The organism is Paraburkholderia phosphatilytica, assembly GCF_003443895.1.
Taxonomy (GTDB): Bacteria; Pseudomonadota; Gammaproteobacteria; order Burkholderiales; family Burkholderiaceae; genus Paraburkholderia; species Paraburkholderia phosphatilytica.
In genome coordinates this window covers 115,343-172,264 of record NZ_QQOA01000001.1, presented here as the reverse complement: position 1 = coordinate 172,264, position 56,922 = coordinate 115,343, and the positions used below count along the sequence as shown (strand labels likewise).

51 protein-coding genes (1 of these 51 running past the window's edge) are annotated in these 56,922 nt (G+C 65.4%); 26 read left to right on the top strand and 25 right to left on the bottom strand.

Going from position 1 to position 56,922, the window contains the following annotated elements; translation table 11 throughout:
• The 3 genes from DVS29_RS00710 to DVS29_RS00700 form a co-directional block, all read right to left on the bottom strand.
• Nucleotides 1-2,028: the 5' end (the start) of a hemagglutinin repeat-containing protein gene (locus tag DVS29_RS00710; RefSeq protein WP_118178503.1), read on the bottom strand. Its footprint begins 5,376 nt before the window's first position; only the first 2,028 of its 7,404 coding nucleotides appear in the window; it begins with the start codon at nt 2,026-2,028; the stop codon falls past the left edge of the window.
• Between the two features lie 131 nt (nt 2,029-2,159).
• Complete coding sequence (locus DVS29_RS00705) at nt 2,160-3,977, bottom strand: redoxin family protein (protein WP_118178502.1); 1,818 nt, start codon at nt 3,975-3,977, stop codon at nt 2,160-2,162.
• A gap of 263 nt (nt 3,978-4,240) precedes the next feature.
• Complete coding sequence (locus DVS29_RS00700; protein ID WP_118178501.1) at nt 4,241-4,552, bottom strand: hypothetical protein; 312 nt, start codon at nt 4,550-4,552, stop codon at nt 4,241-4,243.
• 167 nt (nt 4,553-4,719) lie between these two features.
• Here DVS29_RS00700 and DVS29_RS00695 point away from each other — a divergent pair, with 167 nt between their 5' ends.
• The 6 genes from DVS29_RS00695 (at nt 4,720) to DVS29_RS00670 (ending at nt 10,769) form a co-directional block, all read left to right on the top strand.
• Nucleotides 4,720-5,244 carry a GAF domain-containing protein gene (locus DVS29_RS00695; protein ID WP_118178500.1) on the top strand — a complete coding sequence of 175 codons (525 nt, stop codon included), beginning with the start codon at nt 4,720-4,722 and terminating at the stop codon, nt 5,242-5,244.
• 131 nt (nt 5,245-5,375) lie between these two features.
• Nucleotides 5,376-6,512, top strand: a complete 1,137-nt coding sequence (locus DVS29_RS00690; RefSeq protein WP_240655408.1) for an alpha/beta hydrolase family protein — start codon at nt 5,376-5,378, stop codon at nt 6,510-6,512.
• A 98-nt stretch (nt 6,513-6,610) separates the two neighbouring features.
• On the top strand, nt 6,611-7,810 hold the full coding sequence (locus tag DVS29_RS00685) for an AAA family ATPase (protein WP_118178498.1): 1,200 nt from the start codon (nt 6,611-6,613) through the stop codon (nt 7,808-7,810).
• A 5-nt stretch (nt 7,811-7,815) separates the two neighbouring features.
• A complete protein-coding gene (locus DVS29_RS00680; protein WP_118178497.1) occupies nt 7,816-9,600 on the top strand; it encodes a cobaltochelatase CobT-related protein in 1,785 nt (594 codons plus the stop codon).
• Between the two features lie 184 nt (nt 9,601-9,784).
• Nucleotides 9,785-10,153 carry a response regulator gene (locus tag DVS29_RS00675; RefSeq protein WP_118178496.1) on the top strand — a complete coding sequence of 123 codons (369 nt, stop codon included), beginning with the start codon at nt 9,785-9,787 and terminating at the stop codon, nt 10,151-10,153.
• The gene (locus DVS29_RS00670; RefSeq protein ID WP_118178495.1) at nt 10,146-10,769 is read left to right on the top strand and encodes a chemotaxis protein CheC; all 624 of its coding nucleotides are present in this window, start codon (nt 10,146-10,148) and stop codon (nt 10,767-10,769) included. Before DVS29_RS00675 ends, DVS29_RS00670 begins: the two co-directional genes overlap by 8 nt.
• A 15-nt stretch (nt 10,770-10,784) precedes the next feature.
• Here DVS29_RS00670 and DVS29_RS00665 read toward each other — a convergent pair whose 3' ends face one another.
• Entirely contained in the window at nt 10,785-11,921 is a 1,137-nt protein-coding gene (locus tag DVS29_RS00665) for a GAF domain-containing protein (protein WP_118178494.1), read from the bottom strand.
• Between the two features lie 411 nt (nt 11,922-12,332).
• On the opposite strand from DVS29_RS00665, the gene DVS29_RS00660 reads away from it, so the two are divergent.
• A complete protein-coding gene (locus DVS29_RS00660) occupies nt 12,333-12,824 on the top strand; it encodes a helix-turn-helix transcriptional regulator (protein ID WP_118178493.1) in 492 nt (163 codons plus the stop codon).
• A gap of 12 nt (nt 12,825-12,836) precedes the next feature.
• Here DVS29_RS00660 and dinB read toward each other — a convergent pair whose 3' ends face one another.
• Complete coding sequence (gene dinB, locus DVS29_RS00655) at nt 12,837-14,021, bottom strand: DNA polymerase IV (protein ID WP_118178492.1); 1,185 nt, start codon at nt 14,019-14,021, stop codon at nt 12,837-12,839.
• A gap of 369 nt (nt 14,022-14,390) precedes the next feature.
• Between dinB and DVS29_RS00650 the strand changes: the two genes are divergently transcribed.
• The 6 genes from DVS29_RS00650 (at nt 14,391) to DVS29_RS00625 (ending at nt 21,372) form a co-directional block, all read left to right on the top strand.
• Entirely contained in the window at nt 14,391-16,631 is a 2,241-nt protein-coding gene (locus DVS29_RS00650) for a histidine kinase dimerization/phospho-acceptor domain-containing protein (protein ID WP_164707811.1), read from the top strand.
• Between the two features lie 201 nt (nt 16,632-16,832).
• On the top strand, nt 16,833-17,231 hold the full coding sequence (locus DVS29_RS00645; RefSeq protein WP_118178722.1) for a response regulator: 399 nt from the start codon (nt 16,833-16,835) through the stop codon (nt 17,229-17,231).
• Nucleotides 17,232-17,537: 306 nt separating this feature from the next.
• Nucleotides 17,538-18,656, top strand: coding sequence for a class C beta-lactamase (gene ampC, locus DVS29_RS00640; RefSeq protein ID WP_420816059.1), 1,119 nt, complete (start codon nt 17,538-17,540; stop codon nt 18,654-18,656).
• Nucleotides 18,653-19,087, top strand: coding sequence for a cupin domain-containing protein (locus tag DVS29_RS00635; RefSeq protein WP_240655406.1), 435 nt, complete (start codon nt 18,653-18,655; stop codon nt 19,085-19,087). Before ampC ends, DVS29_RS00635 begins: the two co-directional genes overlap by 4 nt.
• Nucleotides 19,088-19,157: 70 nt before the next feature.
• Nucleotides 19,158-20,201, top strand: coding sequence for a histone deacetylase family protein (locus tag DVS29_RS00630; RefSeq protein WP_118178489.1), 1,044 nt, complete (start codon nt 19,158-19,160; stop codon nt 20,199-20,201).
• A gap of 115 nt (nt 20,202-20,316) precedes the next feature.
• The gene (locus tag DVS29_RS00625) at nt 20,317-21,372 is read left to right on the top strand and encodes a TraB/GumN family protein (RefSeq protein WP_164707810.1); all 1,056 of its coding nucleotides are present in this window, start codon (nt 20,317-20,319) and stop codon (nt 21,370-21,372) included.
• 22 nt (nt 21,373-21,394) lie between these two features.
• Here the strand turns inward: DVS29_RS00625 and DVS29_RS00620 are convergent, their stop codons facing one another.
• Nucleotides 21,395-22,081, bottom strand: coding sequence for a nitroreductase (locus tag DVS29_RS00620; protein WP_118178720.1), 687 nt, complete (start codon nt 22,079-22,081; stop codon nt 21,395-21,397).
• A gap of 172 nt (nt 22,082-22,253) precedes the next feature.
• On the opposite strand from DVS29_RS00620, the gene DVS29_RS00615 reads away from it, so the two are divergent.
• The gene (locus tag DVS29_RS00615; RefSeq protein ID WP_118178487.1) at nt 22,254-23,009 is read left to right on the top strand and encodes an IclR family transcriptional regulator; all 756 of its coding nucleotides are present in this window, start codon (nt 22,254-22,256) and stop codon (nt 23,007-23,009) included.
• A 47-nt stretch (nt 23,010-23,056) separates the two neighbouring features.
• Here the strand turns inward: DVS29_RS00615 and DVS29_RS00610 are convergent, their stop codons facing one another.
• Together DVS29_RS00610 and DVS29_RS00605 are read right to left on the bottom strand one after the other, a co-directional pair.
• A complete protein-coding gene (locus tag DVS29_RS00610) occupies nt 23,057-24,043 on the bottom strand; it encodes a MerR family transcriptional regulator (protein WP_164707809.1) in 987 nt (328 codons plus the stop codon).
• A 290-nt stretch (nt 24,044-24,333) separates the two neighbouring features.
• On the bottom strand, nt 24,334-24,726 hold the full coding sequence (locus DVS29_RS00605) for a hypothetical protein (RefSeq protein ID WP_420816053.1): 393 nt from the start codon (nt 24,724-24,726) through the stop codon (nt 24,334-24,336).
• A 212-nt stretch (nt 24,727-24,938) separates the two neighbouring features.
• Here DVS29_RS00605 and DVS29_RS00600 point away from each other — a divergent pair, with 212 nt between their 5' ends.
• Entirely contained in the window at nt 24,939-26,111 is a 1,173-nt protein-coding gene (locus DVS29_RS00600) for a 4-hydroxybenzoate 3-monooxygenase (RefSeq protein WP_118178484.1), read from the top strand.
• Nucleotides 26,112-26,136: 25 nt separating this feature from the next.
• Here DVS29_RS00600 and DVS29_RS00595 read toward each other — a convergent pair whose 3' ends face one another.
• Nucleotides 26,137-26,604, bottom strand: a complete 468-nt coding sequence (locus DVS29_RS00595) for a hypothetical protein (RefSeq protein WP_118178483.1) — start codon at nt 26,602-26,604, stop codon at nt 26,137-26,139.
• A gap of 209 nt (nt 26,605-26,813) precedes the next feature.
• Between DVS29_RS00595 and DVS29_RS00590 the strand changes: the two genes are divergently transcribed.
• Together DVS29_RS00590 and DVS29_RS00585 are read left to right on the top strand one after the other, a co-directional pair.
• On the top strand, nt 26,814-27,293 hold the full coding sequence (locus tag DVS29_RS00590) for a MarR family winged helix-turn-helix transcriptional regulator (protein ID WP_118178482.1): 480 nt from the start codon (nt 26,814-26,816) through the stop codon (nt 27,291-27,293).
• 72 nt (nt 27,294-27,365) lie between these two features.
• The gene (locus DVS29_RS00585; protein ID WP_118178481.1) at nt 27,366-28,706 is read left to right on the top strand and encodes an MFS transporter; all 1,341 of its coding nucleotides are present in this window, start codon (nt 27,366-27,368) and stop codon (nt 28,704-28,706) included.
• A gap of 6 nt (nt 28,707-28,712) precedes the next feature.
• Here the strand turns inward: DVS29_RS00585 and DVS29_RS00580 are convergent, their stop codons facing one another.
• Complete coding sequence (locus DVS29_RS00580) at nt 28,713-29,018, bottom strand: HigA family addiction module antitoxin (RefSeq protein ID WP_118178719.1); 306 nt, start codon at nt 29,016-29,018, stop codon at nt 28,713-28,715.
• 326 nt (nt 29,019-29,344) lie between these two features.
• Here DVS29_RS00580 and DVS29_RS00575 point away from each other — a divergent pair, with 326 nt between their 5' ends.
• Both DVS29_RS00575 and DVS29_RS00570 read left to right on the top strand, forming a co-directional pair.
• Nucleotides 29,345-31,099, top strand: coding sequence for an NPCBM/NEW2 domain-containing protein (locus DVS29_RS00575; protein ID WP_164707808.1), 1,755 nt, complete (start codon nt 29,345-29,347; stop codon nt 31,097-31,099).
• A 161-nt stretch (nt 31,100-31,260) separates the two neighbouring features.
• On the top strand, nt 31,261-32,436 hold the full coding sequence (locus DVS29_RS00570) for a GGDEF domain-containing protein (RefSeq protein WP_118178718.1): 1,176 nt from the start codon (nt 31,261-31,263) through the stop codon (nt 32,434-32,436).
• A 20-nt stretch (nt 32,437-32,456) separates the two neighbouring features.
• Here DVS29_RS00570 and DVS29_RS00565 read toward each other — a convergent pair whose 3' ends face one another.
• The 3 genes from DVS29_RS00565 to DVS29_RS00555 all read right to left on the bottom strand — a co-directional run bounded on the left by DVS29_RS00565 (nt 32,457) and on the right by DVS29_RS00555 (nt 35,914).
• Nucleotides 32,457-33,863 (bottom strand): MFS transporter, encoded by a 1,407-nt coding sequence (locus tag DVS29_RS00565; protein ID WP_118178479.1) that lies wholly within the window; start codon nt 33,861-33,863, stop codon nt 32,457-32,459.
• Nucleotides 33,864-33,867: 4 nt separating this feature from the next.
• Entirely contained in the window at nt 33,868-34,620 is a 753-nt protein-coding gene (locus tag DVS29_RS00560) for an alpha/beta hydrolase (protein ID WP_118178717.1), read from the bottom strand.
• A 160-nt stretch (nt 34,621-34,780) separates the two neighbouring features.
• Nucleotides 34,781-35,914 (bottom strand): C45 family autoproteolytic acyltransferase/hydrolase, encoded by a 1,134-nt coding sequence (locus tag DVS29_RS00555; RefSeq protein ID WP_118178478.1) that lies wholly within the window; start codon nt 35,912-35,914, stop codon nt 34,781-34,783.
• A gap of 181 nt (nt 35,915-36,095) precedes the next feature.
• Here DVS29_RS00555 and DVS29_RS00545 point away from each other — a divergent pair, with 181 nt between their 5' ends.
• Complete coding sequence (locus DVS29_RS00545) at nt 36,096-36,974, top strand: LysR family transcriptional regulator (protein WP_240655404.1); 879 nt, start codon at nt 36,096-36,098, stop codon at nt 36,972-36,974.
• 16 nt (nt 36,975-36,990) lie between these two features.
• Here DVS29_RS00545 and DVS29_RS00540 read toward each other — a convergent pair whose 3' ends face one another.
• The gene (locus DVS29_RS00540) at nt 36,991-38,052 is read right to left on the bottom strand and encodes an isocitrate/isopropylmalate dehydrogenase family protein (protein ID WP_118178476.1); all 1,062 of its coding nucleotides are present in this window, start codon (nt 38,050-38,052) and stop codon (nt 36,991-36,993) included.
• A gap of 30 nt (nt 38,053-38,082) precedes the next feature.
• Nucleotides 38,083-39,486, bottom strand: a complete 1,404-nt coding sequence (locus tag DVS29_RS00535) for an MFS transporter (RefSeq protein ID WP_118178475.1) — start codon at nt 39,484-39,486, stop codon at nt 38,083-38,085.
• Between the two features lie 165 nt (nt 39,487-39,651).
• On the opposite strand from DVS29_RS00535, the gene DVS29_RS00530 reads away from it, so the two are divergent.
• The gene (locus tag DVS29_RS00530; RefSeq protein ID WP_164707807.1) at nt 39,652-40,572 is read left to right on the top strand and encodes a LysR family transcriptional regulator; all 921 of its coding nucleotides are present in this window, start codon (nt 39,652-39,654) and stop codon (nt 40,570-40,572) included.
• Here DVS29_RS00530 and DVS29_RS00525 read toward each other — a convergent pair.
• The 7 genes from DVS29_RS00525 to DVS29_RS00495 all read right to left on the bottom strand — a co-directional run bounded on the left by DVS29_RS00525 (nt 40,546) and on the right by DVS29_RS00495 (nt 49,333).
• Nucleotides 40,546-41,859: a hypothetical protein gene (locus DVS29_RS00525; protein WP_118178473.1), complete on the bottom strand. Its 1,314-nt coding sequence runs from the start codon at nt 41,857-41,859 to the stop codon at nt 40,546-40,548. The genes DVS29_RS00530 and DVS29_RS00525 overlap by 27 nt on opposite strands.
• A gap of 129 nt (nt 41,860-41,988) precedes the next feature.
• Complete coding sequence (locus DVS29_RS00520) at nt 41,989-44,307, bottom strand: LPS-assembly protein LptD (protein ID WP_240655403.1); 2,319 nt, start codon at nt 44,305-44,307, stop codon at nt 41,989-41,991.
• Between the two features lie 32 nt (nt 44,308-44,339).
• Entirely contained in the window at nt 44,340-46,589 is a 2,250-nt protein-coding gene (gene bamA / locus DVS29_RS00515) for an outer membrane protein assembly factor BamA (RefSeq protein WP_118178716.1), read from the bottom strand.
• Between the two features lie 71 nt (nt 46,590-46,660).
• A complete protein-coding gene (locus tag DVS29_RS00510; RefSeq protein WP_118178471.1) occupies nt 46,661-46,987 on the bottom strand; it encodes a hypothetical protein in 327 nt (108 codons plus the stop codon).
• Nucleotides 46,988-47,285: 298 nt separating this feature from the next.
• Nucleotides 47,286-47,666: a hypothetical protein gene (locus DVS29_RS00505; RefSeq protein WP_118178470.1), complete on the bottom strand. Its 381-nt coding sequence runs from the start codon at nt 47,664-47,666 to the stop codon at nt 47,286-47,288.
• Nucleotides 47,667-47,880: 214 nt separating this feature from the next.
• Nucleotides 47,881-48,576 (bottom strand): O-methyltransferase, encoded by a 696-nt coding sequence (locus DVS29_RS00500; RefSeq protein ID WP_118178469.1) that lies wholly within the window; start codon nt 48,574-48,576, stop codon nt 47,881-47,883.
• A 79-nt stretch (nt 48,577-48,655) separates the two neighbouring features.
• The gene (locus tag DVS29_RS00495) at nt 48,656-49,333 is read right to left on the bottom strand and encodes a GntR family transcriptional regulator (RefSeq protein ID WP_118178468.1); all 678 of its coding nucleotides are present in this window, start codon (nt 49,331-49,333) and stop codon (nt 48,656-48,658) included.
• Between the two features lie 215 nt (nt 49,334-49,548).
• Here DVS29_RS00495 and DVS29_RS00490 point away from each other — a divergent pair, with 215 nt between their 5' ends.
• The 5 genes from DVS29_RS00490 (at nt 49,549) to DVS29_RS00470 (ending at nt 55,020) form a co-directional block, all read left to right on the top strand.
• Nucleotides 49,549-50,994 carry an MFS transporter gene (locus DVS29_RS00490; protein ID WP_118178467.1) on the top strand — a complete coding sequence of 482 codons (1,446 nt, stop codon included), beginning with the start codon at nt 49,549-49,551 and terminating at the stop codon, nt 50,992-50,994.
• The gene (locus DVS29_RS00485; RefSeq protein WP_118178466.1) at nt 50,991-52,346 is read left to right on the top strand and encodes an MmgE/PrpD family protein; all 1,356 of its coding nucleotides are present in this window, start codon (nt 50,991-50,993) and stop codon (nt 52,344-52,346) included. The genes DVS29_RS00490 and DVS29_RS00485 overlap by 4 nt, the downstream gene beginning before the upstream one ends.
• Entirely contained in the window at nt 52,339-53,079 is a 741-nt protein-coding gene (locus tag DVS29_RS00480) for an MmgE/PrpD family protein (protein WP_118178465.1), read from the top strand. The genes DVS29_RS00485 and DVS29_RS00480 overlap by 8 nt, the downstream gene beginning before the upstream one ends.
• Before the next feature lie 24 nt (nt 53,080-53,103).
• Nucleotides 53,104-54,585, top strand: a complete 1,482-nt coding sequence (locus tag DVS29_RS00475) for an MmgE/PrpD family protein (RefSeq protein WP_205962383.1) — start codon at nt 53,104-53,106, stop codon at nt 54,583-54,585.
• A 153-nt stretch (nt 54,586-54,738) separates the two neighbouring features.
• The gene (locus DVS29_RS00470) at nt 54,739-55,020 is read left to right on the top strand and encodes an antibiotic biosynthesis monooxygenase family protein (RefSeq protein ID WP_118178715.1); all 282 of its coding nucleotides are present in this window, start codon (nt 54,739-54,741) and stop codon (nt 55,018-55,020) included.
• A 28-nt stretch (nt 55,021-55,048) separates the two neighbouring features.
• Here the strand turns inward: DVS29_RS00470 and DVS29_RS00465 are convergent, their stop codons facing one another.
• The 3 genes from DVS29_RS00465 to DVS29_RS00455 all read right to left on the bottom strand — a co-directional run bounded on the left by DVS29_RS00465 (nt 55,049) and on the right by DVS29_RS00455 (nt 56,403).
• Complete coding sequence (locus DVS29_RS00465) at nt 55,049-55,474, bottom strand: lytic transglycosylase domain-containing protein (RefSeq protein ID WP_240655416.1); 426 nt, start codon at nt 55,472-55,474, stop codon at nt 55,049-55,051.
• Nucleotides 55,475-55,632: 158 nt separating this feature from the next.
• A complete protein-coding gene (locus DVS29_RS00460; protein WP_118178462.1) occupies nt 55,633-56,022 on the bottom strand; it encodes a hypothetical protein in 390 nt (129 codons plus the stop codon).
• Nucleotides 56,023-56,034: 12 nt separating this feature from the next.
• Entirely contained in the window at nt 56,035-56,403 is a 369-nt protein-coding gene (locus DVS29_RS00455) for a hypothetical protein (protein ID WP_164707805.1), read from the bottom strand.
• Between the last annotated feature and the right edge of the window lie 519 nt (nt 56,404-56,922).

The following is a 56,922-nucleotide window of genomic DNA, read 5'->3' as shown; positions in this document are numbered from 1 at the left end:
GCCTTCGATGCGGCCCGCGTTCGTGATGGTCTGTGCTGCGTTGACGGTCGTGCTGGACGAGTTGATATCCGCGCCTGCCGCGTTCACGACGTTCATGCCGCTGGCGTTCAGTGCGCCGCTCGCCGCGAGCGTACCCGTGTTCGTCAGCGTGCCTGCGACGTTGAGCGTCATGTCGCCATCGGCGTGCAGGGTATTCGCGGCGCGGTTCGTGTAGTCGCCCGCGAGGTTCAGCGTGAGATTGCGCCCGGCAATCACGTTGCCGTCGCCGGTCAGGAAACCGGCTGCGCTGATGTCACGGTTCGCGCGGATCGAGCCACTGGCATTCGATAGCGAACCCACAAAAAGCGATGCATCGATCCCGCCGAGGATCGAGCCGCCGTCGTTGATCACCGATGCGCTGGCCTGGTTCAGCGTGAAGCCTGTGCCGCCGTACAGCGTGCCACCGGCATTGCTGACGGTCAGTGTGATGTTGAGTGTCGCGAGGCCACCCGCGACAAGACTCGCGCCTGCGTCGTTGGTCAAGGTCTTCGCGCTGACGGTCACGTTGCCATTGCCGCCGAGCGTGCCGCGCGTGTTGTCGATTGACGCTGCACTAACGTTCGCGCTATCGCCGGCCAGTGTGCCGCCCGCATTGTGGACCGCACCCGCCGCATGCGCGTCGAGCGCACCGCCTGCGGTCACCTTTGCAGCCGACGTGTCCAGGTCACCACCGGTTGCATCGAGGGAGACCGAGCCACGCGCTGACGTCGTGCTACCCGCGACGTTGACCGACTGCCCGGCAAGCGTCGCGTTGCCACCGGCCATGTTGTGCCCATTCGCGGACAGCGTGCCACTGGCGGTCACGGACAGGTTGCCCGCAGCGCCAATCGCGCCGTCGCCATCCACACCCGCACCCACCGTCCCGGTCGAAGCAACACTGTCCGCACGTATCGCCGTGTCCTGCCGCGCGGCAAGCGTCCCGCTGTTCGTCAGCGCACCCGACGTACTGAGGCTGAGGTCCTGCTGCGCGTATGTCGTACCACTACTGTCGATGCCATCTCGCGCACTGGCGCTGATATCGCCGCTCGCACTGGTCTGTCCAGCCAGCACCAGCTTGCCCTGCGCGGTCAGCACAAGATCACCGGCCTGCGCCGCCAGCACACCCCTGGTCGAAACTCCAACGCCATACTCATTCGACACCAGGAATATCTTGCCCGCATACATCCCGCCCAGCTGACCGACATCGATCGCCAGAGTAGGCGCCGGTCCGTCCCCCGCGATTGGCGTCGCGTTCAGCGTGTCATGATCGACACTGTTCGCTCCAGCCACCACATTGAGACGATTGGCGTAGATCGCCGCATTGACCTGCACGGCGCGCGCCAGCAGATCGACCTGGTCGACGTTTGCCGCATTGAAGCCCGCGCCCTGAACGGTGATGTTGCCGCCGGTCACATTGAAGCCTGACAGCGAGCCATCGGCGGCAAAGTTCGGCGTCCCGGTGGTGAGAACAGCACGTGACGTGTTGATGAAACCGCCACCATTGACGCTGATACCCGACCCGTTGGCGATCACCACCTCGGCGCGCGGGCCGGCCACCTCGACATAACCGTTGATCTGCGAAGCCGCAGCTGAATGAACCTGATTGACGATCACCCGCGCCGACTGCCCCGCACCGAAGTTCGGGTTCCCGTTGACATACCCGGCCTGCTGCGTCTGCGTCACAACCGGCGAGTTATTGAGGATGGCGCCGCGGTTCGACACATCGAACTGGCCATACGTGTTCATCGACACGCCCGCGCCCGATGGCCGGTTGATATTGACCTGCGGCAGACCATTCGCGGTCTGCGTGACGGAAGGCGCGTACGCGCCACCGGGCACGATCTGCGCGCCGCACCAGGCGGGCGCACTCGTCAGCAGCGCAGCGGACACAACCCGCACGGTGCGCGTCACGTCGCAGTTCGACTTCCCCATCGCAGCGGCGGTCTCTCCGACTGCGACCCACATCTCTCTCAGCCGGCTGTACACGAGCCGGAATGTATTGCGGTTCATCTTTTTACTTCGTTATACCGATCGTCTCTCAAGGACGAAAGGCTAATGCAGGACCACCTCCAGGGTCTTTAGTGATAAACCGATACACACAGAATAAACATCCGAGAAACGGCAGGAAAATTCCGAACCGCTCAACCGAACGTGAACGAATACGCCCTTACACCCGGATCGAGGAAGCGGATCTCGAACGTGTGATCCGTGACCGTGCCGCTCTGGCGGATCAACTGATACAGCCGCTGGTTCGTCACCGTGCCGTTGCCATTGGCATCCGTGTCCATGCCGTGATTGTCCTGCGGCGCCTTGCCGTCGATGGTCACGCGGAAGCGCACCGGCTTGCCGTCGGGTGACGGACCCATCACGAGGTGCAGGTCGCGCGCATGGAAGCGGAACGCGATTGCACCGCCGGCCTGATCGAGATCCGTGTGCTCGCCGCCGAGCGTCCAGCGGCCGTCCAGCGCCCACTGGTTCAGATCGAGCTTCGTCGCCGACGAATACGTGTGCGGCTTGTCGAGCTCCGGCGTGCCCGGCGACGCGAAGTTGTGCGCGCGCTCGTAGCCGACGTAGGTCTCCGGCGACTGAACCTCGTTCATTTCGGGCGCGGCCTCCGCACCCGTGCCCGCCACCTGCACGATGCCGCCCGGCACGTTGGTCTTGCCGGCTTCCTTCAGCAGTTGCTGGATCACGCGTTCCGAGCCGTCGTAATCGCCTTCGCCGAAGTGATGCGCGCGGATGTTGCCGTTCGCGTCGATGAAGTAATGCGCCGGCCAGTACTCGTTGTTGAAGCCGCGCCAGATCGCATAGTTGTTGTCGACCGCGACCGGGTAGTCGACCTTCAGGTCCTTGATCGCGCGCTGCACGTTGCCGAGGTCCTTTTCGAACGCGAACTCCGGCGCGTGCACGCCGATCACCACCAGCCCCGCATCGCGGTACTTGTCCGCCCATGCCTTCACGTAGGGCAGCGTGCGCAGGCAGTTGATGCATGAGTAAGTCCAGAAGTCGACCAGCACGACCTTACCGCGCAGCGCCTGCGCGGTCAGCGGCGGCGAATTGAACCACTGCACCGCGCCATCGAGCGGCGGCAGCTTGCCTTCCACCGGCAGCGCGGCGGGCGCACCGCTCGCGGGCTGCGCGGACATCATCATCGACGGCGAAGCATTGTGCGTGTCGTTCGCCGCCATCGTGCCGCCGGTATTACCCGTCGCGTTGCGCGGATGCAGGCGGTCGAGCAGGCCTTGCTCGAGATGGTTGGTGCCCGCCAGCGATACGCGCGTGAGGAGGCCTGTATCGAGGTGGAACGCGATCGTCGCGACGCCCGCGAGCACCGCCACGCCGAGCGCGCGCTTGACCCATTCGCTGACGCCGAGCGAGCGCTTCATCGTCGCGAAGACCTTGCCGCCCACCAGCAGCGCGAGCGCGAGCGAAGTCGCGGCGCCGAGCGCGTAGGCGAGCAGCAGCAGCGACGTATGCGCGCTCGCGCCCTGCAGCGCGGCGCCGGTCAGGATCAGGCCGAGGATCGGGCCCGCGCACGGCGCCCACAGGAGGCCCGTCGCGACGCCGAGCACCAGCGAGGGCACGACGTTCGAGCCGGGGTTGTCACTGCCGCCATTGCCATTGCCCTGCGCGGTTTCCGAGAGCCGTGCGCCGAGCGCGACGAGCGGCCGCGTCATGCGGTCCGACAGCGCGGGTAGCAGCAGCGTGAGGCCGAAGAGCGCGAGCAGTGTGAGCGCGGCGGCGCGGCCGTACTGGTTCGCGGCAACGGCCCAGCCACCGCCCACCGCGGCCAGTGCGGCCACCGCGGTGAACGACGCGGCCATGCCGCCGAGCAGGGGCAGCGTGCTTTGCACGAACGGACGCCCGGTGCGGGCGAAGACGAAGGGCAGCACCGGCAGGATGCAGGGGCTGACGATCGTCAGCACACCGCCAAGCCAGGCGAGCAGATACAGGATCATGCCGAATACTCCTTGCGGCGCCCGCCGGACAGGCGGGCGGCCGATGGTTCATGCCAACGTGCGCGTCATACGGTAGCGCTTTCGCGCGGTGTCTGCCGCCGTGCACTATCCGGTAGTTCGCTGCGAACAGCCCGCCGGTTACAGCGCGAACCTTCGAAGCGGCGGGTTTGCAACCTCGAGCGACCGCGCGCTACGGTGCAGCGACGACGTCCATGCAGGAGTAAAGGCGTGCGCCCGGCAGTTTATTCCATGCCGTGTTGGGGTCAGGCGACGAAATCGCGATGCGGGTCGCGTCGATGGGCGCGGCGGCGGTGCAGCAGCGCGTCGCGTACCGCGCCCGCGTGGCGGCGTGCGCGGGCTTTTGCCCGTTCGCGACGGGTCCTGACGCGGCCTTCGTAGGCGCTCATGCGCAGCGGCGCGTCGGGGTCTGCTTCATCGGGCGCTTCGCCGAGTTGCGCGAAACGGCCGTGCTCGCGGGCGCGCTCGTGCACATGCGCGGGCAGGCAGACGGCCAGCAGCACCGTGGCCAGCACACCCAGCCCAACCGCGAAAATCGTGACGACTATCAGCTCCATACCTGCCTCATCCACATCATCGGCGCGACAAGCTTGCGGGTCGCGTTATATATTTGCGAATATAACGTATCGTGTCCCTGTGACGCCACCCGCGGGTTGCGTTGCCGGCGGACTTGCAGACGCCGCCTGCACGCGGTAGAAGTTTCATTTTGGTCCGGAAATCGATCATGTTCCAGGTTGTCGCTGCTCCATCCAACCTCTCCGGTAGCGCGAAGCGCGAGCACTACGCGGAACTCGTCGAACAGGCGCGTTCGCTGCTCGCCGACGAACCCGACCGCATCGCCAACGCGGCCAATTTTTCGGCGCTGGTGTTCCATTCACTAAACGATCTCAACTGGTCCGGTTTCTACCTGTTCGACGGCAGCGAGCTCGTGGTCGGTCCGTTCCAGGGCAAGCCTGCCTGCGTGCGGATCGCGCTCGGCAAGGGCGTGTGCGGCACGGCCGCGCAGACGCGCGAGACCCAGGTGGTGCGCGACGTCCACGCGTTTCCCGGCCACATCGCGTGCGACGCGGCTTCGCAGTCGGAAATCGTCGTACCTTTGATCGCGGACGATGGCAGCCTGATCGGCGTGTGGGATGTCGACAGCCCGCTCGTCGCACGCTTCGACGATGACGACGCGAAGGGCATGGAAGCGCTGTGTAGCGTATTCGTGGCCGCGTGGTCGCGCGGCGCGGATGCGGGCGCAGCGTGAACGGTGCGTGTGCAGCGATGTTGCGCGCGCGGCACGCCAGAAGCGCGGTGAAAGGTTGATCGGCGATGATCGATGCTGACCCTTCCGTCGCGTCACACTAACTCATGAGAACCGACGAACGTTCCGTGTTGATGACCCGTCTCGCACGCGGCGCGTGCGCTGTGGCCGCGAGTGCGCTGCTGACGTTCGCCGCGGGCTGCGCGATCACGCATCACAGCCCGGCTCCCGACGACGAGGACATGCAGGAAGCCGCCACCGGTGCAGCGCAGACGTGGCAGCGCGTGCATCTGTCGCATGGCGGCGTTTCATACGACTTTCCGGTGTACGCGAATCGTCCGCTCGATGGCGACCTGAGCAGCATCGAGCAGATCGTGATCGTCCAGCACGGCATCAACCGCGATGGCGACGCGTACTTTGCGGCGAGCGACTCGACGATGCGCGCGGTCCATGCCGATCCGAACAAGGTGCTGCTGGTGGCGCCGGATTTCCCCGCACTGCAGGACAGCGCAAAAGGTTTCGGCGCCGATCTGCCGATGTGGAAGTCGGGCGGCGAAACGAACTGGGCCGAAGGCGCAGCGTCGATCGATCCGACCCACGTCAGCTCGATGCAGGTGTACGACGACCTGCTGCGGCAACTGACCGACCGCACCCGCACGCCCGCGCTGAAACGCTTGATCATCGCGGGGCATTCGGCCGGCGCGCAGCTCGTGCAGCGCTACGCGGCGCTGAACGATCTCGACGAAACGCTGCGCGGCGAAGGCATCGACGTGCATTACGTGGTCGCGAATCCGTCGTCGTATCTGTACTTCACGAACGAGCGCCCGGAAGGTAATACGTTCGCCGTGCCGGCTCATATGCAATGCGTGAGCTACGACGATTATCGCTACGGAATGCAGAATATCGTGCCGTACGGCGCGGGCCACGATGGCGTCGACCTGTTCCGCCGCTACGCTGCGCGCAAGATCACCTATCTGCTCGGCACCGCCGACGACAACCCGCATCACAGCGAACTCGATCGCCACTGCGGCGCGGAAGCCGAAGGACACACACGGCTCGAACGCGGCCGCCTGTATCTGCGCTACGAACGGTATCTCGCGAACCGGCTGGGCGCGAGCGGTGGTGGCGCGCTGGGGCTGAACCACGACGCGTATGAAGTCGTGGAGGTCGGTCATCACGAAAACCTGATGTTCGCATCGCGCTGCGGCTCGCAGGTGCTGTTCGGCGCGACCAACGTGTATGGCGCCGAATGCCGCGCGCCGCAATCGTGATCCTGAACCTGTGCCGCGCTGACGCGGCACTTTGAGTAACATCGTGGCTGTGCGCGGCCGTTGGCGTGCCGCGCGTTCCTGTTTGTGACGACGACCCGATGAACGCAACGCTTCTCTCCCAGCACGACGACGATTACGTCGGCCTCTACACCCGCTCCGTCGGCGCGGGTGCCGAATGGTGGCGCGTGTCGCTGTCGGAGCGGCCGTTCATGTACCGGATCGAGCATGGCCACGTCGACGGTTCGGTCGACATCGACACGGTAGTCGACGAGGAGAACCTCGCGGCGAAGCTTCAGAAGTGGTATCGCGAAGGCTATCTGACGGACGCGCAGCGCGAGGCGGAGCATGCGGACCCGCGCGCTTCGGCGGATTTCGTCGCTGAACTCCGGCGGCTACGCGCGAGCGAACCCGCGCGGCAACTGCATGGCGATACGGTCAAGATCGGCACGGTCGACGTGCCGCGCGGTCCCGGCGGTGCGCTCGTGCCGGCGTTGAACGACGCGTACCTGTTCGCGGAGCGCTTCGACGACATCATCGAAGACATCGCCGAAAACCGTCGCGTAATGCTGATCGGCCACACCGGCGCCGGCAAGACGAGCCTGATCGAGCAGATCGCCGCGCGTTCGCAGCACGGCGTGCTCCGTTCGAACATGAACGGCCAGACGACGATCGGCGACTTCGTCGGCTTCTGGACCGTGAAGGGCGGCGAGACGGTGTGGGTGGACGGCGTGCTGCCCACGGCGATGCGCGAAGGCCACTGGCTGATCATCGACGAGATCGACTTCGCGGAGCCCGCGATTCTCGCGGTGCTGACCGCGGTGCTGGAGCCGGGCGGGCGTCTGCTGCTGAAAGAGAAGGGCAACGATATCGTCGCGCCGCATCCGTCGTTTCGCCTCTTTGCCACCGCGAACGCGGTGGGCGCGATGAGCCAGTTCCGGCATCTGTATCAGGGCGCCAATCTGATGAACGAGGCGTTTCTGGACCGCTGGCGCGTGTACCTGATGGACTACCTGTCGGCGGCCGAAGAAGCCGAGGTGCTGATGCGCACGTTCGGGCCGCGGCTGACGCGGCCGATGGCGGACACGCTCGCCGCGATCGCCGCCGATTGCCGCGCGGCATTCGCGCGCGAAGATCTGGCGAGCGCGTTCTCGACGCGTCGCCTGCTCGACTGGACGACGCTGATGCTGCGCACCGGCGACCCCGAGCGCGCAGCCGGCCCGGCGATCTATGCGAAGGTCAGCCCGGAGGACGCGGCGCTGATCCGCAGCATCATCCACCACTACATCGCACTCGGATAGCGACCATGAGCCAACGCCCCGCGCGACCGGTGGATTTCGACTTCGAGTCGACGCTCGGCAAGATGGCGCGCGTGCTGACGGGGCAATACGGCGTCGCGGTCGCGTTCAGTCCCGATGGGCCGCGGGTGGAACCCGGGCGCATCGTCATTCCACCGTACGACGTCGACCGTCTCGACGACGAGCAGGCACGCGATACGCTGGTCGGTTACCTGGACCTGCTGGTGGCGCGCGCAAAATATTCGGATAACGAATCACTTGGCGCGCTCGGCGGCGGCACGGCGCAGCGGCTTGCGCAGGTCGTCGAAGATCGCCGCGTGTGCGCTCTGCTGCTCGAGCGTTATCCGGGCGCGCGCTGCTATATCGAGCGGCTGCGCGAGCATGCGGCGCGCGATGCGCTCAGCCGCTGGAACGATCTGTCGTGGCGCGACCGCTTCGTGTGGCGCGTCGAACGGATGCTGTGGCGCGAAACGCCGACGGTGACCGAAGCGGCGCAGTCGCTATCGGCGGCGCTGGTGGCGACGAGCGACGTGCTGGAGCACGCGGTGCAAAGCGTCTCGACACACGACAGCATCCGCGCCGCGCACGACGTGATCGAGATCGTGCGGCAGCTGTCGTCGCGCGACTTCAACAGCATGATGTTCACCGTGAGCCGCGAGGACGGCTACGACACGTCGTCCGCGCAGAGCACGTTCGATATCGATGACGGTTTGCATCGGCCGCCGGGCGGCGATGGCGCGGGCGTGTCGTCGTCGGATGCTCAAGCGGCGAAGCAATCCGCGGCCGAAGGTCCCGGCATGGGCCATGCGCCCGACGGCGCACCCGCCGCGAGCGATGCCGCGCCGAACCCTGTGTTCGACGAAAGCACTTCAGGACACGGGTCAGCAACGAATCGCCCGACGCTCTCCGTGCCGCTCACCACGGCATTCGATATCGTCACCGACTACACCGGCGACGGCGATGCGCAGTCCTGGCACGCGCTGCGCACGCTCGCCCGCGCTGAAACCGCGCCGCTGAAAGCGAAGCTGGAACGCGCGCTGAAGGCCGACGAGCTCACGCACTGGAACGTCGATCAGGAGCGCGGCGAGATCGACCGGCGCGCGCTGGCGCGCCTCGCGATGTCGCCGGGGTATCGCACCCCGTTTCGCGTGAAGCGGCAGACGCCGGGACGCGATGCGGCCGTGACGCTGCTGATCGATCGCAGCGGCTCGATGGCGGGCCGCAAGATCGAACTCGCGCGCCTGTGCGCGGCGGCGCTCGGCGATGCGCTGATGCAGCTTGGCTTCGACTGCGAAGTGCTGGGCTACAGCTCGATCGAGTCGAGCGACATGAAACGCCTGTATGAAGCGCAGCGGGTGCGCGGCGCCGATATGCGCCACTACAACCGCTTCACCGAACGGCTCGATCTGCAGGTGTACAAGCGCTTCGGCGCGAGCGACCTGCGCGGTCTCGCGCGGATCGAATGCGGTCACGAGAATCCGGATGGCGAGGCGCTCGCGTGGGCCGCGATGCGGCTCGCCGATCACGTGGCCGACCGGCGCATCCTGATGGTGCTGTCGGATGGCTATCCCGCAACTGGCGACGGCGATCCGGCCGTGCTGCGTTCGGACCTGCGCGCGAAGGTCGAGTCGATCGAGAAGGCCGGCATCGAGATCGTCGGCATCGGCATTCTCGACGATGCGGTAGAGAGTTTTTACCGCAACAGCACCGTCGTCACGAAACTGCACGAGCTGCCGGGCATCGCGTTTTCGCTGCTGGGCAGGATGCTGCTCGACCGGCCGCGCGTGCACTGAGCGGCGCATATCAAAATGTGACGTAATGCGCATCGTTGCGATTGCAAACGTTTGCGACGGCCATCGTTAAAACCCCATATTAGAGGTTGCATTCTGTTTAACCCTGGGTTTGTCGATTCCCGCTAAAGCCGCTGTTTCCGGCGGCCGTTATCGGGTTCTGACGTCAACTCACCGGTGAAACCCCATGGGCCTGCCAGTTTTAGTCGCGGACGATTCGATGCTTGCCCGCCGACTCCTGATCAACGCACTTCCCGACGCGTGGGATGTCGACATCACCCAGGCGACGAACGGAAACGAAGCGCTGGAGGCCTATCGGGCCGGCCGCGCATCGGTCATGTTCCTCGACCTGACGATGCCCGGCATGAACGGCTTCGAAGTGCTCGAAGCGATCCAGCACGAAGGGCTCGACAGCTTTATCGTGGTCGTGTCCGCCGATATCCAGAGCGAAGCGAAAGCGCGCGTGAAAACGCTCGGCGCGATGGCATTCGTCGAGAAGCCGGTGTCGGCAGAGAAGCTGCTGCCGATTCTGCGGGAGTACGGTCTCTATGAATGATCTGGCGCTCAGCGAAGATCAGCGCGACGCGCTGCAGGAAATCGCAAACATCGGCATGGGGCAGGCGGGCGCGCGGCTCGCGGTGCTGCTCGGCCGGTTCGTACATCTATCGGTGCCGCGCATCATCGTGGTCGATACGGAATCGCTGCAGGTCGCGGTACGTGAGACGCTGAAGCTGAACGGCCCCGTCACCGCGTTGCGGCAGGGCTTTCGCTGCGATGTGTCCGGCGAGGCGATCACGCTGTTCGACAGCGTCGGCGCGACGCGGCTCTACGACACGCTGTTTCCGGACAGCCCGGAAGTGGCCGAACAGGGCGCGGATACAGGCGAGCTTTTCGCCGAGGTGGCGAACCTGATTACCGGCGCGTGCCTCGCGGGCCTGTTCGAACAGATCGGCCAGTCGCCGACCTTTTCGGCGCCGCGGCTGATCGGCGAGCAGATCGACATCGAGGAAGTGCTGCATCCGTCGAAGCTGCCGTGGGACCGCGCACTGCTGCTCGAAGTGAACCTGCACACGGAAGACGGCGATTTCGGCGCGCATCTGCTTTCGCTGATGACGCTCGATGCGGTACGCAAACTGGGTGCGGCGCTCGAAGCGTTTCTGTCCAGCCTGTAGCAGGCGGTTTTTACTTCATTTCTGCCCGTCATTGGGCTCGTCGCGCGAACGCGATGCCGCTTCGGCCCATTTGAGCTGGCGGTCGCGGATGCGCAGGTTGATCTTGTCGGACGCAAGTTCGCCGAGCGTGGTGAGCGCCTGCCGGCTGTCTTCGTCGATGTCGCGCGGCACGCGGTCGATCACGCACAGCGAGCCCAGCGGAAAGCCCTGATAGTCGGTGATCGGCACGCCCGCGTAGAAGCGCACATGCGGCTCGCCGACGACGTAGGGATTGTCGCGAAAGCGCGGATCTTCGGTCGCGTCTTCGACGACGAACACACCCTTCTGCAGGATCGTGTGATTACAGAACGCCCATAGACGCGGCGTTTCCAGACCCTCGATGCCCCAGCGCGCCTTGAACCATTGACGGTTGTGCGCGAGCAGCGTGATCAGCGCGATCGGAGTATGCAGCGTGTGGCCGGCGAGGCGCACGATGCGATCGAATGCCTCTTCATGCGCGGTATCGAGCAGCCCCGAACGCGTCACTGCCTTGATCCGCTCCATCTCATTCGGCGCCGTGCGGAACGCGGGCGCGTCCTCGTCGTTATCCGGCTGCTGCGCCGCTTCGTCCGCGAGCACGGCGCGGACCGCCGCGCGCAGATCCTCCGCGCCGCAGTTGACGGGTAGACGGCTCACGCGGGTGTCCGAGCCCAGTTCCTGCGCGATCTGGCTCGCGCTCAGTTCGCTGAGCGCGACGATCTGCGTGTGGCCAAGCCCCGGTTCGCGGGTGACCCGGCGCAGCATCGCGAAGCGGTCCCAGTCGGTGCGGGCAAGTTCGGTGAGGATCAGGCCCGGCAGCGTGTTGCCGATGGACAGCAGCGTGGAAAAGATGTCGCTGTCGGCCAGCACGCAGCACTCGGGCAGTTCAGCGAGCACGTCGCAGTAGTGTTCGAGCCGGTCTTGCGCCGCATGGACGAAGACGAGCGCCGACATGCGCGGCGCGGCGCTGACACGCGACATCAGTTCGAGCACGACGCTGCGCCGCACGCGGCGGTGTCCGCCGGGCGTTTTCCAGGATTCGATCGCGTTCTGCTCGATCCAGGTTTGCGCGGTGCGGACCGACACGCCTAGCAGGCGCGCCGCCGCCTGGGTGGTGATGATCGGATCGTCCATCTGACATGGGCCTTGTGGATGGCTGACGATATGCCAATCGGGATGAATCGGCAAGCTCCAAAGAAAAATTTGGTAAATTCGGAAAATATGCTATATTTCATCCCGTAACTCTCGTCCTCGTCAGCACCCCGGCTGATCGAGGATTCAAAGCCAGCCGGTTGTGCTGGCTTTTTTTTCGTCTTTTTGGGGTGGAGCGGGGGAGCTTGAGGCGAAAACGGGCCGATTGGTGGAGATAAATTCGGCAAAATCGGTAATATGATGGGGCGGCGTGTGCCAATTGAGGTCCGCTCACGGCTTGCGCTTCGCTCGACGATAACCTTTAAAGTAAAATATTTTGTACAATAGAGCGAGGCTCCTATACTGGACCGCACGCGAGAGCCAGGCGCCGCATGGCGCCAGCCGGGGACTGGGATGAACATCAGAAACGTCGGTGAAACGGTACGTGTGAGACGAGAGCAGATCGGTCTGACCCAGGGTCGGCTGGCAAAGCTCGCGAATCTGTCGCGGCAGACCATTCACCAGCTGGAAGCGGGAACGATCAACGACCTGGGCTTCGATCGGGTGATGCGCGTGCTCGGTGTGCTTGGTCTCAGCCTGGACAGAATCTCCACGGCGGCGCGTGACAAGAAGCGCGGACTCTGGATGGCGGCCAGGACCTCAAGCGTCAGTTATGCCGACGACCTCACGGAGGACGCACTTGAACACGCGCTCGCGACCGGAGAGGCGCCGGCCGGATTCGAGGCGCACATTGGCCATCTGCTGGACGAGGTGCCGCTGGAGGTCGTTGTGATGGCGGTCGAGGAAGCCGCGAAGCAGGAGCACCGGCCGCCGGTGGAAATCTGGCGGAACGTTGCCGCGCTCGCGCTCAAGCATTCGGATAGCAGGAGGGAGCTTTGGGTTTGAAGCCCCACCCCCTCACAACCCCTCCTTCTCCCCCGGCTCCTCCTGCACATCGAACCGCAGTTCTTCCTGCACGAACGTCGGCGCGTCATGAAAGCCCGCCGGTTCGAGCGTGCTCATACGCACGCCGAGCAGCCGCAGCCGACGGTCGAGCGTGATGCGCTTCAGGCATTCCGTCGCGGCACGGCGGATCGTGACTGCGTCGGCGGTCGGGGTGGGCAGCGTCACGTCGCGCGTAACCGTCTTGAAGTCGGCGAAACGCAGCTTGATGCCGACCGTCTTGCCCACATAGCCCTTGCGCCGCAGGTCGTCGGCAACCCGCACGCACAGGTCGGTGAAGATCGCCGACAGCTCCGGCCGGTCCTGCTTCGGATGCAGGTCGCGGCCGAAAGTCGTCTCGCGGCTCATCGATCGCGGCTCGGAGCTGACCACCACGTCGCGGTCGTCGATGCCGCGCGAGATGCGCGTCAGCCACTCGGCGTACGAGCGCCCGAAATTGTCCTGCAGCACGCCGAGGTCCGCCGCCGCGAGATCGCCGACGGTCAGGATGCCGAGCGTGCCGAGCTTCTCGGTCGCCTTCGGGCCGATGCCGTTGACCTTGCGCACCGGCAGCGGCCAGATGCGCGTCTCGAGATCGGCGGGCGTGAGCAGCGTCAGCCCGTTCGGCTTGTCGAGCTCCGAGCCGATCTTCGCGAGCAGCTTGTTCGGCGCCACGCAGATCGAACAGGTGAGCCCCGTCGCCGCGTTGACCGCCTGCTTGATGTTGCTCGCGACGTCGCGAGCGGCGCCTTCCACGTCGGTCAGATCGATGTAGATCTCGTCGATGCCGCGGTCTTCGATGCGATCCGTGAAGGTTCGCACGGCGCTCTTGAACAGGCGCGAGTAATGGCGGTACGAATCGAAATCGGTCGGCAGCAGGATCGCGTCCGGCGCGAGTTGCGCCGCCTTCATCATCCCCATCGCCGAGAACACGCCGAGCGCGCGCGCCTCGTAGGTGGACGTGGTGACGACGCCCCGCCCCGCGTAGTCCCGCAGGCGTGCGAAGCGGCGGCTGCCGTCGGGCAGCTCGACGGGCGTGCCGGAGCGGCCGCCGCCAATCACGACGGGCTGACCGCGCAGTTCCGGATAGCGCAGCAACTCGACGGACGCGTAGAACGCGTCCATGTCGAGGTGGGCAATGCGGCGCTCGGCGGTGCTCATGGCGGGAAAAACGGTTGAAGCGTGGAGAGGCGGTGCCGGCGCTGTTGCGGCGCCGTGGGTTCGAAGCGCTGATGATAGCCGTTCCGCATCCGTCGCGAACGGGCTGCGGGCGTAGTGGTAGACGCCCACGGCCCCAATCCGACAAGCGCCTTCACGCTACCCGCCGCGTTGCCCAACTCGCTGCGTGCACACAACCCTCGCACCTATACTGCCCGCTGCCTCGCGCTATTTTGGTCGCGCTATATGCATTGAAAGCGGACTGATAGAATGGCCGCGGCTCGTGCAGGCGCGGAGACCGCCTGCAACCGCCAGCTCCTGGCGCAACGCGCCGCCGTCATGCTCCACTCGCGTCCGGACGATCCCCTTTCGATGCCACAAGACCAACTCGCCGACATCGTTGCGAACTGCGATCAGGAGCCGATCCACGCGTTGGGGTTCATCCAGCCGCACGGCGCGCTGCTGTGTTTCGACCGCGTCGGCTGTCTGATCGCGAAGAGCGCCAATGCCGAAATCTGGCTTGGCGCATTGCCCGAACTCGGCGAAACCATCAGCGACCGCCATCTGAGCCCGCTGTCGCGGCAGACGCTGCGGGCGGCGCTCGAGCATCCGGAGATGGCCGACGAAAGTGTGGAGTGCCGCGGCATCGACGGTCATCGCTTCGATCTCGTGATGCACTGGTCCGACGGGCTGCTGTTCGCCGAGTTCGAGCAGCTCGCGCTGAAAACGCCGGCGCCCACGCAGTTCGCGCTGTTCGCGCAGCGCGCGATCCAGCGGCTGCAAAACTCCGAATTCGACTCGATCCCCGCGCTGCTGCAGGCCGCCGCCGACTCGATCCGCGCGATGACCGGCTTCGACCGCGTAATGGGCTACCGCTTCCTGCCCGACGCGAGCGGCGAAGTGATCGCCGAAGCGAAGCAGGACGCGTTGCCGCCCTACATCGGCCAGCGCTATCCGGCGAGCGACATCCCCGCGCAGGCGCGCCGGCTGTACGTGCTGAATCCGATCCGCCAGATCGCGTCCGTCGATGCGGTCCCGGTGCCGATCGTGCCGCCGCTCAATTCGCAGACTCACGGCCCGTACGACCTCAGCCACTCGGTATTGCGCAGCGTCTCGCCGATCCACATCGAGTACCTGAAGAACATGGGCGTCGGCGCGTCGATGAGCGTGTCGATCGTGATCGACGGCAAGCTGTGGGGGCTGTTTGCGTGCCACCACATGACGCCGCTGCGCGCGTCGCACGCGGTGCGCCTGTCTTGCACGGTGCTGACCCAGGTGGTGTCGATTTTGATCGCGCGCATCGAGTCGAAGCAGCGCGCGCTCGCCGAGCAGCGCGTGCACGATCTGCGCGCGCGCATCGCGAGCGAGCTCGCACACGCGGATGATCCGCTCGCCGGTATCGTGAGCCGCCGTCCGGAAATTGCCGAGCTGATGCCGAACGAGGCGGTCAGCGCGATCGTCGACCGTGAAGTGGTGACGCTCGGCGGCGCGTCCGCGCCCGACCGTGAAGCATTGATCGCGCTCGCCGATCATATGGCGGCGGCGCGGCTCGACGTGCTGTCGAGCGCGTCCGTCTCCACCGACCTGCCGCAGCTCGGCGCGCTGCATACGCCGACCGGCACGGCGGCCGGCTTCCTCGCGATCCAGATCACCGGCGATGCGCGCATCACGATCGTGTGGCTGCGCGAGGAACTCGTCGAGACGATCAACTGGGCGGGCCCGCCCGACAAGGTGATCGCGAAGGGCGTGAACGGTCCGCGGCTCACGCCGCGCGGCTCGTTCGAAATCTGGAAGCAGACGGTGCGCGGCCGCTGCCGCGAGTGGACCGACATTGACCAGTTTGCCGCGCGCGAGCTGAAGTCGATCCTGCAGGATGTCGCGCTGAACCGGATGCGCGAAGTGGAGCGCGCAAGAACGACGTTGCTCGCCACGCTCGGTCACGACCTGCGCAACCCGCTGCAGGCGATCAACATGGCCGTACAGCTGATGGGCCGCGGCCTCGCGAACACGAACGATACGGCGCGCCGCGTGGAAGGCTCGACGCGCCGCATGCAGTCGCTGATCAACTACATTCTCGACGTGAGCCGCATCCGCTCGGGCGTCGGCCTCGGCATGACGCGGCAGGACGTGCCGCTGCGCGAGCTGCTCGACGCCGTCGTCGAACAGGCGCGCCTGACGCATCCGGGCATGCGGATCGTCACCGATTTCGCGCCGGATCTCGGCGTCGCATCGGTCGATCCGGACCGCTTCAACCAGGCGCTGACGAACCTGATCGCGAACGCGCGCCAGCATGGCGACATGAGTTATCCGGTCGAGCTGATCGCGTGCGTGCAACCCGGGAACGCGGGCGACGGTCACGATGGCGCGGCGCCTCGCGCGCAGCAGGTCGAAGTGCGCAACCGCCTGCTGAAGCGCCCGACGGTGTCGTTCGAGCGCCTCACCGATCCGTTCAAGAGCGGTTCGCTCGACAACCCGAACAATCAGGGCGGACTCGGCCTCGGGCTCTACATCGCGAACGCGATCATCAAGGGCCACGACGCGAAGCTCGACGGCCGCTTCACCGACACCGAAGCGCGGCTCGTCATCACGCTGCCGCCACCCACCGCGAGCTGAGCGGCGGTCTCCATCGATGCTGCAGTGCAGTGAGGCCGGCGTGCGTCTGCATGCCCGCTGCATCGCGCCGACGCACGATGCATGCACTTGCGGAAACCGCGCGCTTCCGCCGCGCTGCACGCGGCTCTCACATCGTCTAAGCTGGAATTCTTCAGGCGCAAAGCGGTCGTATACGCCGTTGAGACCGAGAGCAAAAACCGTATGACAACCGTGCTGCTGGTAGACGATGAACCCGAAGCGCTGGCTGCGTGGCAGACCATCTGCGCAGGCGCGGGATACGAAACCGTGACGGCGGAGAACGGCGAGGCCGCATTGTCGGTGCTGCATCACCAGCCCGTCGATATGGTGGTGGCCGACTGGCGCATGCCGATCATGTCCGGCAGCGTGCTGTGTCACCACATGCGCAACGAACAGGCGCTCGCGGACATCAGCTTCGTGCTCGTATCCGGCGAGCCTAGCCCGCCTGCGTTCGTGCGCTACGACGGCTTCCTGCGCAAGCCGCTCGATCCGCCGGAACTGCTGCAGACCATGGCGCGTCTGCTCGCTGACCAGAAATCCTGGCGCGCGGCGATCCGTTCCAGTTCGCCGCGCGGCAACTGAGCGGCGTATTTCCTTAAGCTCCACGCTTCATGCACATGACGGCCGCACGGCTACGCGCGGCACGCTTTTGCACATCCGCATTTTCTATTCGGTCAGATCGACCGAAAAGAATGGCTTATGCCAGCGTCAAATTAATCTCGCTTGTTGCGTGCATCGCTGGGAATGACAATCGCCGCACCCCGAGCCGCATCGAACGGATCCATCGATGCGCGCCGAGGCCCTCCGCAGGTTCCGCGAATACACTTTTCCCAGCATACGAACGTGAAGAACACATTCAAGCTATGGCTACTCGCAGGTTCGTTCCTGATGGCCTGCAACGCGCACGCCGCCGGCGACGCACGCGAACACAGCCTGCAACGCACCGTCGATGAAGCCGTTCAACCGATCCGTCAGCAATACGGCGTGCCCGGCATCGCGGTGGGCGTGACGGTTGGCGGCAAACACTACTTCTACAACTACGGCGTGGCGTCGAAAGACACCCGCGATCCGATCACGCCGCAGACGCTCTTCGAAGTCGGTTCGTTCAGCAAGACCATCACCGCGACGTTCGCATGCTATGCGGCGGAGCGCGGCGCATTGTCGCTGACCGATACCGCGAGTCACGCGTATCCGCCGCTGCGCGGCACGAGCTTCGATCATGTGCGTCTGGTCAATCTCGGCACGCATACGTCGGAACTGCCGCTCTTCGAACCCGACAGCGTGACGAACGACGAGCAGATGATGGCGTTCCTGCACGACTGGAAGCCCGATCATCCGGTGGGCACGTTCCGGCGTTATTCGAATCCCGGCATCGGCATGCTGGGGTACATCGCGGCGCACAGCATGAACGTGAATTTCGACGATGCGGTGCAGAACACGCTGCTGCCGCAGCTCGGCATGACGCATACGTATCTGCAGGTGCCACCCGCGGCGATGCACGAGTATGCGCAGGGCTACACGAAGGACGACAAGCCGATCCGGCTGCATCCCGGCGCGCTCGCTTCCGAGGCTTACGGCATTCGCACGGGCACCGCGGACATCGTGCGATTCCTCGACGTCAACATGCAGGTTGCGCACGTCGACGACCCGCTGCAGCGCGCGATTGCCTGCACGCATACCGGGTACTTCTCGACAGGGCCGTTCGTGCAGGATCTGATCTGGGAGCAGTATCCGTATCCGGTGGACCTGAAGACATTGCAGACGGGCAACGGCCCCGACATGCTCTACAAAGGCACGCGGGCGACCGAACTGACGCCGCCGTTGCCGCCGCAACAGGATGCGTTGCTGAACAAGACGGGTTCGACCAACGGTTTCTCGACTTACGTTGCATTCGTACCGGCACGGCAGATCGGCGTCGTGATCCTCGCCAACAAGTCGTATCCGATCGAGGCGCGCGTGAATGCGGTGTATCGCATCCTGACGTCGCTGGCGGGGGCGCAGCCGTGAGCTTCTTTCGCGAGCGTTGCGTCGTGTCCGTGTCGAACCTTCGGCGCGCATTCGCCATCGTGCTGGCGGCTTGTGCCGCGATGCCGGTTTTCGCGGACTCGAACCCGCCGCCCGCAAAAGACACCGTCGTCTTGCAGCGCGTGCCGATCACGGGCACCGATCGCGAGATGGGCATGGGCATCGCGGAGTTTCCGCCGAATGCGGCCAAGCCAAGGCACGAGGCGTCGGGCCCGGAGCTCTGCTATGTGCTCGACGGCGAGGTGACCGTGCAGGTGGACGGCCAGCCGACGCGGGTCGTCCACGCGGGCGAGACGTTCCAGCTTCCCGCGTACGCGCCGCACACGACCACCGCGGGACCCGCGGGCGCGCGCGTACTCGCGACGTGGGCGCACGTGCCGGGACAGCCGTTCAATCTGCCCGCGTCGCGTTGAGCAGTCGGGCCGTCGCCGAAGCGGGGTCGAGCGCATACACTGTGGGTTCCGTCCCCGCCCACTGCCGATCATGCTCACCTTCTACAGCAGCGACCACCGCCTGCATCACGGCGTCGAACTTAAAGATGGTGTTGTCAGCGATTCGTTCGAGGAGCCGGCGCGCGCCGAGACCGTGCTGGCGCGCGTGCACACCGCGCAGCTAGGCGAGGTTGCTGCGCCGACGCGCTATGGCCCGGCGCAGTATGTGGGCGCGCATAGCGAAGCGTACGTTGCGTTCCTCGCCGGCGCATGGGACGAATGGCAGGCAACCGGCCGCCCGGGTCAGGCGTTGCCGCTCGTGTGGCCGGTGCGCGGTCTGCCGTCCACGCGCGTGCCGGAGTTCATCGACGGCAAGCTGGGTTTCTTCTCGATGGACGCGGGCGCGCCGATCAACGCCGGCACGTGGGACGCAGTGCGCGCGAGCGCCGATTGCGCGCTGTCCGGCATCGATGCGCTTGGAGCCAGGTCTGGCGCCGGCGCGCAAGGCGCATTCGCGCTGTGCCGGCCGCCGGGTCATCACGCGGGCCATGCGTTCGCGGGCGGCTACTGTTACCTGAACAACGCCGCGATCGCCGCGCAGCACGCGCTGGCCGGTGGCGCGAAACGCGCGGCGATCCTCGACGTTGACTTTCACCACGGCAACGGCACGCAGGAAATTTTCTACGAACGCGCCGACGTGCTGTTCGCGTCGATCCATGGCGATCCCGCCGTGTCGTATCCGTACTTCTCGGGCTTCGCGGACGAACGCGGCGCCGCGGCGGGCGAGGGCTTCAACCTGAATCTGCCGCTGCCGAAGGGCACTGCATGGGCCACGTACGAAACCGCATTGCAGACGGCGATTGCGGCGATCGAACGGCATGCGCCCGACGTGCTGGTGGTGTCGCTTGGCGTCGACACCTTCGAGCACGATCCGATCAGCCACTTCCGCTTGCGCACGTCGGATTACCCGCGCATCGGCGCCGCGATTGCCGCGCTGCGCGTGCCGACGCTGTTCGTGATGGAGGGCGGCTACATGGTCGACGAGATCGGCGTGAATGCCGTGAACGTGCTGCTCGGTTTCGAAGCGCGCGCCTGAGTTCGTCTGGCAGCCAACCGATCTCGACATGGCCGGTTGCTATGATCGCGCTCACTGGCCGCCTCCGTGCTTTGTCGGGGATGCGGCGCGCAGGAACACGAAGCCGAGGGACACCATGAACCGACGTGCGGCGATGCTGGCGCTGGCAACGCTAACCGCGTGGTGCTGCGCGTTCGCCAGCGTCACGGCGCACGCGCTGCCGCCCGCCACGCACCACGTGGCGGCGGCGTCTTCAGCTGCCGGGCCCGCGAGCATCGACGTGCCGTTGTGGACCGCGACTTCGCCCGGCCATCCGACGCTGCTGCTGGTCCCGACCATTCATCGCCTGGAGTCCGACGATCCGCGCATCGATGCTGCGCTCGAGAAGATCGTCGCGCGCGCCGAAGCCGTCGTGTTCGAAGCGCCGATCACGATGACGCCGGAGCAGATGATGCCGGTGATGCGTCGCTTCGGCGTCTATCCGACTGACGACAACGTGACGAATCACGTCAGCACGATGACGCCCGAGCAGCTTGCGAGCTGCGCGCGCGAGGGCGGCATCGACATCGTGCCGTTCCTTCAGCTCAAGCCGTGGCTGGCCGCGTTGTCGGTCGATTTCGGCAAACGCGGCAAGCACGCTGACAGCAAGCATGCGACCGGCGACGCGGGCAATTTCGGCTACCCCGGCATCGATCAGCGCCTGCTCAGGATCGCGACGGACCGGAAGCTGCCGGTCATTTATCTGGAGACGTTCGAGCGCGGCCTGCAGATGTTCGCCGACATGCCGGCCGACGACCAGGCGGCGATGCTGAAGGCAGGCTGCGACGACGCGGCCGGCCGCTCGACACCGGGCGACGTGGACCTCGGGCAACTGCAAACGGCGTGGACAGCGGGCGATATCGGGCGGCTGGAAAAACTGATCGTCAAGCGCAATCCGAAAGAGAGCGACGCGTTCTACGACGCGAACCAGTACATCTTTCGCGCGGGCACCGAGATCTTCGCGGCATCGCTCGAACAGTACGGCTATTTTCACGGCAAGGGGCCGATCCTGATCGCGGTCGGCACCGGGCATTTCTTCGGCAGCGATTCGCTGCTCGACCGGCTGAAGGCGGCGGGCTACACGATCACGCCGCCGCCTGAGAATCCGGCAGTCACGGCGGCAACCGCGACAGGCAAACTCGCGCGACGTTAAAGGCAGCGTAGCGCCACGCGCATCAATCGAAAAATCGCGCGAACGAAGCAACCGGCTCGCGCACCGTGCGAAATTCGTTGACGGCCGCATCCGGGTCCGCCCAGCCGAGCGACATGCCGCACACCAGCTGCTCGTCGCGCGGATAGCCGAGATGCTTCGCGACGATCGAATGGAACGGCGTGAACGCCGCCTGCGGACAGGTATCGAGACCGCGGCCGCGCGCAGCCGTCATGATGGCCTGCAGGAACATGCCGTAATCGAGCCAGCTGCCTTGCTCCATGATGCGATCGATCGTGAAGAAGAGCCCGACGGGCGCGCCGAAGAAGCGGTAATTCTGCGCGTGCTGTTCGTGCATGCGCGCCTTGTCGCCTTTCTCGATGCCGAGCAGACCATACAGCTCCCAGCCCACCTTGCGCCGCCGGTCGATATACGGCGACACCCATTGGCGCGGGTAGTAGCGGTATTCCTCCTGATAGCGCGCGTCGTCACGCTCGTCGTACGCGGCGACGAGCGCGGCGGACAGTTTCGCGAGCGACTCGCCCGTGACGACGTAGACCTTCCACGGCTGCGTGTTGGTGCCGGACGGCGCGCGGCTCGCGACTTCGAGAATCGCCTCGATGTCGGCGTGCGGCACGGGCGTGGGCAGGAACGCGCGAACCGAACGGCGTGTCGTCAGCGCGGTATCGACTGCGCTCGAATCCGTGTGCATGGCGTGACTCCGTGAAGGGGGCGGGACGGCTTCGAACGATTCTAGCTTGACGATGATTGCGCCGCGCTGACGGACGCATCGGCGCGCGGCTGCGAGCGCCGCGGACCGCTTCGCGGGCAGCGACATCGCGTAAAATCGTCGCCTTCACCACGACCCCTGTGATCGAGGCAGCATGTCCGCGGAACCTACCAGCCCGAAGAGCGAAGGCGTCGCCGTCATCGATCGCGCGTGTTCGATCCTGTTCGCGTTCAAGCCGAGCGATTCCGCGCTGACGCTCGCCGAGCTCGCGTCCCGCACGGGTCTCTACAAGAGCACGCTGTTGCGGTTGGCCGGCGCGCTGATCCAGCACCGGCTGCTGGTGCGTCTCGACGATGGCCGCTACCAGCTGGGCCCCGCGACCTTCATGCTCGGCGCGCTGTATCAGCGCGGCCTCAATCTCGGCGACATCCTGCTGCCGCTGATGCGTGAGCTCGCGGAAGGAAGCGGCGAAAGCGTGTCGTTCTATGTGCGCGACGGCGAGGTGCGCGTATGCCTGCATCGCGTCGACTCGACGCATTCGGTGCGCTTTCACGTGCACGAGGGCGACGTGCTGCCGCTGCACAGCGGCTCCGGCGGCCGCGCGCTGCTGGCGTTCGGCGGCGAGCCGGGGGACGCGTTCGAGCGCATTCGCACGGACTTCTATTGCGTGTCGATCGGCGAGCGCGAGCGCGAAACGGCGGGCATTTCGATGCCGGTGTTCGGCGTGCAGCAGACGCTGCGCGGCGTCATCACGCTGGCGGGCCCGAGCTCGCGCATCGACGCGGCGTTCATCGAAGCCAATCTCGATCGCCTGTTCGGCTGCGCGATTCGCGCGACCGATGCGCTGGGCGGCGACTCACGCGCGCTGCGTCATGCACAGCGCGCCGAGCAGATCCGGCGCGGCGGCTAGCACCGCGATTTTCTGAAGCGAAGCGAACCGCAGCGTAAAACTCCCGCTCACACCACGTTCTCGCGCTCCGCGGCGATGACCCGCGCGAGCGCGCTTTCGATCATCGCGCGCGCCTGGTTCGACACATCGCCGAGATGGCGGTGCAACAGGCTGTCTTCCACCGAACGCGACATGCAGTCGTCGCTGTAGCGCTCGAACGCGTCGAGCTTCTGGATCAGCTCGGCGAGATGCCGCGGACATTCGCACGAGATCGCGGTGGATCCGGTCGTGATCGCTTCGAGTTCCTCTTCCGAATAGCGCCGCGATGCGCGGGCCGCGCGCGATTCGGGCCGGTTGCGGGACAGGCCGCGCGCATCCGCGCACAGCTCCTCGGCGATCTGGCAATACTCCGCGTTGCTCGTCGGGTCGCGGTACATCGCGAAGCCCGCGAGCCGCAGCGTTTCGGCCGCCTGCCGCGCACCGAATCCATACGCGACCGCGATGCTGCGCGCGCCGCTCGTATCGCGCAGCGCGAAGATCTGCGCGGCGGTTTCCTCGCGCAGCGACAGCACGTGGACGAGCACGGCATCCGCGCTGCCGGGTACGGCGTTCGCGCAGGCGTCTTCCAGCGTGTCGAACTCGATCACGTCGATCCGGCCCATCAGCCGGCCGCTGCGCTCGGCCGCATACACGCGGCGCGCCACGTCCGAACCGACCATCAGCAGGCGCACGCGCGCAGGTTCGCCATCTGCCGTGTTGCCTGCCGCGCGCTCGTCGCTCTCAGTCTGCGCGCGCATCAGGCGGTCGAGTTCTTCGTAGTCGAGCCGCGCGATCGAGCCGATCGAATGACCCAACTGCACCAGCGCTTTCAGCAGGATCAGGCGCCGCACGTCCTCGTCCGAATAGAGGCGCTGCCCGGAGTCGCTGCGCGACGGGCCGATCACGTTGTAGCGGCGCTCCCAGATGCGCAGCGTGGTGGCCGGCATCTTGGCGAGCCGCGCGGCCTCGCCGCTGCGGTAGCGGTGTTCGGTCGATACGGGGTTGTCGGTGGTCATCTGCGCAGTCTCCAGCCGGGTGGGGGTTGGTCGGTCGATAACGCCAGCATAGTGCATTGTGAAACGATATTCACCATTATTTCGACTCATCGAATCGCGATCAAGCGCTTGCGAAGGCCAAAAAGGCGCGTTGAATCCTGGAAGCGGGTCATCGCCGCTGCCGGCTGCAGCAGTTTTTGGGCCTGATCGGCGGGGAGGAAGTACGCAAGGGACGCCTAAGCGCCGGCAGTCAGCGCTCAGGGTATTTCAGAGATTTATGAAACGAAATATCGATTCAATCGGGTGGAAGCTCAGCGCAACGTCGACTGCGCAGGCTCATGCGTGTCGCCTGCCGAACGCCGCTTCGACACGCGTCCGATGGTGCCGCGCGCCAGCGTGCGGATCAACGTGTGCAGCGTGAAGTCGAGGTCGTCGGGTGCGATGTCGAGCAGCACGCGGATCTCGTCGCGCACGAAGTCGGTGTCGACCACGTACACGCCGAGCGGCGAGTGCAGCAGCGCGGCCAGTTCCGCCGACGGCGCATGATGCGACGCCTCGGCCGGATCGCGGACCAGCGTGACCGGCAGCAGCAGGCGAGGCGATGGAAACGGAATGACGTTGTGGTCGTGCCCGGCCAGCGCATGACGCTGGCGGTCATGGGCCGGTAGGTCGTCGGACACGGCGGTCCGTTGAGCGAGTGCCATCGATGGTTCGCAGCGAGGCTGCGGTTGTTGGGACGGTTCCAGCGTAGTCGCCTCCCTGTAAACGGCGTCTAAAAACGCCGTGCGTCGGCGGAAAGATCTCGCACTTTATCTCAAAAATACATAGTACGTATCTCCGCTATCGCGTTGCGCCATAGGTGTCGTGGTCGTCAAACTGGCCGCAAATCAAGACACGCAATCCAGGAGACAACCCCATGCGTACTCAGGTTGGCATCGTCGGCGCCGGGCCGGCTGGTCTGCTGCTTTCCCATCTGCTGCATCAGCGCGGCATCGAATCGGTCGTGCTCGAGGTGCGCAGCCGCGAACAGATCGAATCGACGATCCGCGCCGGCGTGCTCGAACAAGGGACGATGGATCTGTTGATCGAGGCCGGCGTCGGCGCGCGGATGCGGGCCGAAGGCGCGCTCCATCACGGCTTCGAGTTCGCGTTCGAAGGCAAGCGCCGCCGCATCGATCTCACCGGCCTCACGGGCCATTCGATCACCGTGTACGCGCAGCACGAGGTGCTGAAGGACCTCGTCGCGGCGCGCGTCGACGCGGGCGCGCAGCTCTATTTCGACGTGTCGGATGTATCGCTGCATGACCTCGATACCGATCATCCTTCCATCTGTTATCAGCACGGCGGCGAGCAGCACACGCTGCAGTGCGACTTCGTGATCGGCTGCGACGGCTCGCAGGGCGTCTCGCGCAAATCGATTCCGCAGTCGCTGCGCAAGGACTACGAACGCGTCTACCCGTTCAGTTGGTTCGGAATCCTGTGCGAAGCGCCGCCGTCTTCGGACGAGTTGATCTACGCGCGGCACGAGCGCGGCTTCGCGCTGATCAGCACGCGCTCGCCGAACGTGCAGCGGATGTACTTCCAGTGCGATCCGCACGAGACGGTGGAGAACTGGTCGGACGATCGGGTGTGGGCCGAGCTGCATGCGCGCGCGGATTCGCACGACGGCAGGCAGATCGTGGACGGCAAGATTTTCCAGAAGAACATCGTCGGGATGCGCAGCTTCGTCACGACGACGATGCGCTACGGGCGCCTGTTCCTCGCTGGCGACGCCGCGCACATCGTGCCGCCGACCGGCGCGAAGGGGCTCAATCTCGCCGTGGCCGACGTGAAAATTCTGAGCGCGGCGCTGCGCGCGTTCTATCAGGAAGGCCGCGCCGATCTGCTCGACCACTACGCGGAAACGGCGTTGAAGCGGATCTGGCGCGCCGAGCACTTCTCGTACTGGATGACGAGCATGACGCATCGCCGCGACGATGCGACGCCGTTCGAACAGCAACTGCAGATTGCCGAGCTCGAACACGTGACGACGTCACGCGCGGCCGCGACCGCGCTGGCGGAGAACTACGTGGGTGTCGCGGCGGTATAGCGGAAGGACGCGGCGGGCGCGCCGCTCAATGCACGATCATCGCGTTGATCTGCACGTTGCCGGCGCCCGCGGCGACGTTGATGCCGAAGTTGCCGGACGCGCCCCGCAACGCGCCCGCACCCAGCGACGCGATCGAATTGCCGCTGATATGCGCCGTCGTCATCGCGGTTTGCCGCGTGCTGACGTCGGCCTCTTGCGTGGTGGCGAGCGCGATCGTATTCGTCTGCATATTCAGCGCGCCGGACGCAATGTTGACGCCCGCGTTGCCGGTCATTTTCGCGAGCGCATCGGTGCCGAGTGCGGCCGCCGTGAATCCATCGAGCGACGCATTGCCGTCGGTCTGCTGGCTGGCGGACAGCGTGACGGCGCCGAAGACCGCGCTGTTATCGGCGTCGCTCATGGCGAGAGTCGCGTCCGCCATCGCGAGCGACGTGGTCAAAGCCAGCGCGACAGACAGCGCTGCGGCGGCAATCAGCGGCGTGCGAACTTTCATCGATAGACTCCGTTAGCGCCCGTGCGGCGATAGCTGTGCTTACGGCGGGCTCGTCCGCCAGCTTGAGGCTCGTTTTCCCCTGATTCGTTTGCGCATTGCAGCGCGATGCGACACCACGTTCGCGCAGCGCTCGTCGCCTTGACTACGACCACATATGAAGGTAACCTGTGAAGGTAGCCTTCACATCTTCGAATGCCCCCCGATTCCTCATGGCCCGCGCCAGCAAACCTTCCAGCGAACCCCGCCGCGATACCGCAGCCGAGACCGAACTCGCCACGCACCTCGCCGGCGAATTGCGCGTGCTGATCGGCCGGCTCAAGCGCCGGCTGCGCGAGGAAGCGAGCGTCGGCGACCTGACGTGGTCGCAGACGCGCGTGATCTCGCGGCTCGAACGCGAAGGGCCCGCCACGGTGTCGGCGCTCGCGCGCGCCGAAGGCATCCGTTCGCAGTCGATGGGCGAGGTCGTCGCCGCGTTGAAAGCGGCGGGCTTCGTGACCGGCGCGCCGGACCCTGAAGATGGCCGGCAAACGGTGCTGTCGCTCACCGACTCGTGCCTCAAGGCGATTCGCGCGAACCGCGCCGCGCGCGAAGACTGGCTGTTCCGCTCGATCCGCGCGCATCTCGACGACAGCGAACAACAGCAGCTCGCCGATGCGGTCGAGCTGCTCAAACGGCTGCTCGAAGTCTGAGCGAGCGCACATGGAGACCTCGATGCCGGCACCCGCGTTTGATGCTTCGCTTCCAGTCACGCGGGTGAAACGGTGAGTACGTTCCGTTCCCTGCGCGTCTACAACTACCGGCTCTGGGCGGGCGGCGCGCTGGTGTCGAACGTCGGCACGTGGATGCAGCGCACCGCGCAGGACTGGCTCGTCCTTACGCATCTGACGAATCACAACGCGACGGCGGTCGGTATCGTGATGTCGCTGCAGTTCGGCCCGCAGGTGCTGCTGCTGCCGTTGACCGGTTATGCCGCGGACAACTTCGATCGCCGCAAGCTGCTGTTCGCGACGCAAGGCGGCCTCGGCCTGCTGGCGCTCGGCCTCGGCATCTTCACGGTCGGCGGCTTCGTGCAGCTCTGGCACGTGTACGCGTTCGCGTTCGCGCTCGGCTGCGTGACGGCATTCGATTCGCCCGCGCGGCAGACTTTCGTCGGCGAGCTGGTCGGCGAAGCGGACCTGTCGAACGCGGTCGCGCTGAACTCCACGTCGTTCAACGCTGGCCGGATGATCGGCCCCGCGGTGGCGGGCCTGCTGATCGCGGCGGTCGGTTCCGGCTGGGTGTTTCTGCTGAACGCGGCGTCGTTCGTCGCGGTGCTCGTGTCGCTGTTCTTCCTGCGCATCCACGAACTGCACCGGAAGGAGCACGCGGCGCGCGCGCGGGGCGGACTCGTCGACGGCTTCCGTTACGTGTGGAATCGGCCGGACCTGCGCGCGGTGTTGTCCATGCTGTTCCTGATCGGCACGTTCGGCCTGAACTTCCCGATCTACATCTCGACGATGTCGGTCAGCGCATTCCATGCCGGCGCGAGCGAGTACGGCTTGTTGAGCTCGACGATGGCGGTTGGCTCCGTGACCGGCGCGCTGATGGCGGCGCGCCGCGCGCGACCGCGGCTGTCGTTGCTGCTGCTCGGTGCGACGGTGTTCGGGGCCGGCTGCATGCTCGCCGCGATGATGCCGAACTACCGGCTCTTCGGCGCGGTGCTGATCGTGATTGGCATCTCCGCGCAGACCTTCACGACGTCGACCAACAGCCTCGTGCAACTGGCCACCGAACCCGCGATGCGCGGCCGCGTGATCGCGATCCTGCTCGCGATCGCGCTGGGCGGTACGCCGCTCGGCGCGCCGGTGGTCGGCTGGGTGGCGGATCATTTCGGGCCGCGCTGGGCGATGGGCGTCGGCGCGGCGGCGGGCTTCGCAGCGGCGCTGGTGGGCGTGCAGTATCTGCGCCGTCACCGGCAGTTGCGCGTGTGGTTCGAAGGGATGCGGCTGCGCGTGAGCGTGGACGGCGGGCCGCTGTCGGAGCAGGGCGTCGCGAAGGCGCGGCCCGCGGATAGCGCTTCCACTGCCGTCAAGAGCGAGGCCGAGGAAGCGGAAGCTGACTGAGGTGGGTTAGAACAACGCCTGCTGCTGCTCCGGAACCATCTGCACGACGTTGAGGTTGTTGAAGCGCACGCGGGCTTTGGCCAGATCGTGCAGCAGCTGCCGTTGCAGCCATGTCTCGGCGCCGCCGCCGAATGCCTTGTCCAGCCGCAACGCCATTTCGGGCGAGATGCCCGCCTTCCCGCTCAGCAGATTGGTGAGCGCCTGCCGGCTCACGCCGAGCACCGCCGCACCCTCGGTCACATTGAGGTTGAAGCGGATCAGGCAATGCTGACGCACCAGCATGCCCGGGTGGATGAAGTCGGAATCTGCCATGGCCGCAAAGATATCGGTGAATTGACCCTTCGTCAAGCGACAAGAGGCGCTTGTCTTTTCCGTCAGAATTGGCGCACATGGTTAAGCACACGGTGTGTCACGGCCGTAGGCATCACATCGATGCATCCACAACCACTACGATCTATCGTGCCGTGCACGGCACGTTTTCTGCGGCTCGGCAACGCAGCATTCCTGGTATGTGACCCGCATCGCTAAAGTTTGCGCGCGCTGCCTGGCGGGGTTTAGTCTTCGCTCACAACATCAACATGCATTTCGCTAAGCATAGCGAAGCAATGAAGTCCTGCATGGTCAGAGGAGGCATCGTCATGCATTCGCGTGCCGTGGTCGCATCGTTCAGGTCGTTCGTCATCGCGGTGTTGCTGGCCGCTGTCTCCGTGCTCATTAGCGCATGCGGTTCCGACGTGCATAGCCTGGGCGCGACGTCGAACGGAACGCCCGATCAAGGCGTCGCCGTATCGCAGGTACGTTTCATGACGCCGCCGATGGGCTGGAATTCATGGAACACGTTCGCGTGCAAAGACACCGAAGCGATCGTCAAATCGATCGCCGATGCGATTGCGTCGAACGGCATGGCCGCGGCGGGCTATCAGTACGTGACCGTCGACGACTGCTGGGTGGGCGGCCGCGACGCGACGACCGGCCAGCTCTACGCAAACGCGACGACCTTCCCCGACGGCATGGCGGCGCTCGCCGCATACGTGCACAGCAAGGGCCTGAAGTTCGGCCTGTACACGTCGGCGGGCACCAATACGTGCGCGGGGCTTTCGCATGGCACGCGGCCGGCCACGTATCCGCAAGGTGTGGGTGCCGGCAGCCTCGGGCATGAAGCCGTCGACGCGCAGACCTTCGCGAACTGGGGCGTCGACTACATGAAGTTCGACTACTGCGGCGGCAACCTCAGCGCGTTTCCCGCGATGCGCGCCGGCATCGATGCGACGGGCCGGCAGATGTTCCTGAGCATCAATCCGTACAGCGCGAACCAGACCCTCGTCACGAATTTCGCTTCCGACGGCACGCTTTACGTGCCGGCCTGGGCCGACATGTCGCGCGTGTCGCAGGACATCAGCGCGAAATTCACGTCGGTCACGTCGATCATCGACATCAGCGCGGCGGACGCGGCGTGGGCGGTGCCCGGCTACTTCAACGACATGGACATGCTCGAAGTCGGCAACGGCATGACGCAGGATCAGGACACCGCGCACTTCATCATGTGGGCGATGATGGCGAGCGGGCTGAACGCCGGCAACGACGTGCGCAGTCAAAGCGCGGCCACCCAGGCGCTCCTGACCAACGCGGGCATCATCTCGGTCAATCAGGACAAGCTCGCGTTGCAGGCGGTGCTCGACAGCGCCGACAGCAGCGGTTCGCTGCAGGTATGGACCAAGCCGCTCGCGACCACCGGCACGCGCGCGGTCGCGCTGCTCAATCGCGGCTCGTCCGCCGCGTCGATCACGGTGACGCTCGCGAACCTTGGCCTCACCGGCCCCGCGCAGGCGGTCAATCTTGCCACTGGCACGAGTCTCGGCGCCGTCACGCAAAGCCTCACGCAGACAGTGCCGGCCACCGGCGCGGTGCTCGTGAAGCTGACCGGCACCGATCCCGTCGCGAAGAACGGCCCGCTCGCGCCGCAAAGCTGGATCTGGGACGCCGTCGAGTCCGGCGCGGTCGAGGTCAAGACCAACCCCGCGGGGCTTCCGCTGGCGCCCGGCGGCGCCGCCACGGCGACGGTGTCGCTGCATGGCGTGCCGTATCTCGACGGGATGACGGTGAACGCGCCCGCACAGCTCGTCTATCGGCTGAACGGCAACTGCACGACGTTCCAGTCCGATATCGGGCTCGATGCCGCGGCCAACGGCGCCGGTTCGGTCGACTATCAGGTGTGGGCCGACAACGTGATGCTGTACGACAGCGGCACGATCACGGGCGCGACGGCGATCAAGACGGTACGCGTGAGCGTCGCGGGTCGGCAGACGCTGCGGCTGGTGGTGACCGATGCCGCGGACGGCGTGACGAACGACGTCGCCGACTGGGGCAATCCTTCGCTCGTGTGTTCGTCGTGAGGTATCCGGTGCGCGTCCGCTCGTGACCGCATCGCTCGCCTGTGCATCATGCGACGGCGAGCCATGGACCCGGCCATCACCATACCGTCGTGCATTTCGGCGTAAAATTCGACCGCCGCCGCGATGGTCCGGCGAAGCGCCTGTACGTACCTCACGTTGCGATGCACGTCGATCTTCTTACCCTTTATCTCCTCATCATCGGGACGCTCCTCGCCAGCTCGGCGATGACGCTGTGGGAATATCGCGTCCATCCGGCGCGCAGCAGGGAACTGAAGACGCTGGCGGGAGGCTATGCCACGCTCGGCATCGGCTGCGCGGCGGCCGTGTACCGCCACGCTCTGCCCGGCGCCCTCGGCTCGGCGCTGAGCAATCTCGTCATCGTGGCGGGCTATCTGCGGGTCCTGCAGGGTGTCGCCGCGATGAGCGGCCGCAAACGCGGCATCACGGCGATCGTCACGCTCGTTGTGCTCGCATTGGCGTGGACGATCGCGGGCGCGCGGTGGCAGGACCTCATGTGGAACTACCTCAGCGCGATCCCGATCGCGCTGGTGTCCGCCCTGACCGCGTGGGAACTGCTGCAGGACGAAGGCCTGAAAGGGCTGCAGTCGCGGAACATCGCCGTGCTGGTCGCTGGCATTCACGCCGTCTGGTATGCCGCGCGCGCATTCGCGCTGCCGTGGCTCATCAACGCGTACGGACCGGGCCTGCAACTGCCCGCAAGCGCGATCACGATGTACGAAGGCGTGCTGTATTCCGTCGTGCTGCCGATGACCTTGCTGCGGCTCGTGCGCGAGGAAACGCACGGCCATCTGCTGCAGGAATCGCGCACCGACTATCTGACCGGGCTCGGCACGCGCCGATGGTTTTTCGAAGAGGGCGCGAAGGTGCTGCGCAAGCTCGATGGCAAAAAGCCCGTTTCGCTGCTCGCGCTCGATCTCGATCACTTCAAGGCGATCAACGACCGCTACGGTCACGAAACCGGCGATCAGGTGCTGAAGTCGTTCGGGCAGGTCGCTCGGACGGCGCTCGGGCCGGATGCGATGCTCGCGCGCATCGGCGGCGAAGAGTTTGCCGCGCTGCTGCCGGGACTCGACGGTCTGCGTGCGCGATACATCGGCGAGACGCTGGTGCAGCGTTTCGCGGAAGCCACCGTGCACCGGACGGATGGTGTCGGATTGCGGGCCACCGTCAGCATCGGTCTCGCGCAGTCCGGCACCGACATGCGCACGCTGTCCGAACTGCTGGCGGCCGCGGACCAGGCGCTCTACCGCGCCAAGGCGCTTGGCGGCAACCGGCTGGAACTGGCGGGCGAAGGCGCGCGCCGCGCGGCGGCCTGATAGCTCACGCGCGGATATCGCTAGCGTAGATGCGTCTGCTCGTGTGAAGGCACCGTCGCGCCTGAAGCGGCGTAATCGTCGGCGGACATGGCTGGGTAATCGTAGTGCCCGCGCGCATGCCGATCCTCGCGCAATACGCGCCTTCCGGTGCGCGTGAGCAGCACCAGCGCGATCGCCGTGAGGCTCGTGCCGAACAGATAGCTCGGCGGAATGAAGCGGGCATCCGTGATACGCGCCACCACCGAGATGTAAAACGGCGCGAGCCCGCCGAACAGCATCACCGCGGTGTTGTACGAGATCGCGACGCCCGTCGAGCGGCCCTGCACCGTGAAGATCTTCACCAGCATCCCCGGGTGCGCGGCGCCTTGCAGCGTGACGAACAGCATGCCGATCAGCTGCACTTCGATGAGCCGCGTCGTGGTCGGCGCGGCCAGCAGAAACCAGAACAGCGGAAACACGCACAGCAGCCAGCTGCCGATGAAGAAGCAGAAGAGCCGGTACGGCCCGACGCGATCCGCGAGCTTGCCGAACACCGGCGACAGCACGCACGACATCGTCGCCGTCAGGAACACCGCCTGCAGCGACGAACTCAGCGGCAGATGCAGCTGCGTCTGCGCATAGTTCGGCAGATACGCGTTCCACACGTAGTTCAGCGACGTGCCCGCCATCATCACGCCGATCGCGCACACCACCGCATCGCCGTTCTCGCGGATGAAGTCGCGCATGCGTGTACGCATCGGCGCGCGCGCGGCGGGGCGCGCCTGCATCCGGTGAAACTCGTCCGATTCGCCGATGTGATGGCGAATGTAGAAGCCGAGCGGCCCGACCAGCGCGCCGATCAGAAACGGCACACGCCAGCCCCATTGCGCCATCTCCGCATGGGAAAGGTGCCGGGTCAGCAGAAAACTGCATCCCGACGACAGCATCGCGGCAACGCCGAGCGACAGCATGTTGAAGCTGCCATAGAACATCTTCTTGCCGGGCGGCGCCACCTCGTAGATCGTCACCGATGAAAGCGCGAACTGCGCGCCCACCGCGAAGCCCTGCACGAGCCGGCCGATCACCACCAGTAACGGCGCCGCGAGCCCCAGCGTCTCGAAGCCAGGCGTGAGACCGAGCAGCAGCGACCCCACCGACATCGCGACCATGATCCACGACAGCGCTTTCACGCGGCCAGCCTGGTCCGCGTAGATGCCCATCACGACCCCGCCGATCGGCCGCACCAGGAAGCCGACCGCAAACGTCGCGAACGTCAGCAGCAGCGACTCGCCGCGATTGATGCCGGCGAAGAACGCGCGCGCAATCAGGCTCGAGAAATACGCGTACACCATGAAGTCGAACCACTCGAACGTGCCGCCGAGCACCGTCGACACGATGACCTTGCGGATCTTCCTCGCTTCGCTGTCTGCGTTGCTGTCAGTAAGCATGGGCTTAGTCTCCGGCGCGCATCGCGCGCAGCGCCTGCGCAAAGAAGTCCTGCACCACGTCCACGACCTGCATGCCGTTGTGCGCGATGTTGTCGAGTTCGTCGAAACGCACCGCAATGCCGGCGTTCTCGAACGACGCCTTGAGCGTGCGGAGCCGTTCCGGCCGCGTCGCGCCCGCATCGTTGATGCCCGGCAGGTACATCGGGCTGTCTTCGCCGACGGTGATTTCCCACGTCTCCAGATCCGCGCGCCCGACGATCATCTGCACCGGCACGCGCTTCAGCGCCGCTGCATCGAACGGCTTGCCGAAGTGCTGCTCGAAGCCGCCCACACCGAGCCACCAGTCCTTCGATTGATCGAGCACCGTGACGTTGCCCGGCGCGCCGATCGACGCGGCCCACAGACGTTCCGGATGCACATACGCGAAGCGGTTGACGAACTGTCCGCCGCCCGAGTAACCGAACAGCGCGAAGCGGTCGAACCGCTTGCCATAGCGCTCGCCGACTTCGCTCACCATGTCGAGCAGCACCTGGTCGTAGCGGATATCGCCTTCCACCAGCCGTTTGAAGCCATTGCGGTTGCCGTCGCCGCGCACGCCGACTGGAAACAGCGGACACAGCACGACGCAGCGGTTCCAGCGGCCGAACGGCGCGAACGCATCGCGGTACTGCGTGAACTGTCGCCCCGTGCCGTGCATCACGACGACGAGTTCGACATCGTTGCCGCTCTCCAGGATTTCGTGCGGCACGAACAGCACGTAGGGAAAACGCGCGTCGTGTCGGCTCGCGTACACGGTGGTCGAGCCCAGGTCGTACAGCGCCTTCGCTTTCAGCTGGTCGACGCGGGATGGCTGTTCGGCGACTTCGGACATCGTTCAGTCCTCCTTCTGATGGATCGGCTTGTATCGTCGGCGCGGTTTACACGACTTCGTGCAGCGGTTCGTGCTGCAGGCTGTAGCGCGTGAAGATGCGGTTCTGCGCGGGCATCGGCGCGACGTCCATCTCGCCGTCGCCCGGCTGCATGACGATCATCGCGACCGTGGCCGTCATCGTGTGTCGCGTGCCGAGGCGCGGCGGACGGCACACGGAATAGGGCGTGCCGAACGAATCGAACAGCGCGGCCTTCACCGCGCGGCGGTCCACCTTCGGCGCCGCGTTCAGCAACTGGCGCACGCGCCAGTCGCGGTAGTAGCTGTCGGGGGAGTTCTCGCAGCCGGTGTCGCGCAGCTTCGTGCGCGCGATCGGGCTGACCCAGTGGTTCGCGTGCACGATCATCTGGTCGTCGCCCGGATAGATCGGGAAGGCTTCGTCCGGTGCGCATTCGAAATCGATGCCGAAGCCTTCAGCCATGCCCAGCATGATGTTGTTCGAACACGACTTCGGCGTGGTCGCGATCACGCGCAGCGCATTCGAGAACACCGGCTCTTCGAGCACGCGCCGCCGTAGCAGCGACAGCGGTACGCCGAGCTGCGTGAAGTCGCGGTCGGACTCCAGGTAGTTCGCGGTGATCGACACGCCCGCGGCATTGAGGCCGCTGCGCGCGAGGCCGCCTGCTTCGACGAAGGTCAGGTAGTCGGGGCCGTCGTCGTTGCGCACGCGCAGCACGATGCCGGTCTCCACACAATCCGCTTTCCAGTCCCAGTTCTGCGCGTGAATCAGCTGCCCGTTCGCCGAACGCGACGGCAGCACGAGCACGCCGGTGCAGCCGTCTTCGTCTTCGGCGTCGGCGGGCATCGTGTGTTCGGCGCGCGCCTTCGCCAGCACCTCGGTGCGCGCGTTGATCATCACGATGTCCTCGAACGGCACGTCGGCGCCCGCGGCGATGCCGCGCATTTCGTCGATATACGCGGGCTGGAATTCGCCGATCGCATGTTCGAGCGAGCGGATCAGCGCGAGCTGCGAAGCCTCGCTGTAGCCGATATTGCGCAACGTCTGCCCGTAGCGCGACGCGCTCAGGCGCACGCGAACGGCCGCGGCGCGACCGTATTGCAGGCCGCGCTCGTAAGGCTGGCCGGACACGCTGATGAAGGGAAACGGCTGGATCTGCGGCATCGTGGGACTCCTCACCCGACTGGATGAATCGATTCTCGGGTGACAGAAATCAAATAAAAAGCGTTATTTTCTTTAGCCAAAGGAAAGAAAATTTTTCGTTTCGTGCGATCATGCGGCGCACGCAAGGCCCGCAAAAGACGCGATCGGCGCGCATTCGCGGGCGCCCGTCAGGAGGTCACGCATGAGCGAAATCCGCATGCTCCGCACGTTTCTCGCCATCGAAAAGCACGGCACCATGGCCGCCGCGGCCGAACGCATGGCGCTGACGCATGCGGCCGTCGGCGCGCAGATGCGCACGCTGGAGCGCGTGTGCCAGCGTCAGCTGTTCGACCGCAGCGGGCGCAGCATCCAGCTGAACGATGCCGGCCGCTCGATCCTCGAAGAAGCGCGCGCGGTGGTCGCCGCATATGATTCGCTGGTACGCGGCGTGGCGGATAGAAGCACGATCGAAGGCACGATCACGATCGGTTCGACCGTGTCGTCGATGGGCTTTCTCGCGGCGAACGTGATCCGGCTGAAGACGCCGTACCCTGGCCTCAACGTGCGGCTGACGCACGGCAGCAGCCCGGAACTGGAACGCCAGGTGCGCACGGGCGAGATCGACGCGGCGGTGATCATCAGCGAGCCGAGAACCACGCACATGCCCGAGCTATGGGAGCGCCTTTACGACGAGCCGCTCGTGCTGCTCGCGAATCCCGCAGTCGCTCCTGCCGATGCATCCGTCGCTGCGCTGCTCAAGCGCTTGCCGTTCATCGGTTTCGAGGCCGCGTCGCTCACCGGCCGACACGTGACGAGTCTGCTGCGACGTCTGCGCGTGGAAGTGAGCCCGGTGCTGGAGATGAATTCGATCGCCGCGATTGCGGACCTGGTGCGGCAGAACGTAGGCATTTCGATCGTGCCGCATCTGCGTCACGCCGCATGGGGCGACGATCCGCTGCTGGTCGTGAAGCCGATTCACGGCATCACGTGGCGGCGGCACATCGGCTGGTACGAGTTTGGACGGCAGCCGCTCGCGACTGCCATCGTGAAGAACCAGTTGCTGGCCGCGCTCGCGGAGTAGGGCGCGGGTGGGCCGCTCAGCTTGCCGCGATCGCATCCACGATCGCATCGCCCATCTCGTGCGTCGTGCTTGTGCCGCCCAGATCCGCGGTGAGCGCGAGCTTGTCCCGCATCACGTTGCGCACTGCTTTCTCGATCAGCGACGCGGCATGACGTGCCGCTTCCACATCGTGCTTGCGGCCCAGCCAGTCGAGCAGCATCTGGCCTGACATGATCATCGCGTAGGGGTTCGCGATCGCGCGGCCCGCGATGTCGGGCGCCGAGCCGTGGGTCGCCTGCGCCATCGCGTGCTGCGGGCCGGCCGAGAGTCCAGGCGCAAGCCCCAGCCCACCGACGAGCCCCGCGGCTTCGTCGCTGAGAATGTCGCCGAACATGTTGGTTGTGACCACCACGTCGTACTTCTGCGGCGTCATCACGAGGCGCATCGCGAACGTGTCGACGATCGCGTCGTTCATCGTCACGTCGGGATACTCGGCCGCGATCCGCCGCGCCTCTTCCATGAACATCCCGCAGCCGAGCTTGAACACCGTGTCCTTGTGCACCACGGTCACGTGTTTGCGACGCGAGCGTGCGAGCCTGAACGCTTCGTGCAGTACTTTCGACGACCCCGCGCGCGTGATCACGCGCACCGAAATCGTCACGTCATGAGTGGGACGGAATTCGCCGCTGCCGGCCACCACGTTGCGGTCGGGCTGGAACCCCTCGTTGTTCTCCCGCACGATCACGAGGTCCACGTTCTGGTGCAGCGAAGGAATGCCGGCATACGAGAGCGCCGGACGGATGTTCGCGAACAGGTCGAAGTGCTTGCGCAGGATCGGGTGCGGGTTGACCGCCTCGGGCACCTTCGGATACGCCATGTGACCGATCGGGCCGAGAATCCAGCCGTCGAGTGCCGCAAGCGTATCGAGCGTGCCGGGCGGCAGCGTGTAGCCGAGGGTATCGAAGGCCTTGCGTCCGATCGGCACCGGACGCCAGTCGATCTCGAGCGCGGCGCGCGATGCCGCCGCGCGCATCACCTTGACGGCTTCGGGCACGACTTCGTGTCCGATGTCGTCGCCTTCGAGAATGCCTATTTTCATGCGTGTTTCTCCAGGAATGGAAAGAGAGACTCAGGGCGACAGCGTCTCGAGACTGCGGCCATTGGTTGGCGGTCCGAACACACCGATGCCGACGATGATCGTCAGCATCGCGAGCGCGATCATCGTGAACACGCCGCCCTGGCCGTATCGCGCCATCAGGTCGCCGACCCAGTAGCCGACGAAGATCGAGCTCACGCGGCTCCAGCAGAACGTGAAGCCGATCGCGCGGGCGCGGATGCGCGTCGGGAACAGCTCGGCGGCATACGGGTGAAAGATCGCGATCATCCAGTTGTTGCCGAGCGCGAGCACCGCGCCCGCGCAGACGATCACCGGCACGTTCTGGCCGCTGGCGAACACGGTGCCCGCGATGGCGATCACGCAAGCGCACAGCACGAGTTGCCATTTGCGCTCGATGCGTTCCGACAGATACGCGCCGATCGCCGCGCCGACCGGCGCCATCATCACGATCGCGAGCGAGTAGTCGAGCGAATGCACGATCGAGAAGCCGTGATGAATCAGCAGCACCGGCACGAATGCGGTAAAGCCGAACACGGCGATCGTCTGCGAGAACTGGAACAGCGAAATGATCAGCGTGCGCGGGAAATAGAAGCGGCTGAAGATCTCGGTCCAGCGACCGGACTCGATCACGGGGTCCGGCACGCTCAGGTCGGGCGGCGCGAGCGCCGCGCCTTGCTCGGCCTCGATCGCGGTTTCGATCGTCTTCACGACCTGGTCCGCTTCCTCGATGCGCCCGTGCACTTCGAGCCAGCGTGGCGACTCTGGCAAGCCGCGCTGCAGCAGGAATACGATCAGCCCGCTTGCGGAACCGATCGCCACCACGAAGCGCCAGCCCGCGATCCCGAACGGATCGAGCGGCACGAGCACCGCCGCGAGCAATGCCGCAATCGGGATCGCGGACAGTACGAAGATGTACGACGTGGTCATGTAGTGGCCGCGTCGCGCGCGCGGCGTCAGCTCGGTCACATAGCAGTCGTTGTTGATCAGCTGCATGCCCACCGCGAAGCCGGCGACGAAGCGCGCGATGTCGATCAGCAGCGGGTCGCTCAGCAGCGCGACGACGAGCTGTGCGGCCGAATACACGAGCATCGACTGAACGAACACGGCGCGTCTGCCGATCTTGTCGGACACGAAGCCGAACACGGCCGTGCTCAGAAACATGCCGACGAAGAACGACGCGAGGAAGCTCGCGAAGCTGTGGACGTCCAGCAGCCCCTTGTTGCCGATCGTGTAGATACCGGAGCGCACGAGGCCGAGCGAGATAAAGCCGGGCATGAACAGTTCGAAGAATTCGAACCAGCCGCCGGCGGCGATGCGCGCGACGATCTTGAAGAGGTGACGCGAACGCGGCAGGCGATCGACGCGCGCCATGATCGCGTAGTGAGTCCGCAGCGCGGACGGCAGGCTGAGTTCCATGGGTGTCTCCGTTGTCTTGTCGCGCAGTCGTGCTGCGCTTCTTGTCGGGCTAGACCCAGGCAACGGGACGCTCGTCTGGCTCTCGCCTGTCCCTGCATTCTTGGCCGATTATTGTGGCGTCACAAGAGCATAATGATTCACTTCTTTCTTTACCTGAGGTTGGTAATGCTCGAGCGATCCGACCTGGCGATGGTGCTCGCGATCAAGGAGACGGGCAGCCTGATCGGTGCGGCGAGACGGCTTGGCGTGAGCGGCGCGGCCATCACGAAGCGGCTTGCGCAGGTGGAAGCAGTGATGGCCGTGCGGCTCTTCAGGCGCACCACCCGCAGCGTGGTGCCGACGCCTGAGGGCGACCTGTATTGCGAACTGGCGATGCAGGTGCTGGCCGGCTTCGCGAGTCTCGAATCGCGCGTGGCGGATTTCAGCACGACGCCCGTCGGTCTCGTCAGGCTCGCGTGCAACATGGGGTTTGGACGACAGTGGCTCGCGCCCATCGTCGACGGGTTTTCGCGGCGTTATCCGTCCGTGCGCGTCGAGCTCTATCTGACCAACCGCTTGCCCGATCTGCAGGCAGAGGGATTCGACGCCGCCGTGTGGCTCTGGCAGCCGTCCACCACGCGATGGATCGTGCAGACGCTCGCGAAGAACAATCGCGTGATGGTCGCTTCGCATGCGTACCTGCAGGAGGCCGGTACGCCGCGGAACCTGGACGATCTGCGCAATCACACGTGTCTGTTGATGCTGGAGCGCGACATGCCCGCCAACATCTGGCGGCTGAGCCGGGTAGGGCCGCAAGCGAGCGAGGAACCCATCGTCGACGTGCGGGTATCGGGCGTGCTGTCCAGCAATCACGGCGAGGTGCTGCGCGACTGGGCGCTGAGCGGCGCGGGCATCGCGCTGCGTCCGTACTGGGATGTGCAGGCGCATATCCAGCAGGGCGCGCTCGTACACGTGCTCAGCGACTACGCGAAGGTGGACTCCGACGTGCAGTGGATCGCGCCGTACCGGCCGCATTTGCCGGAGCGCGTGAAGCTGCTCAAGGAGTTCATCGAACTGCGCTTACGCGACGCGGCCTGGATCGCGTAGCCGCGAATCCGCGCGCCGCCCCGATAGCGGGTGCAGCAATGCATGGAATGCGCGACTCGCGAAGCGCCTGCGCGTATCGCTGTGGCGCTGCTGCGCGTCCGCCAGCGCGGCGCGTGCCGTGCTGAGTTCGCTGAACAGCGTCGCATCGAGATCCGCGCCGTCGATCAGGTTCACCTGCATCAGATGCGTCGAATGCGACAACGCGCCGGGTGCGCCGGCGCCATGCGCATGCAGGCCGAAGCCTTGCACCTGGGTTGCCTGCGCGAGCTTGCTCTGGATCAGCGCAAGCGTGTCGGCGTGCATCAGGCCACGTTGTACCCATTCCGCCGCCAGTCGTGCAGCGTCGAGGTGCAGTGCGAAGCCTTCCATCGCGTCGAATCCGCACGAACGGTTTGCGAGCCCATGTTGCGCGCTGGATGGAAACGTTGGCGCGAGGCCGGTGAGACGCTGGACCCAGCGCTGGGCGGACTGCAGATAGTGCGGCGACCACGACGCGAGATCGCAGTCGAAGATCGCATCCGCGTGCATCGCAACATGACGCAGCGACAGCAGCCAGTGCGCAAGGAAACCCCGGTACGCATCGAGCGGCGCGAGGCTTGCGACGTACTGGCTGAAATACGTGAGCGTATGCACGACGATGTCGCGATGTTCCAAAGCAGAAGGCGCCGGCACATCGGGCAAGGTCACGCGCAGTGCGTCCAGCGTTCTGCGCACCACGGGGTCATCGCGGTTGAACGACAGCACCGCAAACGGCACCGCGACGAAATGCGCGTTGCGATGCTTCGCGAGCAACTGCCAGCACGATTGCCATTGCGAAACGGGGTTCTTCAACACGACGATGTGCGCGGCGTCGGCAAACGTGCGATGAAACCATGGCAAGCGGCCGAGCGAACGGCAGAACTTGAACACGGGCATGCGGCCATCGTGTTCCGATGCGGCGATCAGCGTGCGCACGTACGCTTTGATCGCGGCAGCATCCTCGGGTTCGGCTTCGCCATCCAGGCGATCGATTGCGAAACGCGCTTCGTAACCCGCGATGCCCACGCCTCCGGGCCGCAGAAAACGCGAAAACTCCGCGAAATACGGCGCATCCAGCGCGGGATGCCCCGAGCGCCAGCTATCGGCGGTGCTGGTTGCGATCTTTGCGTGGTCGATCGTCGCGAGCATTTCGTGCAGCGGTTCGTACCACGCTGCGACCTCGTCGAGGCGACGGAAGCACGACCAGAGCCACGTTCCAGCGGTGCGGTATCCGGTGTGCAGAAAAACGGCTTGAGCTTTGGGCGCCATGCATTCCCTGAGTCGAGCCACGGCATCGGCGATGCGCGTGGCGATGAATCCGGCGCACAAAGTCTAGGTCAGGGAACTGTTAATCGGTTTACGCCTGCGTTTACGGTCGATTACGACATCGGCGATGTATCAGGGGTAGTCGGAGAAGCGCGACTCCGGCGCTTCGGATGGCGTGACCGAATAGCCCGGCACGTCCGCCTTGAACTGCTGCAACAGGCCATTGTCGATCTTGCTCATGCCGTTCAGTTGCAGCTGCATCAGCACGCGCGTGCCGGTGCTCGGCGTCGACGTGGAGCTGACGTTCGTGTACTTCTCGAGCGCGAGGCTGATCGCCCAGCAGTCGGCCGTGTACTGCATGCCGAGCAGGCCGGCGAGAATCCGGTGGCTCACCATGTCGTAGTCGATCAGCCCGACGCCCGACATGCGTCGCGTGATCGGCCACTGCCCGGACAGCAGCACCTGGTTCTCCGCCTGCTGATCGAGCGTGGTGTTTTCGCGGGCGTAGAGGTAGGCCGCGTTGAACACCTTGCCCTCGGCGGGCTTCCACGACACGCCCGCGGTAGCCTGCGCGAACTCGTCGCTCGACTGGTTGTACGCGATGCCCTGCTGGATCGACACGTCGCCGCCCAGGTTCAGCGAGTCGCCGAGAATCAGGCTCGACGGGCCTGCGGTAGGCGGCGAGTCGTCGGTCATCGTCACCTGGGTGGTGCGGAAGTAATACTCCTGCGCGATCACGAAGCGCGCGAGTTCCTGGCCGCTGCCCGCATCGAGGAAGCGCGTGGTCAGGCCGGCCGTCACGCGGTTCATGTCGGACACGCGATCGCCGCCCACGAAGCGGTTGCTCGTGAACACTTCGGAGAGGCCGAAGTCGAGCGGCGCGGTATCGAAGATCGGCGCGAAGTTCTGGTCGCGGTACGGCGTGTACACGTAGTAGAGCCGCGGCTCGAGCGTCTGGATTATGCTGACGCCGAACAGGTTCACGTTGCGCTCGAAGGTCGCGCCGGTATCGAACGACAGCGTCGGCACGTTGAAGCTGAAGGTCTTCGGCTGACCCGACGGCGCATCGCTGCCGATCGACGTCAGGTCGTACGACGCGAAATGCCACTGCAGTTTCGGGATCACGTACCAGCCGGGCCGCTCGATCGGATAGCTGACGTACGGGTCGAAGGTCAGACGTTCGCCCTGGGTCGAATCCGCGGTGGGAATCGTGAAGCGGGTCGCATCTGCCGTGGCGCCGAAATCGAAACCGCCTACGTCGTAGCGCGCGTACTTCACATTGGCCTCGGGCTCGCGGTTGTACGGCGGCACCGTGCCCGAGAACGACTGCCAGGTCTGCACGCGCGTCAGCACCGACCATGGCCCGCTGTTGTACGTGACGCCGGCTTCCTGCTGGAACACGCTTTCGCCGCCCAGGATCACCGCGTTCGTATTCGCGAGGTCGGTCGTGACGTTCGCGTCGGACACGCGGTTGTAGTTCACGTACGCGCCGAAGCCGTTGCCGAGATTCTGCTGATGCTGGAACGAGATCGAATAGCGGTTGGTTTTCGTGATCGCGTCGTCGGGCAGGTACAGCACGGAGAGCGTGCCCGAATACGTAGGCGTCAGGTAGCGATAGTCGCTCGTCAGCATCGCGCCGCGCTTCGACATCAGGCGCGGCGTCAGCATCAGGTCGTAGTTCGGCGCGAGATTGAAGTAGATCGGCACCGCGAGGTCATAACCGTTCGACGAGCTGAGCGAGAAAGTAGGCGGCAGGATGCCGGTGCGGCGTTCGCCATCGAGCGGAAACGACAGCCACGGCGACGCGAAAATCGGCACGCCCTGGAAGAACAGCACGCCGTTGTACGCGGTGCCGAGACCTTCCGCGTTGTCGAGTTCGAGCCGCGACGCACGCACGTACCACGACGGATCGTCGACGCACTGGCAGGTCGTATAAGTGCCCTGGTAGAGCGTTTCGTGCTGGTCGTCGTGCAGGTCGATGCGCGTGCCCGAACCGTTGCCGTCGGTCAGCAGGAAGTGGTACTTCGGCGCGGTCATCGTGCCTTCGGTCGCGTCGACGAGCAGATGCGCGTACGGACCGGCGAACACGTTGCCTTCGCGCGTGAGCTTCACGTGGCCGAAGGCATCGGCCACGTCGCGGTCCACGTCGTAGTGGATCGCATCGGCCTGCACGACGGCCGTCGCGCGACGCAGCTCGGCGCTGCCCTTGAGCGCGAGGTCCTGGTCCGACGTGCCGGTCGCGCTGCTGCCGATGCCGAATGTCGCGGGCGTCTGGCCCGGTGCGAGCGGATGCTCGCCGAGCTGCGGCGTAACCGACAGGCTCCACGGTCCGTCGAGCCGTTCAGGCTGCGCGGCGTCGCCGCTCAGCTGCGCGTAGGCGCTGTGCGCGACCCACGCGGGCAGGATCAGCAGCACGTCCAGCGAGCGCCGGACGAGCCGCGGTGCGTTCAACCAACGGGAAGGGGAGAAGATAAAACGCACCGTTAGAACGACGTGCCAATCTGGAACTGGAACTTCTGGTACTTGTCGTTCGCGTGCCGGATCAGCGGCAGCGCGTACGAGATCTTCAGCGGGCCGATCGGCGAGATCCATTCGAGGCCCAGACCGTAGCTGTAGCGCAGGCCGTTCGCGCCGGTGCTCTCGCCTTCGGTGCCCCACACGTTGCCGCCGTCCATGAAGCTGAACACGCGCAGTGTGCGGTCGTAGCCGGTGCCCGGCAGCGGGAACGTCATCTCGATGTTGCCGACGATCATCTTCGAGCCGCCGATCGGGTCGCCCGTCGAGGTATCGCGCGGGCCCAGCGAGCCGGACTCGTAGCCGCGCACCGAACCGATACCGCCCGCGTAGTAGTTCTCGAAGATCGGGAACGGCTTGCCGTCGAGGCCGTTGCCGTAGCCGCCCTGGAAGTTCAGGCCGAGAATGAAGCCGCGCGCGAACGAGTAGTAGTACTGCGCCTGCGCATCCATCTTGTAGAACGTCGTGCCGGTGATCGGCGTGCCGTACTTCGCGGACGTGTTCAGGTAATAGCCGCGGCTCGGAATCAGCACGCTGTCGCGGTTGTCGCGCGACCAGCCGAGCGTGAGCGGCACTTCGTTCGACACGCGGCCGAAATCGGCTACGTAGTCCTTGTAGCTCTGCGGCGTGGTCGAATCGATATCGAGCCGGTCCTGTTCGAGACCGAGGCCGAAGTACACCATGTCGGCTTCCGAGAACGGAATGCCGAACTTCGTATCGACACCCATCGAGATGATGCGGAAGCTCGTATCCGTCGTGCTCGAGTAGTACAGCGGCTCGGTGGTGCGATAGTAGACGTCGGTGATGCGCTTGATGCCGTCGATCGTGAAATACGGATCGACCTGCGTGACCGTCAACGTGCGATAGGTGGTCGACGTGTTCACGTTCAGCGCGAGACTCGTGCCGGAGCCGAACACGTTGTCCTGCGAAATGCCGGCCGAAATGATCGGACCTTCGCCCGAGCCGTAGCCGAGACCCAGCGACAGCGTACCGGTCGGTTTTTCTTCCAGCTTCACGTCGATGTCCACCTGGTCCTGCGTGCCTTCCACGGGCACCGTCGTGATATCGACGTTCGTGAAGTAGCCGAGACGATTGATGCGGTCTTTCGACAGCGAGAGGCGGTTCGAATCGAACCACGAGCTTTCGAGCTGGCGCATTTCACGGCGCACCACTTCGTCGCGCGTCTTCGTGTTGCCTTCGATGTTCACGCGCCGCACGTACACGCGGCGGCTCGGATCGACGTTCAGCGTCAGGTCGACCTTGTGATGCTCCTGGTCGATCTGCGGCACCGCGTTCACCGTGGCGAACGCGTAGCCGTATTCGCCGAGCTTGTCGACAATCGCCTTCGTGGTGGCCTGCAGCTTTTCGGCGGAAAAACGGTCGCCGGCCTTGATCTTGACCAGCCCGTTCAGCTCCGCCTCGCGGTCGAGCAGATTGCCCGCCAGACGAATACCGGAGATCGTGTACGGCTGTCCCTCGTGCACCGTCAGCGTCAGGTACATGTCCTTCTTGTCGGGCGACAGCTGCACCTGGGTCGACTCGATGTTGAACTCGAGGTAGCCGCGATTCAGGTAGTAGTTGCGGACGTTTTCCAGATCGCCCGTCAGCTTGTCTTTCGTGTACAGGTCGTTCTTCGTGTACCACGAGAACCAGTTCGGCGTGGACTCCTGCATCTCGTCGCGCAGCGTACCGTCGCTGAACACGTGATTGCCGATGAAGTTGACCTGGCGGATCTTCGCGCTCGGTCCTTCCGTCACCGAGAACAGGATGCCGACGCGATTGCGGTCGAGCGGCGAAATCGTCGTGGTCACTTCCGCCGCGTAGTAGCCGCGCGTCAGGTACTGCCGTTTCAGTTCCTGCTCGGATTTGTCGATGAGCGCCTTGTCGTAGTAGCGGCCCGGCGACAGCCCGACGCTGTTCAGCGCCTTCGTGAGCGCGTCCTTGTCGAACTCGTGAATGCCGGCGAAATCGATGCTGCCGATCGCGGCGCGTTCTGCCACCTGCACGACCAGCACGTCGCCTTCGGTCGACACCTTCACGTCGTTGAAGAAGCCCGTCGCGTACAGCTTGCGGATGATCTCCGACGCCTTGTCGTCGTCGAACGTGTCGCCGCGCTTGACCGGCAGATACGAAAAGAGCGTGCTCGCCTCGATGCGCTGCAGGCCTTCGAGACGAATGTCGCGGATCACGATCGGTGTGGCGGCGTGTGCGGCAGGCATGATGATGGCGTTGACGGCGACAGCGAGCGCGGCGTCGATGCCGCGCGACCTGAAAAAGCGGAACTTCATCTTCACGAGTAAGTGGCTGCGCCTGAGTGAGGGTGGGACGGCGTCTGCTCGCGGCAGTCGGAGTGTGGGCTCGCGCCGGCCGACGACGTGGTCGGTGCGCCGTGCTGCGTCGAGCCGGGTGTCGGATGCGTCGCTTCGAGCGTGGCGGCGATGCGCGGCGCGACTTCCACCGCGCGGCGCAGCACCGGTCGTCGCAGACGCGGCAGCAGCGAGAGCGACAGACTGACCCGTTGCGTCAGATAACCAGGCGAGGGAGAACTGGAGGTTGCCATCCAGCGCGCCATCTGCACTATCGTGTCCAGCACGTCGGGGAGAAATGCTCGCACCATGTCGAACCTCCAGCGATCGATCAGACAGGGTGCGACGATACCTAAGCGGCTGACGTTATGGTTTACCGCTCTGTTACCTGCGCTTAACCGCATGGTTGCCATGACGACATGGCGATATGCCGCAACACGCGTACTGGCTTGACGCAACGCTCCTGCGCAAGCGCCGCGCTGCACATCGTCACGAAAGTTTTGGAAATGCGCGCGACGCCTTTTCGATAGCGTGCCAAGATCGCTTCGCGATGCTTACCGTTTGCGAAATGTCGGGAACACCGTAAGAGCGGTGCAAACAAGCCTACGGTCAGTTGACGAGCTGGCTCGTTTCGACGGAGGTGGGCGGCTTCGCGGCGAGCGCGTCGAGCAATTGCCTGAGGCTCTCGACCGTGAACGTGTACGCGAGCCAGCCGGCGCCCGCGTGACGTAGCATCAGCACGGGGCCATCGAGCAGCGGCGACTGGTCGACCCGCCAGCACGGGTCGTACTCGAGCGGATAGTTGTGCTCTTTCACGGGCTCGACCGCGCGCGGCGGCCGGCTGCTCGCGCGCAGCATGATCAGCTGCTCGATCAGCGAGTCGAGATCGTGCGTGCGCAACAGCGAGGCGTGCTGGCCGATCGAAAAACGGTAGACGAAGTCGCCGTTCGGTTCGGTCAGCACCTGGATGTTCATCGTTTGATAGGTCATGAATGCAGGCGCGGACGGATTGACCTCGACGTGCGCGTGCTTCGCGCCGGTGTGTGCAGACCGACGCGATCTTCGTCGAAGACGGCAACGCACGTCGTCGTCAACGAGAGTCTAGTTCAAGGTTCGCGCGAATCGTCTTGCACGATGCTGTAATACGATTGCAGCGCATTACAGGCATCGCAACACGCTACGCACCACGCGCCGCGAACATCGATCAACGCAGCGCGGCGCTCGCGGCTGCCGGGTCCGACACGATCGAGATCGCGAAGCCATCCCAACCCTTGATGCCGACCGTCTGCACGGCGGTGCTGTCGATGCCCGGCGCGGCAGCGAGCATATCGAAGTAGCGGCGGATGCCGACGGCGTCGGGTTCGTTGCTCGAGCGATCGGCCACGCGGCCGCTGCGCACCACGTTGTCCGCGACCATCACGGTGCCTGCGCGCGCGAGTTGCAGTGTAAGACGCAGATAGTCGGGATTGCCGCTCTTGTCCGCATCGATGAAGATCAGATCGAACGGCGCGGTACCGTTGCGGATCAGTTCATGAAGGCTGTCGGCCGCGAGCCCGGTGATCACGGTGACCTTGTCTGCCAGACCAGCGGAAGCGATGTTGTCGCGCGCGATCTTCGCGGTGTCCGCATCGGCTTCGAGCGAAATCAGCGCGCCGTCGGCAGGCAATGCGCGCGCGAGCCAGATCGCGCTATAGCCGCCGAGCGTGCCGATTTCGAGAATGCGCCGCGCGCCATGAATGCGCGCGAGCAGATGCAGAAACTTGCCTTGATTCGGCGCGACGTTGATCGCGCGCAGGCCGGCATGGTCGCTGGCGGCGAGCGTTGCGTCGAGCGCCGTGTCGGGGCCGATCAGCGTGCTGGAAATGTAATCGTCTACGGTGTGCCACATCTCGGGATTCATGCGATCTCCTGGTTCGAACCGGTCGGTTGGGTCGAAGGTGTGACCGCGGATCCCGCAATGCGTTCGTCGACATTCGCTGCTATTCGTCGCCTTGCCACGATGCTTCGATCGCTTTCAGCGCGCTCAGCACGATCGAACGGTTGATCGCGGCCGCGAGCGTGCCGTCACGTTCCGCATACGCTTCGCACAGCCGCAGATGGTCCGAGCACGAGCGCTCCATGCGCCCCGGCAGCGATGTGCTCAGATGCCGCAGACGGTTGGTGCGCATCCGCAGCGTATCGAGCACTTCCTTGAAGATGCGGTTGCCGCACACGCGCAGTTCTTCGTCGCGAAACGCGACGTTGCCCCAGAAATACCCGTCCACGTCGTGCTTCGCGGCGGCTTCGGCGAGACGCGAATGCGCCTGCCACAGCGCTGCGATATCGGCATCCGTTGCGTGCTCGGCGATCGCGAGCGAGACCTGCGCGTAGAGCACCGCGCGCAACTGGTACAGCTCGCGCACGTCGCGCAGGCTGACCGACGCGACGCGCGGCCGCCGCCGCGGCGACCAGTCGACGAGCCCCTCGCGGCTCAGCGTGAAGAGCGCCTCGCGCACCGGCGTGCGGCTCACCTTGAAGCGCTTCGCGAGGTCGACCGAATTCAGGTCGTCACCCGGCTGCAGACGGCCTTCGATGATGCCGCGCGCCACCCACTCCACGATTTCGGCGACCGTCGACGCTTCGTTCGCGTCCGCGCCACTGTCGACATATTCGTCCATGTGATCCCTTTCCCGCGCGGCTCGACGGGCCGGCTCCCGGTCGCGGATTCTAGCAGGGCGGCGGGCCGGGCAGTCTCCCTGCTCCACGCGGCAGCGATGAAGTGTCGACATTTTATCCCTAAATGACTTGTGCGGCACGCGGTTAACCCCGTACACTCCGATAAAGTGTCGACACTAAAACAAACGACACGCGAACAAACCATCCCGGAGACGCCATGTACATGGACAAGGTGGAGAACGACATCGCCGGCTCGACGCGCGCGAATGCGAGTACCCGCGCACGCGCGAGCGTGTCGGCGCGGCTGGACCGATTGCCCCCAACGCGGTATTTCCGCGGCCTCGTCGCGCGCATCGCGATCGGCGGCTGGTTCGAGTTCTATGAAATGTTCATGGCGGCGTATATCTCGCTGGGCCTGATCCACGGCGGCCTGTACCGCGCCACCACCGCGGGGCTCTTCGACGTGCGCGGCTTCGCGAGTTTTCTGGCGTCGTTCTTCGCGGGCATGTTCGTCGGCACGGTCGCGCTGGGCGGCTTCACGGATCGCTTCGGGCGGCGCGCGGTCTTCACGGGCGCGATGCTGATCTACTCGCTCGCAACCTTCGTCGCGGCGTTCCAGAACAGTCCTGTCGCGATGGACCTGTGGCGCTTCTTCGCCGGCATCGGGATCGGCGTGCAGTTGATTACTGTCGACACCTACGTGTCCGAGTTGACGCCGCATCATGCGCGCGGCCGCTACTCGGCGTTCAGCATCCTCGTGATCCTGACCTCGGTGCCGGTGGTCGCGGTGCTGTCGTTTCTGCTCGTGCCGCTGACGTTCGCGGGTCTGGAAGGCTGGCGCTGGGTCATGATCATCGGCTCGGCGGGCGCGATCCTGATCTGGTTTATGCGGCGTGGCCTGCCGGAATCGCCGCGCTGGCTCGAGAGTAAAGGGCGCACTGATGAAGCGAGCGCGATCGTCGACGAGATCGAGCGTCGCGTGACGATCGAAACGCGCGCGCCGTTGCCGCCGCTCGCGGCGAATGCGTACGACGTGCCGCCGATCGAGACGGGCAAGGTGTCGTTCGGCGAGATGTGGAAGGGCCCGTATCTGAGCCGCACGCTGATGCTGTCGGTGTTCAACTTCTGCCAGACCTTCGGCGTGTACGGTTTCGGTTCGTGGGTGCCGGTGCTGCTGTACACGAAGGGCATCACGCTCACGCACTCGCTGCTCTACACGATGGTGATCGCGTTCACGACGCCGCTCGGCGCGCTGGGTGCGATGGCGTGCGCGGAGCGCATCCAGCGTAAGTGGCAGCTGGTGGGCAGCGCGATCACGGTAGCCGTGGCGGGCATCGTGTTCGGCCTCGTGCGCGACCCGGTCTGGATTCTGCTGTTCGGTAGTGCGGTGACGATCGCGAATAACTGGCTGATCGGCATCTTTCACACCTACCAGGCCGAGTTGTACCCGACGCGGATGCGTGCGCGCGCAGTCGGTTTCGTATTCAGCTGGAGCCGCGTGAGCTCGATCTTCGTCGGCTTCTGGGTCGCCGCGCTGCTGAAGCATTTCGGCGTGCCCGCGGTGTTCGTATTGATTTCATCGGCCATGCTGGTCATCGTCGTCATGGTGGGGGCGCTGGGTCCCCGCACCAACGGCATTCGTCTCGAGGAGTTGTCCCAATGAGTTCCATTGCCGCCGCATTCGCGCACGGCCTGTTTTCGCTGGCCGGGCGGCCGTTGTCCGCCGAGGTCGACGCCGAGGCGCGACGTTCCCTCATCAACGTGGTCGGTACATCGATCGGCGCGTCGCAGCATCCTGGCGTCGATGCGATCCTCGCCGCCGCGCGCGAGCTGGGTATCGAAGCCGCGGCGCCGGTGCCGGGGCGCACCGAGCGCGTCGACGTGCATTTCTCCGCGCTCGCCACCGGCTTCGCGGGTCATCTGGACGACTTCGACGACACGCATCTCGTCACGGTGATCCATCCGGCCGCGTCGGTGTTCGCGGTGCTGACGGCGCTCGCGCCATCGACGCAACCCAGCGGCACGCTGGCACTGACCGCGTTCGCACTCGGCTGCGAGGCGCAGCTGCGCGTCGGCGTATCGATCTCGCCCGAGCACTACGATCGCGGTTGGCACATCACCGGCACGTGCGGCGTGATCGGTTGCGCGGTCACCGCTGCGCTGCTGCTCGGTCTCGACGAAGCGGCGCTCACGCGTGCGGTGTCGATCGCCGCGTCGATGTTCGTCGGTCAGCGCGAAGCGTTCGGCACGATGACGAAGCCGTATCACCCCGGCAAGGCGGCGGCTAACGGCATTGCCGCGGCGCGGCTCGCGCAGCAGGGGCAACAGGTGACCGATGACATTTTCGAAGCATCGGGCGGTTTCTCGCATTCGATGTCGACGAAGGTCGACTTCGACAGGATGAACGGAGAGTTCGGCACGCGCTGGGAACTGCTCGCGAATACCTACAAGCCGTATCCGTGCGGGATCGTCGCGCATCCGGCGATCGACGCAGGGCTCGCGCTGTCCGCGAAGATCGACGATGCAGCCGCGATCGAGGTGATCACGCTGCGCTGCCATCCGCTCGTACCGGAGCTGATGGGCAATCCGCAACCGAAGGACGGTCTGCAGGCGCGCTTCAGCGCGATTCACGGCGTGGCGGCGGCATTGTGCGATCGCCGTGTGGGACTCGCGCAATATGAAGACGCGCGCGTCGTGCAGGCGGATGTGTCCGCCGTGCGCGCGAAAACGAGGCTCGTGCCGGATACCTCGGTGAATCGCGATGAAGTGTTCATCGAGGCGCGCCTCGCGGATGGCAGCGTGGTGAGCCATCACGTCGAGCATGCGCGCGGCAGCTTCGCGCGTCCGCTGACGGATGCCGAGCTGACCGAAAAGATCACGCTGCTGATCGACCCGATACTCGGCCACGGCGCGACCGCGCGCATCGCCGATGTGATGCGCGATCTCACCTCCCTGCCCAATCTCGATCCGCTCTTCGAGCGCTGCATTCCCGTGAAGGACACGAATCATGCATGAGGCCGCTGCCCATTCCGTTGTATCCGATGCGCTGGTGACGTTCGCGGTCGCGCCGTTGCCGCAGAGCGCTGCATCGTCTGTCGACGCCGCGCGACGCGCGGTGGCCGACGCCCGTGCCACCGCGAGCCAGTCGCGCGATGCGGCGCGCCGCGTCGCCGAATTGCTGAAGTCGCAGCAGGGCTCGCCCGCCGATGCGCGAGTGCAGGCATGGACGCTCGGCGCACTGCTCGCCGGCGAAGCCGCGTCTTCGGCGCCTTCGTTCGCGACGCCGGTGCTGGCCGCCGCGATCACGATGGGCGATCGCATCGCCGCATCCGATGACGACATCGCCGCCGCCGTCGCGATCGGCCACGAAGCCGCGGCGCGTGTACTGAGCGCGCTAGACAGCAGCGAGTATCGCGCGCGCTGGAACGTGGCGTCGTCGCTGGGCGTGCTCGGCGCGACGCTCGCGGTTGCGCGTCTCTTGAAGCTCGACGCGACGCGCGCGCGGCATGCGCTCGGCGTGGCCGCAACCCAGGCGGCGGGGCTCGCGCATAACGCCGGCCACGCGATGGAAGCGATCGAGACCGGCAAGGCCGCCGCCGATGCGATCGAGTCCACGCTGATCGCGAAGCATGGCTTCACGAGCGCGCCGGCTTCGATCGATGGGCGGCGCGGGCTCGCTGCGCTGATGGCGTATCGCTTCGACGCGGACGCGATCACGAACGAACTGGGCGTGCGCTGGACGTCCTGAGAGGAGCCTATGTCCCGATCATCGATGCCGTCACGCCGCCGCGTGCTGCAATCCGCTGCCGCGCTCGCGGCGCTGTCCGTCGCTCCGTTCGGCGCGGCGCTCGCGGCGGACCCAACCGCCGGCGATAGCAGCGATACGCACGCCGATGCCGACAACAACGGCATCACCGCGCGCCTCGCACGCTACATGGTCGCCGCGCAGGAGCAGCCGCTGCCCGATGCGGTAGTGACCGCGTGCAAGAACCATATCCTCGACACGTTCGGCGCGATGGTGTCCGGCGCGCGGATGCGGCCGGGCACGCTGGCCGTGAAGTACGTGCGCGGTCTGGGCGGCACGCAGCAGGCGTCGGTGATCGGCGCGAATTTCCGCACGACGATGGTGAACGCCGCGCTCGCCAACGCGATGTGCGCGCATTCCGACGAGACCGACGACTTCGAGCCGGTCACGAAAGCGCATCCTGGCTGCTCTGTGGTGCCGGCGGCGCTGGCTGTTGCGGAGAACGAAGGATCGAGCGGCGCGCAGTTCATTCGCGCGGTGGCGCTCGGCTACGACCTCGCGTGCCGGCTGCTGATGGCGCTCGGGCCCGATCTCGTGCGCGCGACGCATCGCAGCGCGGAAGGCACGGCGTCCACATTTGGCGGGCTCGGCGCGGCGGCCGCGCTCGCGCGTCTCGACGAACCGCGCACGCGCTTCGCGATTTCGTACGCGGCGCAACAGGTGTCAGGCTTATGGAGCTGGGTCAAGGACAAGGACCACATCGAGAAAGCCTTCGATTTCGCCGGCATGGGCGCGCGCAACGGCGTGACCGCGGTCGACATGGTGCGCTCGGGCATGACGGGCGTGAACGATGTGCTGGACGGCACCAACAATCTCTTCATCGCGCTGTCGACGAAGCCGGATCCCGAAGCGATGCTCGATGGACTGGGCAGCCGCTTCTTCGTGACGGAAACGGCGATCAAGACGTATTCGGTCGGTTATCCGATCCAGTCGCCGCTCGATGCGTTCCTCACGCTGCGCAAGCAGTACGGCTTGACGCCCGACAACGTGCAGAGCATTCGCGTGCGGATTCCGACGGACGCGGTGGGGATCGTCGGCGATAGCGCGATGCCCGACGTCAACTGCGCGCACATCGTCGCGATCGCGCTCGTGAAGGGTGGGCTGTCGTTCGCCGACAGTCACGACGCGTCGCTGATGCACGATCCGCGCATCGAGGCGCAGCGCGCGAAGATCACGGTGGTAGGCGATCAGCAGCTGATGGACCCGGCCGCGCCGCGCGGCGGCATCGTCGACGTGACCACCACCGATGGTCGCACGCTCAGCCACACCACGCGTTTTCCGCCGGGCACGAAGGAGAACCCGCTCAGTGTGGAAGGCGTGAACGCGAAGGCGCGCGATCTGATGACGCCCGTGCTGGGCGCGGACAAGACCGGGAAGCTGATCGAGCGGATCAACCGGCTCGAAAGCGTCGAACGGATCGATCAGCTGCGGCCGCTGTTCACGGTCTGAGCACGCGCTGACCGGAGCGTTTGCCTCGAATCCCTGCAACCGGGTTATGCTGGCGTTCGCCCGACGCCGTTCGCATCGCACTCAGTGGGTGCCGGCGGCGACGGGTATCGTTCAATGAACCAGACGACAGAGGAGAAGCTCGTGGTCTACGAGATGGCGCATATCGACGTGATTCCGGGGAAAGAAGCCGAGTTCGAAGCGGGCGTGTCGCAAGCCGTACCGCTCTTCAAGCGCGCGCGTGGCTGCAGGAACGTCGAGCTGCATCGCACGGTCGAGCAGCCGGACCACTATGTGCTGGTCGTGCAGTGGGACACGATCGAAGACCACATGGTGCATTTCCGCGAATCCGCGGACTTCCAGGAATGGCGCAAGCTCGTCGGTCCGTTCTTCGCGAAGCCGCCGGTCGTCAATCACACGGAAGTGGCGGTCAGGTAAGCACCGCCACCTCTTCCGTTGACCTCGCTCACTGTGCCGGCTGCAGTTCGCCCCACGAGACGAGGATCTTCTGGATGTTGCGCGCGTAAGCATCGCGCGCTTTCGGCGACTCCGAGTGGTACGCGCCGATCGCGCGCCACGTATTGCCGTACTTCACCATCTTCTGCTTGAGCAGCCACGCGGCGACATACACGTTCACACACGGATCGGTGAGCGCGCGATGCGGAATGCCCTGCCTCGCGAGGTCGCCGAAATGCACCGAGTTGATCTGCAGCTGGCCGACGTCGATCGAGCCGTTCGAATTGCGGTTGATCGCGGTCGGGTCGCCCTTCGATTCGAACCATGCGACGGCGCGCAGCACCGAAGGATTGACGCCCTGGTAGGCGCCGGCTTCATTGAAACAGTCTTCGGCGCGCAGCATGCCGCACGACAGCGACAAAACGGCGGCGAGCATCAGCGCGACGGGCAGCGAGGAGAACATCCTCTGTCGCGAACGGGGCGCGGCGGAAAGAGCGGTGGTGAACATCGGCAGATCTCCGGAGGCAGGTAGGCAATCGGTGCGAAAGGGGCAGCCGCGTTCGCGCTTGCGATAGACGCGGCGGCCGGGGTGCGTCAGCGGCTCGCGGTCGCCGCGACAGGTTCGTGTTCGCGCGCGAGCAGCAGCGCCTGATCGATCTGGCGTTCGACGCTATGCAGATACACGCGCGAGTCGTCGGATACGACGAGGCGGGCCATCGGCGCCGTCGGACGACGTTCCGCCACCACGCGCCCCTTCTTCTTGCGCGAAGACGTAGCAGGACGCGCGGGCGGCTCGTCTTCTTCTTCATCGCTCGTCGCGACGGGGATCATCGACAGCGTGGGCAGAGGCGGATAGACGCGATCGGCCGCGGCCGGCGCGGACGCGACGAGAACCGGCGCCGCCGTTTGTGCGGCCGCGGGCTGGCCGGCGAACGCGGAGCTTGCCAGCAGCAGGCCGGCCGCCAGAGCGGAAAGTCGGTACATGGCGTGGTCTCCTTATGGCGTCGGCTTCACCGAGACGCTGTAGGTCTGGTTCGCGCCAGCCGTCAGGTTCTCGAGACTGATCTTGACCGAATGCTGCGCCGGAACACCCCGCCAGATCGCCTGGTTCAGATAGGGGAAATCGGCGCCGAGCGCGGTGACCAGAATGGTGGTCGGCTGCTTTTGCGCTGCGGCCAGCGCCCCCACCTTGACCAGTACCGCCGTCAATTGCGGATCGCGCGCGCCGAGTGCATCCGGCGGAATCCGGAAATTGACGATGTCGGTCGAAACCGGGGTTTTAACGGGCTGTGCGGCTTCCTTCGGAGGCAATTGCGCGCAACCGGCAAGGGCGAGGACAGCCACAAAAAAATAAGCCTGCTTCACAGGGACGCTCCATCCAAAGTCGTTTCGCTACCACGTCTATTTCGGCCGGCCACTAAAGAACTTGATGCCGATCGGCAAACGTTTGCTAAATCAGCAGACTTTTACTCGCGAGCATCGTGAATCGGAAAATTCCAGGCTCGTATCCTACTAAAGACGGTAAAGCTGCCCTGGGGATTTCGCGTGACGTGAAGCGTATCGGGTCGGTAAAACAGGTGTTTGACGGAGTGCGCGCTTAAAACATCGGTGTTTTACCAGGGTGGGGCCTGGGTTGACAGGGCGCCGGGCGGTAAAAATGGATTTAAAGCGATGATTAATCGATGTTAATGGTTGATATAATGCGGCGCTTTTTCGGATTTAATGCGGCCCGCAGATCAGGGTGGACATATCGTTAAAATGCAGGGTTAACTGGATATCGCAGATATTGAAAATCGAATATCCGGGCCACCATGCCGCCATTTTCGCTTTTTCGAATTTCGGTTCGCAAGCGGATTTGATCCGCCGCACATTTCCTCGTCTTAC

Bases quoted from the DNA above. Each gene is read 5' to 3' on its own strand.
- DVS29_RS00705 (WP_118178502.1), bottom strand. From the start codon at position 3,977: ATGATCCTGTATCTGCTCGCCTGGCTTGGCGGTGTGCTGACGATCGTC.
- DVS29_RS00700 (WP_118178501.1), bottom strand. From the start codon at position 4,552: ATGGAGCTGATAGTCGTCACGATTTTCGCGGTTGGGCTGGGTGTGCTG.
- DVS29_RS00695 (WP_118178500.1), top strand. From the start codon at position 4,720: ATGTTCCAGGTTGTCGCTGCTCCATCCAACCTCTCCGGTAGCGCGAAG.
- DVS29_RS00690 (WP_240655408.1), top strand. From the start codon at position 5,376: ATGACCCGTCTCGCACGCGGCGCGTGCGCTGTGGCCGCGAGTGCGCTG.
- DVS29_RS00685 (WP_118178498.1), top strand. From the start codon at position 6,611: ATGAACGCAACGCTTCTCTCCCAGCACGACGACGATTACGTCGGCCTC.
- DVS29_RS00680 (WP_118178497.1), top strand. From the start codon at position 7,816: ATGAGCCAACGCCCCGCGCGACCGGTGGATTTCGACTTCGAGTCGACG.
- DVS29_RS00675 (WP_118178496.1), top strand. From the start codon at position 9,785: ATGGGCCTGCCAGTTTTAGTCGCGGACGATTCGATGCTTGCCCGCCGA.
- DVS29_RS00670 (WP_118178495.1), top strand. From the start codon at position 10,146: ATGAATGATCTGGCGCTCAGCGAAGATCAGCGCGACGCGCTGCAGGAA.
- DVS29_RS00665 (WP_118178494.1), bottom strand. From the start codon at position 11,921: ATGGACGATCCGATCATCACCACCCAGGCGGCGGCGCGCCTGCTAGGC.
- DVS29_RS00660 (WP_118178493.1), top strand. From the start codon at position 12,333: ATGAACATCAGAAACGTCGGTGAAACGGTACGTGTGAGACGAGAGCAG.
- dinB (WP_118178492.1), bottom strand. From the start codon at position 14,021: ATGAGCACCGCCGAGCGCCGCATTGCCCACCTCGACATGGACGCGTTC.
- DVS29_RS00650 (WP_164707811.1), top strand. From the start codon at position 14,391: ATGCCACAAGACCAACTCGCCGACATCGTTGCGAACTGCGATCAGGAG.
- DVS29_RS00645 (WP_118178722.1), top strand. From the start codon at position 16,833: ATGACAACCGTGCTGCTGGTAGACGATGAACCCGAAGCGCTGGCTGCG.
- ampC (WP_420816059.1), top strand. From the start codon at position 17,538: ATGGCCTGCAACGCGCACGCCGCCGGCGACGCACGCGAACACAGCCTG.
- DVS29_RS00630 (WP_118178489.1), top strand. From the start codon at position 19,158: ATGCTCACCTTCTACAGCAGCGACCACCGCCTGCATCACGGCGTCGAA.
- DVS29_RS00625 (WP_164707810.1), top strand. From the start codon at position 20,317: ATGAACCGACGTGCGGCGATGCTGGCGCTGGCAACGCTAACCGCGTGG.
- DVS29_RS00620 (WP_118178720.1), bottom strand. From the start codon at position 22,081: ATGCACACGGATTCGAGCGCAGTCGATACCGCGCTGACGACACGCCGT.
- DVS29_RS00615 (WP_118178487.1), top strand. From the start codon at position 22,254: ATGTCCGCGGAACCTACCAGCCCGAAGAGCGAAGGCGTCGCCGTCATC.
- DVS29_RS00610 (WP_164707809.1), bottom strand. From the start codon at position 24,043: ATGACCACCGACAACCCCGTATCGACCGAACACCGCTACCGCAGCGGC.
- DVS29_RS00605 (WP_420816053.1), bottom strand. From the start codon at position 24,726: ATGGCACTCGCTCAACGGACCGCCGTGTCCGACGACCTACCGGCCCAT.
- DVS29_RS00600 (WP_118178484.1), top strand. From the start codon at position 24,939: ATGCGTACTCAGGTTGGCATCGTCGGCGCCGGGCCGGCTGGTCTGCTG.
- DVS29_RS00595 (WP_118178483.1), bottom strand. From the start codon at position 26,604: ATGAAAGTTCGCACGCCGCTGATTGCCGCCGCAGCGCTGTCTGTCGCG.
- DVS29_RS00590 (WP_118178482.1), top strand. From the start codon at position 26,814: ATGGCCCGCGCCAGCAAACCTTCCAGCGAACCCCGCCGCGATACCGCA.
- DVS29_RS00580 (WP_118178719.1), bottom strand. From the start codon at position 29,018: ATGGCAGATTCCGACTTCATCCACCCGGGCATGCTGGTGCGTCAGCAT.
- DVS29_RS00575 (WP_164707808.1), top strand. From the start codon at position 29,345: ATGCATTCGCGTGCCGTGGTCGCATCGTTCAGGTCGTTCGTCATCGCG.
- DVS29_RS00570 (WP_118178718.1), top strand. From the start codon at position 31,261: ATGCACGTCGATCTTCTTACCCTTTATCTCCTCATCATCGGGACGCTC.
- DVS29_RS00565 (WP_118178479.1), bottom strand. From the start codon at position 33,863: ATGCTTACTGACAGCAACGCAGACAGCGAAGCGAGGAAGATCCGCAAG.
- DVS29_RS00555 (WP_118178478.1), bottom strand. From the start codon at position 35,914: ATGCCGCAGATCCAGCCGTTTCCCTTCATCAGCGTGTCCGGCCAGCCT.
- DVS29_RS00545 (WP_240655404.1), top strand. From the start codon at position 36,096: ATGAGCGAAATCCGCATGCTCCGCACGTTTCTCGCCATCGAAAAGCAC.
- DVS29_RS00540 (WP_118178476.1), bottom strand. From the start codon at position 38,052: ATGAAAATAGGCATTCTCGAAGGCGACGACATCGGACACGAAGTCGTG.
- DVS29_RS00535 (WP_118178475.1), bottom strand. From the start codon at position 39,486: ATGGAACTCAGCCTGCCGTCCGCGCTGCGGACTCACTACGCGATCATG.
- DVS29_RS00530 (WP_164707807.1), top strand. From the start codon at position 39,652: ATGCTCGAGCGATCCGACCTGGCGATGGTGCTCGCGATCAAGGAGACG.
- DVS29_RS00525 (WP_118178473.1), bottom strand. From the start codon at position 41,859: ATGGCGCCCAAAGCTCAAGCCGTTTTTCTGCACACCGGATACCGCACC.
- bamA (WP_118178716.1), bottom strand. From the start codon at position 46,589: ATGCCTGCCGCACACGCCGCCACACCGATCGTGATCCGCGACATTCGT.
- DVS29_RS00510 (WP_118178471.1), bottom strand. From the start codon at position 46,987: ATGGTGCGAGCATTTCTCCCCGACGTGCTGGACACGATAGTGCAGATG.
- DVS29_RS00505 (WP_118178470.1), bottom strand. From the start codon at position 47,666: ATGACCTATCAAACGATGAACATCCAGGTGCTGACCGAACCGAACGGC.
- DVS29_RS00500 (WP_118178469.1), bottom strand. From the start codon at position 48,576: ATGAATCCCGAGATGTGGCACACCGTAGACGATTACATTTCCAGCACG.
- DVS29_RS00495 (WP_118178468.1), bottom strand. From the start codon at position 49,333: ATGGACGAATATGTCGACAGTGGCGCGGACGCGAACGAAGCGTCGACG.
- DVS29_RS00490 (WP_118178467.1), top strand. From the start codon at position 49,549: ATGTACATGGACAAGGTGGAGAACGACATCGCCGGCTCGACGCGCGCG.
- DVS29_RS00485 (WP_118178466.1), top strand. From the start codon at position 50,991: ATGAGTTCCATTGCCGCCGCATTCGCGCACGGCCTGTTTTCGCTGGCC.
- DVS29_RS00480 (WP_118178465.1), top strand. From the start codon at position 52,339: ATGCATGAGGCCGCTGCCCATTCCGTTGTATCCGATGCGCTGGTGACG.
- DVS29_RS00475 (WP_205962383.1), top strand. From the start codon at position 53,104: ATGCCGTCACGCCGCCGCGTGCTGCAATCCGCTGCCGCGCTCGCGGCG.
- DVS29_RS00470 (WP_118178715.1), top strand. From the start codon at position 54,739: ATGGCGCATATCGACGTGATTCCGGGGAAAGAAGCCGAGTTCGAAGCG.
- DVS29_RS00465 (WP_240655416.1), bottom strand. From the start codon at position 55,474: ATGCTCGCCGCCGTTTTGTCGCTGTCGTGCGGCATGCTGCGCGCCGAA.
- DVS29_RS00460 (WP_118178462.1), bottom strand. From the start codon at position 56,022: ATGTACCGACTTTCCGCTCTGGCGGCCGGCCTGCTGCTGGCAAGCTCC.